The organism is Rhizobacter sp., from assembly GCF_046595475.1.
Taxonomy (GTDB): Bacteria; Pseudomonadota; Gammaproteobacteria; order Burkholderiales; family Burkholderiaceae_C; genus Rhizobacter.
Genome location: NZ_JBKJOQ010000110.1, coordinates 1 through 55176 on the forward strand (window position 1 = coordinate 1; position 55176 = coordinate 55176).

Below are 55176 nucleotides of genomic sequence, written 5' to 3' on the forward strand. Positions count from 1 at the left end.
CTCGCACCGCGAGGGCCGAGTCGGCAGGGGTCGCTTCTTTGCCTTCTTTCTTGGCGATCCAAGAAAGACGGTCGCCTGCCGGGGCGAAATCCCGGCGCGGCCTCACGCAGTGAACAACACCAAACGCAAAACCGAGCGAGCCTTCGACACACGCAGCGGACCCTGCCCTGAGGTATCGAAGGGTCAGGCTGAGCGGCTGGTGGTGCGTGAGCGACCGCGCAAGGTGTGATGCCAACCGCCTGGTGAAGCGGCGCTGCGAGATCCTCAGCGGAGTGCAGAGGCTCGCGCACCGGGGCCTACCGATTCACCTTCTTTCGGCAGCACCAGGCAGCAGCGATCGCCAGCGCGCGCCCAAGCGCCGAGCCGCGCGTCGAGCTCGGGCGAGAGCGGCTCGGTTGTGTAGATCGTCCACACCAGCCTGAGCACCGAGCCCGGCAGCAGGCCCCCGAGCAAGATGCGCGCTTGATCGCGCACCTCATCTTCATCCAGCCTTAACTCGGCCAGCCGCTCGGTGCGCAGCCGAAGCACGAGCACCACCGCGCGATAGCGCCGCCCGTCATGCATCAGCTCGTCAACCCCGGCACACCAGGCAGCGGCGACGGCCGTCGATCCAGCCAACACTTCGCGAAGGATGGCCCAGCTGTCGTCATCCAGCACAGCCGGGATCACGTCGCCTTGCTGCAGTTTCTCGACGGCGAGGCCGAGCGCACGCCCACGCTTGTCACGCGCGCGGGCTAGCAGCGCGTCATTGCGATCGCGCTGCGCGTCGTCGGCCAACAGCAGGGGATGGTGCGCAATCTGGTCACGCGCTGGCAAGGCCCACAGCGGGTCGCTCTTGATGCACGCCTCCAATGTCGCAACGCCCTGCGGGTCACCTGCCTTCAGCTGTGCAGCGCCAAGCAGATAGCGCGCGTGGCTGTCGCCTGCGGCATCACCGAGCCAGCGGCGTGCAACAGCCATCACCGATGCAGGATCACCGTATTCGAGCTCAAGCTGCGCGCGCGCAAGCGTCTCGTCTTGCGCCGCCCGCAAGGTGTCGAGCCGCCGGCGCTGGCAGCGCTGGCGGATGTGCTGTTGTCGCCACATGCTCGCGTTCTGCTCGTGCCAGCTGGCGTCGTGTCGCGCAATGGCGTCTCCCCACTCAGGAAACCATGCCGCCCCAGCCACTTGCTCGGGCAGGCGACAGGCACCGAGCGCCTGTTCACCGCTCACCCCCAAGGCACGGATGCGTTCAGCGGTCGACGGGTGCGTGTCATTCGGGTTCGATGCCTTGTCTTTCAGCACTTCGAATTCTTCCGCTTGCGGTGGCTTCGTGAGCACACGCTGTTGCACGTAAGCCATCCAGGCCGGAGGCGGCATCTCTTGCGTGGCAATCAACAGCGGCAGCTCCTTGCTCGCCATGGCGCCCCACCGGCGATCGAAAACCGCCAAGCTCAGCAGCCCCGACGCCATCCGCGAGTGGCCCACGATGCTGGCGCCATAGGCGTCGGCTTCGTACTCGCACAGGCGCGAGTAGTTGAAGGCGAGCTTGGAGAAGCGCGGGGCGAACCAGTGCGCAAAGAATGCGGCACCGCGTTCAAGCAGCGAAAACGAGGTGAGCGGCCCGCTGGCATATGAGACCCAATCGGCACGCGCGCGGTAAATCCACTGCCCCAGGCGGCCATGGCGGTGCGAGAAATGCCCCAGCTCGTGCGCAATCACGCCGCGCACCGTGTCCACATCAGTCAAGGCCAGCAAAGGCACGCCCAGGATGAGAACACGCTGTTTGCGCCATGGTTGCCAGTGCACCGGGGCTTCCAGCGCTGCGGCATTGAAATCGTTAACAAGGCGCACTTCGTCGATGCGCGGTGCGCCGATGCGGTCGGCCAGCGTTCCCAGATCTTTGAACAGCTCGGGTGCCTGGTCGCGCAAGACACGCGTGCCCGGTGTCTCGTGAAAGGGCTGTACAGCCCACCAGAAGAAGGCGGTGACGCCGAGAATCGGCCAGATGCCGAAGTAGCCCGACCAGGGGTTGAAGCGCATCAACAGGATGAAGGGCGCAATCAGCACCAGGTGATAGACGACCACACCCGACACCGCCGCCATCGCCAAGCTGAACATCCTCCAGCGTGAGATCGAGGGCAGTGCCGCCGCAGCAGCACCGGTCTGCACGTCTTCGCGCGTGGCGCTCATTTGTCTTTCCTCCCGCTGCCTTTTTTTTCCCCGGCCAAAGTATCACGCGCGGCGCGCACGCCATGAAAGTACGCCTCTTCAAACACCGAGTACGCCGACAGATCGCTGTGCGCAAAGGCAATGCGGCCTTGCGGTGGCCCCTGCGACAAGGCAAGCAGTGACGCGCTGCTGCGCAGGCCGGGCACCGGGATGCTCATGGCGTGGCCGTAGCGCATGAGGTCGATGCGCCGCACCTTGGATGGCAGATCTTTGTGCGCCTTAGCCAACTCTTGCAGCACGCCCGCCGCACGCGTGGCCCAGTCGTCTTTCAGCAGCGCTTGCCGGTGCGGCGGTGCCGCGCCCCACGACCAGTACGAGCTCAGCACCGTCGGCCCGAGGTAGGGCCGCGTACTCTGGTGCATGGCGTCGACGTAGCCCAGGCTCTCGCTGCCGTAGAGCACGTTGTCCCATGAGGGCGGCGCGCCCGGGCGGTCGGCCAGCGCTTCGCCCAGGTGCAGGTTGGCCACCATCCATGGCGCGTAGCGCGTGCGCGCAGCCACGTCTGCCAATGCAGCGGGCGGGGATTCGAGCAGACGCGCGGCGATGAACACCGGCACGGCAAGCACAACGCGACGCGCCGCCCAACGCTCCATGTGCGACCCGGCCGCATTCCAGGTGTCAACCTCCACGCCGCCACGCGTTTCTCTCACGCTCATCGCCACACGGCCCATGTGCAGGCGGTCTCGAAACGGCGCCGCCAGTTTTTCGGTGAGCCATGAGTTGCCCTCGGGCCAGGTGAGCACGCCTTCGCGTTCTTCTTGCGCAGCACCCGGCGCATGAAAGCCGTGGCGGCTCGCGAAGTAGTGCAGGCCGGCCCAGGCCGACACCTCTTGCGCACCCGCACCGAAGTCATCACGGCAACAGTAATCGAGGTACCAGCGCAAGGCGGGCGCGGTGATCTGCTGCGCCTGCAACCACTGCGAGAAGCTGAGTGCGTCGAGAGCATCGAGCTCGGGCCGCCAGGTCGAGCGCCAGGTGGGGATGGCAAAGGCCCGCCCTCGGCTCGCGTCGCTCACGAGTTGCGCAAAACGCTGGTACTGCGCCAGCGTGGCGGCTCGCTCAGCGGCAGGCAGCGCGTCAACGGGCGGCAGCAGGCCTTCGTGCCAATGACCGTCGATGAAGAGGCGCTCTTGCGGGCTGTGGCACAAGTGGCGCTCGTCGTAAACCGCCTGACCATTCACCATGCGGCGCAGGCCCAGCTCTTCCAGCAGCTGCGCCACTTCAGTGGCCTGCTCGCCCGGCACCGGCAGGTAGTGCGCGCCCAGCGGGCAGGCCATGCCGCCCATCTCGTGGCCGCGGCTGTTGCCGCCGGGCGAGTCTTCCAGGTCGAGCAGGTGCACGTCGTCAACACCGGCTTGACCCAAGACACGCGCGCAGGCCAAACCGGCCACGCCCGCACCCACGATGAGCACCCCGGCACGCCGCTGCACCGCAGGCGGCGGCAGGCTGCCGCTTTTCGTGTCACGCAACTTGTGCCCGCGCTCATACGAGGCACCGACCCAGCTGCCGTCGTAGTGGGGCTTGGACGTGCGCTGGCACGCGGCCAGTGGCAGCGCGGCCGCTGCGGCGAGCAAGGCGCGCCGACTTGGGCTCATAACAGCTTCATTGGTGTATGCGGCCCCACTCTTCCTCGAAAGTCTGCACCAGCACCTGGTTCGACAGGCGGTTGACCTCGGTGGGCACGCGGGCCATGTCGGGCGGGAACTGCAGCAGGGCGGGCAGGCCGGCCAGCGTGAGAAAACGCAAACCCGTCGGCAGCTGCGTGGGCGTGCGCAAAGGCCGCCGGCTGGCGAGGATGAAACCCCATTCGCCGAAGCTGGGCACATGCGCGTGGTACGGCGTGGTGGTGAGGCCCGCGGCTTCGAGGGTGGTGGCCACCGTCCAGAAACTCTTGCGCGCGATCAAGGGCGAGGTGGTCTGCACCACGGCATAGCCCGAAGCCGAAAGATGCGAGTCGATCAACGAATAGAAGCTAGAGGTGTAGAGCTTGCCGATGGAAAAGTTGGTCGGGTCGGGGAAGTCGACCACGATCACGTCGTAGCTGCCCGGGTTGGCCTCTAGCCAGGCAAAAGCGTCTGCGTTGACGATGCGCAGCTTGGGTGAGCGCAGCGAATCGGCGTTGAGCTGGCGCAGCAATGGCTGCTCGGCGAAAAGCTGGGTCATGTGCGGGTCGAGCTCGACCAACGTCACCGATTCGACGCTGGCGTACTTGAGCACCTCGCGCACTGCCATGCCGTCACCACCGCCGAGCACCAGCACGCGCTTGGGCGCACCCTGCGCCGCCATCGCCGGGTGCACGAGAGCCTCGTGGTAGCGATACTCGTCGCGCGAATGAAATTGCAGGTTGCCGTTGAGAAAGAGGCGCACGCCCACGCGGCTGGCCGTGACGACCACGCGCTGGTAGGCGCTGGTCTCGCTGTAGAGGATGTGGTCGCCATAGAACCGGTCTTCGGCCCAGGTGCTGATGCGGTCGGCGGCCGCCACCGCCGCCAGCAGCGCGGCCACCACGCACCCGCAGGCGACGACGTAAGCCGACAGGTGCCGCAGCTCGCCGCGAAAGAGCCACAGCGCCCACACCGCCACGCCCGCGTTCAGCAAACCGAAGAATGCGCCGGTGCGCACCAGGCCGAGCTGCGGCACCAGCAGCAGCGGGAACGCAATGGCCACGGCCAGGGCGCCGAGATAGTCAAAGGTCAACACCTGCGACACCAGGTCTTTCAGCGCATAGCGCTCGCGGAAGTGGCGCTTCAGGATGCGCATGACGAGCGGGATCTCAAGCCCGACCAAAATACCGATCAGCAGCACCATCGCGTAAAGCGCAAAGCGGAAGGACGGCGCCGCGAGTGTTTGCAGCGAAAACAACGCCGCCGGCATCAGCCCGCCGACCAGGCCCACCAGCAGCTCTATGCGCAGGAAGTGCGCCACCAGTTGCCGCTCAAAGAAGCGCGACAACCACGAGCCTATGCCCATCGCAAACAGGTAGCTGCCAATGACGGTGGAAAACTGCAGGATCGAGTCGCCCAGCAGGTAGCTGGCGAGTGCGCCTGCGGCCAGCTCGTAGACCAGCCCACAGGCGGCCACGACGAAGACCGACGCCAGCAGCGCGACTTCGGCGGGCTGGATGCGTGGCGCTGGGGCCGTCGCTTCAGGCCGGGTGTCAGCGCCCGACACGGTCAACCGTGGATGGCGGCAGAAACAATCAGGCCGATCGCGATGCACATAGCGCCGACCACGATGGCCAGCGCCGTGTTCTTCTTCTCGATGATCTCGGCCCACAGGTCATAGGGCGTGAGCTTGTCGACCACGATGAAGCAGACCCAGAACACCAGCACACCGATCAGTGCATACAGCATCGAGCCGAAGAAGATGGCGGGCTTGAGCCATTCGATTCCCATCATGAGACTCTCCTTTGAAAAATGAGATGCAGGTGGGTGGCGCTCACTTGTGGCTGCCCCCGCTAGAGAAACCACCAAATGAGCCGCCGCCCGTGCGATAGCCCCCGCTGCGGCGGCTGGCAAGGCAGTTTTGATACTCCTGCGACGCTTCGCCATAGCTTGCGCGCAGGCTGTCGCAATCGGGGCCGTCGTCGCTGCAGCGAAACATCATCAGCAAGACCACCACCACGAACACCCAGAAGAAGATCTTGCCCAGCAGGCCTGCCGCATTGCCCGAGGTGGGCAGGGTATCGCGCTTCAGCGCTGCACTCTTGTCGGGCGCGAGGCGAAAGGCCTTGGCCACCACGTCGGCGGCCAGCGTCTCGCCGCCAGACCATACGATTTCGCCATCGGTGCGCTCACGGTTGAGGCGCTTGGCCTTCGCATCACCCGCGCCTTGGTAGTCGGTGTTGTAGGTGAGCTCGTCGCGCTTGAGCTGCCAGTAAAACTCGCCCAGCACGTAGGTGACGCGACCGGTGTAGTCGTAGAGCTTGCGGTACAGGGCGCCCTGGTAGCGCAGGTTTTCGCCCACCGTGGCGGGCACACCGGTGATGGGCGCCGTCCAGCTCCAGCCGTCTTCGGAGTCGACCAGAAACGTGAAGCCCTCTTCGCGGTGGTACAGCAGGTACTCGCGCCAGAAGCTCTGCTCGCCATCGTCTACCTCGCAGCGCTCGGCGTAGCCCACCACCTGCCAGGGCTTCATTGGCTTGCCGCCTAGCGCCAGGTTGCCGACCGTGCCGAGTGGGATCTGCGGCTCAGTGCCGTTGGCTTGCGCGTAGTGCGCCAGGTCGCCGCCCACGCCTTGAGACACATCGACCACGGCATGGCACTGGTGGCACACGATGGACTGGGTGGTCGACAGCTTCAGTTCCAACGAGGTGCCGCAGCTTGGGCACTCGATGCTGCGCGCCTTCAAGGTCTTCTCGGCGTTGTCGGCCAAGCCCGTCATGGCGAGTTCGCTGATCGCGACCGAGAGGCCCACCGACCACTTGGGCACCGCCGCGTCGCTGTAGTCGAGCGTGCCAACTTCGTCGCGCGTGCTGCGCAGGTCGGCCACGATGAAGCCGCGCTCGGTGTTGGGCTTGAAGGGCAGCTCGCCTTGCGCCGCGATCAGCTTGGCAACAGTGACTGAAGCGACCGTCCAGCCCTGGCCGGCCACCATCTCTTGCGTGCCGGGACGCAGCTTGTCGGCGGCAGGCGCCGCGGCTTCAAGCGGCGCATCGAAGGCGATGACATAGCGGCCGTTGTCTTCGCTCAGCCAACCGCTGCGTCCGGAGTCGAACAGCGCATGCCACTCGTTCCAGGTGCCGTCTTTGAAGCGGTACTGCAGCCGGCCAACCAGCGTGAAGCCGGCGCCCTGGTATTTGCCGCCGGCACCCAGTTGCAGCGGCGAGTGGTCGTCGAACAACTCGGCGCTCTCGCCGATCTTGCGCAGTGCGTCGCCCTCGCGCACCACGGTGCTGCGGCAAAAGCTGCACACCGCGAAGGGCGACGCCGCAGAGCGAAATTCCACCGCCGCGCCGCAGTTTGGGCATGCGGCACGGTAGGCGCGTTGTGGGCTGGGTTCTGTGGCCAAGGGCGCGAAGGGGTCGAGGCTGGAGAGCGGCAGTCAAGCCAAACCGTTCGGGCTGAGGTATCGAAGCCCAGCGCAGGCTTCGATACCTCAGCCCGAACGGAAACGCATCAAACGAGCTTCTTCAGCAGCTCGGCCTTCTTGGCGTCGAATTCTTCCTGCGTGAGGATGCCCTTCACCTTGAGCTCGCCCAGTTTCTCGAGCGTGGCCATCACGTCGTCGGCCTTGATGGCCACGGGTACCGCAGCAGCGCCCACCGGCTGCGCGTGCAGGCCTTGCGAAAGCTGCTGTGCCATCACCTGGCCCAGCGCCACACCCGCGCCCAGGCCCATGGCGTCGCCGGCAATGCCGCCGCCGCCCGAGCCTGCGCCTTCGGCGAACTTCGGAATCGCCTGCGCCGTCTGGTACTGCATGAACTTGCCCATGTCATTGCCGACCATGCCCATGCCGATCTTCTGGTCGAGGATCTTCTGCAGCTCCTCAGGCAGCGACACGTTTTGCATCGTCACCGATTCGAGCTTCAGGCCCAGCTTCTCGAACGACGGTGCCGTGGCTTCTTGCAAGGCCTTGGCAAACTCGATCTGGTTGGCCGCGAGGTCGAGGAAGGCCACGCCGCTGGAGGCCACCGCGTCGGAGATGTGCTGCAGCATCAGGCCGCGCAATTGCCCGTCGAGCTCGGCCACGGTGTAGCTGGCGCGGGTGCCCGAGATCTCGGTGAAGAAGAGCTTGGGGTCGACGATGCGATACGCGTAATTGCCAAAGGCGCGCAGGCGCACAGCGCCGAAGTCTTTGTCGCGGATGGTCACCGGCTGGGTCGTGCCCCAGCGCTGGTCGATCTGCTGGCGCGTGCTGAAGAAGACCACGTCGCTCTTGAACGGGCTCTGAAAGAGCTTGTCCCAGTTCTTCAGGTACGTGAGCACCGGCAGCGTCTGCGTGCTGAGCTTGTACATGCCGGGGCCGAAGACGTCGGCCACCTTGCCTTCGTTGACGAAGAGCGCCATTTGCGACTCGCGTACGGTGAGCGAGCCGCCGTACTGGATTTCGTTGTCGGCCATGGGGTAGCGCCAGGCGAGCACGCCGTCGCCGGACTCTTGCCACTCCAGAATGTCGATGAACTGTTTCTTGATGAAATCCATCAGGCCCATGTCAGTCTCCCAGGTAGAGGGTGTGAATCATAGAGGCAGACACGGCAGGCGCAAACGACAAGGCGGACCGAAGTCCGCCTTGTGTTGCGATGAGCCGAGGCCCGCAAAAGCGAATCAGCCTTGGTTGCGGCGACGCACCGTCCAGCCCACTGCGACCAAGCCCAGCGCGAGCAGGGCGTAGGTCTTGGGCTCGGGCACCGGGGCAGCCACCGACGCGCCGACAGTGGCAAACACGCCGCCATAGCCCACCAGACCGCCGCCGAACAAACCCCCGTTTCGGCCGGTCACGTCACCGGTGACCACGAATTGATAAGCGCCCGCCAGCAGGTTGCTGAAACTGAAGCTCGATGCCGTGGAGTCCACGAGCGAACCCGACAGGCCGCCGCCGGAAAGGGTCACCGAGTTGAGGTCGATGTTGCGGCGCAGCGAGCCGTCCCACTCCAAGGTCAGGCCGAAGGAATCGGCCGGGCCGTTAAGGGTGAAGTTGTAGCAGTCTTCGAAATGCTGTGTCGAACCGAAGCTGTTGCCGAACACCTGCAGTGCGGGCGGGCCCATCACGCCCAGGCTGAATGTGTCTGTGCAGGCCGCCATGGCCGGAGAGCCTGCCACCAGCGCCAGCAGCACCGCCAGCGATTTGAATTTCATGGAATCTCCTCGGGAATTGGGTGCGTCGAAACGCGTAACTCAATGTGCCACGCAGCCCCCGCGACGTCTCGTTTGGCGCCCCCCGATTCACGGGGCAAAACGCCTCTGAAACACCCCCCCAATCAAGTGCCTGCAAAAGGTGGAATTTTTCGAATGTCTTGATCCGCGTGAAATACCTCTCAGCCTGTGGCTTTTCATGCGCGTTTAAGCACACAGGCGATCCTCGTTATGCTTTACGCCATGCCCGACCTGAAACACTCGCTTCGCTTGGCCATCGTGGGGGCCGGCCCCGTTGGCTTGGGCCTGGCGCTGCACGCGGCGCGTACGCTGCCTGCCGCCCACATCAGCCTCTTCGACAGCCGCCCTCTCGCTCAAGACGTGTCCGGAGACCCGCGAACGCTCGCGCTGTCCCTCGGCAGCGTGCAGCTGCTCCAGCGTCTGGGCGCATGGCAGGCAGACGCCGCCCAGCCTATTCTCGAAGTGCATGTGTCGCAGCAAGCGCCGTCACTGGGCGGCGTGCTGGCCGATGTGCTGGGCGAACCCGAGGTACGCATCTCGGCCGCCGAAGAGCGCGTGCCGCTGCTGGGTGCGGTGCTCAGCTATGGCGCCATCGTCGCCCCCTTGCAAGCCGCATGGCTGGCCGCCCGTGAACGGGAGCCCGATCGGCTGAGCACGCGCTTCGGCACGCCGGTGCAAGCCTTGAAGCCGCAAGCTGCCGGCGTTGAGATCGACGCCGGCATCGTCGACAGTTTCGACCTGGCCGTGGTGGCCGAAGGCGGCGTCTTCACCAGCGATGCACCTTCTTCCGTCGCGCCCGCGGTACGGCCGCCGCTGCGCCACGACTACGCCCAACACGCCTGGGTGGGCACCGTGCGCCTGGCCAACGCGCGGGCCGGCGTGGCCTACGAGCGCTTCACACGCCACGGCCCGGTCGCGCTGCTGCCGCTGAAAGACGGCCAGGCTGCGCTGGTGTGGTGTGTAAGCCGGGAAGATGACCCCGTCAGCGACCTCGACGGCGCGCAGCGCCTGGCCGTGCTCAACACCCTATTTCACCCCGAGGTCGGCGAGCTCACCGCCGTGTCGCCACTGAAACGCTTCGAGTTGGGGCTGACAGCCGAGCGCACACTCACGCGCGGCCGCACGGTGCGCATCGGCAATGCGGCGCAAACGCTGCACCCGGTGGCCGGGCAAGGTTTGAACCTCGGGCTGCGCGACGCTTTTGATCTGGTGCATGCACTGTCGCGCTCGTCGGACATCGATGCCGTGCTGCGTAAGCTCGAATGGCAACGCGCACCCGACCGCTGGGCCATGATCGCCGCCACCGATTTCCTCGCCCGCAGCTTCACCTGGAAGCTCCCCGGCGCCGGCGCCGCGCGCGGCTTGGGGATGATGGCGCTGCAGGCGTTGAAGCCCGTCAAATCGGCGCTTGCGCGCCAGATGATGTACGGCTCGCGCTAGCGACTCTGTTCACCTCAGACGATGCGGTGCGTCAACGCAGGCAGCTGAGCGCGTACTTCGGCAATGCGCTCTACATCGAGCTTGCCCATCACCACGCCCTCGCCCGCTTCGCGCAGCGCCAGCACCTCGCCCCAGGGGTCGATCACCAGGCTGTGACCGAAGGTGCGGCGGCCGTTCTCATGCAGACCGCCTTGCGCGGCCGCGATCACATAGCACTGGTTCTCGATGGCACGGGCGCGCAGCAGCACCTCCCAGTGCGCGAGGCCCGTGGTGTGGGTGAAAGCGGCGGGCACGGCGATCAGGTCGCAAGGCGGGGTCATCAAGCGGCGATACAGCTCGGGAAAGCGCAGGTCGTAGCAGATGCTCAAGCCCAGGCGCAGGCCGCCGACATCGCAGGCCACCGGCGTGTTGCCCGCCTGCAGCACGCGCCCTTCGTCGTAGCGCTCGCGACCGTTGTCGTAGCGAAACAGGTGCATCTTGTCGTAGCGCGCACTCAAGACCCCGAGCGGCGAATAGACGCAACAGGCATTGAACACGAGGTCTGCTTGTTGAGTGCGCAAGGGCAGCGTGCCGCCCACCACCCATACGCCGTGCTCGCGCGCGGCCTCGGCCAGCATGCGCTGGATGGGCCCGTCACCAGGCGCTTCGGCCAGCGCCAGCTTGTCGCGGTCGCTGTGGCCCATGAAGCAGAAGTACTCGGGCAATAAGACCAGCTCGGCGCCATCGCCTGCCGCCTCGGCGATCAGCCGGCGCGCTGTGTCCAGGTTGCGTTCGACGCTAGGGGTGGCCACTGTTTGCAGCGCAGCAATCCACATGAAAAAGGCTCCATTCGGTTGGCTGTCGCCCCGGCGAGACAGCGCGGGCAGCTTACGCCCCGACCCGCATGCCCACCACCCGGCAGTGCCCGGGGTTGTGGGGCAAAATCCGCCCGCCATGGGCTCTGAGACCTCTTCTGTCGGCGCCGACTACAGCCGCTTCGTTCAGCGTGTGCGCCGCCGCTTTGCCAGCGAGCTGCCGCTGCTCGCCGCCGGGCTGCCCGATCGCGCCAGCATCGAGGCCCTGATCAACACGCTGATGCTGGGCGGCCGCTCGCTGGCAAGCGCCTTGCGCGTAGCCCGCCACCTGGTGCTGGAGCGGCTGGCGGTGCTCGACATCGAGCAAGCCGCGCCCATGCTAGACATCACCCGCGCGATGACGCAGCTGGCCGAAACCACGCTGGGCCGAGCCGTGGCGCAGGCCTTCATCGATCAGGACGAACGCTACGGCGCACCCCTGAACGAAGCCGGCGAGCGCATCGATTTTTGGATCGTCGGCATGGGCAAGCTGGGGGCGCACGAGCTCAACGTGTCGTCTGACATCGACCTGATCTACGTTTACGAAGAAGACGGCCAGACCCGCGGCCCCAAGGTCATCAGCGCGCACGAGTATTTCTCGCAGGTGGCCCGCAGCCTGTATGCGTTGATCGGCGACAGCACCGATGACGGCTTCGTCTTCCGTGTCGACCTGGCGCTGCGGCCCAATGGCAACTCGGGCCCGGCGGTGGTGAGCCTGGCCATGCTGGAGGAATACTTTCTCGTGCAGGGCCGCGAGTGGGAGCGCTTTGCGTGGCTCAAGAGCCGCGTGGTCGCGCCGCTCTCCAGCGTGACCAATGGCCGCGCCCAGGCACTCAGCGCCACCGTCACGCCCTTCGTCTACCGCCGCTACCTCGACTACGGCGTGTTCGAAGGCCTGCGCCAATTGCACCGCAAGGTACGTGAAGAAGCGCAGCGCAGAGCCGCCGGCCGGCCCGAGCGCGCCAACGATGTGAAGCTCTCGCGCGGCGGTATCCGCGAGATTGAATTCATCGTGCAGCTGCTGCAGGTGGTGCGCGGCGGGCAGTTTCCCGAAATGCGCACGCGCTCCACGCTCAAGGCTTTGCAAAAGCTCGCCGACAGCGGCCTGATGAAGCCCGAGAGCGCACAGCGCCTGGCCGAGGCTTACACATTTCTGCGCCGCGTTGAGCACCGCATCCAGTTTCTCGACGACCAGCAGACGCACGTGTTGCCGACCCTCGATGCCGACCTCGGCTGGATCGCCCGCAGCATGGGCTTCACCTGCACCGCCGATACCTGCGAGCTGCTCAAGTACTTGGGCGAAACACGCGAGTTCGTGGCGACCGAGTTCGACGCGCTGCTGCACGACGGGCGCGCCCCTTCTGCCGCCAGCCCAGCCAACGGCGGCTGCCGCACCTGCGGCCCGACGCCGCCACCCGTCGACAGCGCAGGCTTCATGGAGCGCCTACCGCCCGAGCTCGCAGAGCGGGTGCGCACCTGGACCGACCACCCGCGCATCAAGGTGCTGCGAGAAGACAGCAAGCTGCGCCTCGCCCGCCTGGTGGTGCGTGCCGCGCAAGCGGTGGTCGACAAGACCTGCACCATGGAAGCCGCTACGCGCTTCATCGATTGGCTGGAGCCGCTGCTGCGGCGCGAGAGCTACCTCGCGCTGCTGGTCGAGCGCCCCGAGGTGCAGAACCGGCTGCTGCGCCTGTTGGGCCTGGCGCGCTGGCCCGCGCAGTTCCTCATGCGCCACCCCGGCGTGATCGACGAGCTGGCCGACGAACGCCTGCTGCACAGCCGCTTCGAGCGCGACAGCTTCATCGCCGACCTGGAAGCGCGTCACGAGGCCTGGAGCCGCTTCGGCCAGGCCGACGAAGAGTCGCTGCTCGACACGCTGCGCCGCGCCCACCACGCCGAAGTGTTCCGCACCCTGGTGCGCGATGTTGAAGGCCACATCACCGTCGAGCAGGTGGCCGATGACCTCTCGGCGCTGGCCGACGCCACCTTGCAGTGCACCATCAACTGGGCCTGGAGCCACCTGAAGCAGCACCACCGCGAGTCGCCACGCTTTGCCGTCATCGCCTACGGCAAACTGGGTGGCAAGGAGCTCGGCTATGGCAGTGACCTCGACGTGGTGTTCGTCTTCGACGACGCCGACGAGCCCGACACCGACCGCGCCGCCGAGGTCTATGCCGCCTTCGTGCGCAAGCTCATCAACTGGCTGACCACGCGCACTGCCGCAGGCGAGCTGTTTGACATCGACACGGCGCTGCGGCCCAACGGCAACTCGGGCCTGCTCGTCACCTCGGTCACCTCGTACGAGCACTACCAGAAAGGCCGTGGCAACAACACGGCTTGGACGTGGGAGCACCAGGCCATCACCCGCGCCCGCTTCTGCGCCGGCACGCCTGAGCTGGCGCCTCGCTTCGAGGCCGCGCGCCGGGCGGTCATCTGCGCCGAGCGCGACGTGGAGGCGCTGCGCGCCGAGATCCAGGCCATGCGCGAGAAGGTGCGCTCTGCACGCCCGGTGAAAACCGGGCTGTTCGACGTGAAGCACAGCGCCGGCGGCATGATGGACGCCGAGTTCGCCGTGCAGTACCTGGTGCTGGCGCAAGGCAAGGCCCACCCCGGTTTGCTGGACAACGTCGGCAACATCGCCCTGCTGGAGCGCGCCGAAGCCTGCGGCCTCTTGCCGGCGGGGGTGGGCCACGCTGCAGCCGATGCCTACCGCGAGTTGCGCCGCGCGCAGCACCGCGCGCGCCTCGACGAAAAGCCGACCCAGGTCGACCCCGCCGGCGTGGCCGTGCAGCGCGACGCCGTGCTGGCGCTGTGGCGCGCCGTCTTCCCGGTGGCTTGATGGGTTTGCTGCTGCGCCAACCAGGCGCCGCCTGGTTGGCGGTGGCGCTGTCGCTGCTCGTCGGCAGCGTGCTGTCCCTGGTGCTGCACGCCACCGCCGCGCTGGAGTGGCAGCCCGCGGCGGCCGCCACACAACCCTGGCGCTGGTGGAGCGCCGCCTTCGTTCACTACAGCACACTGCATGTGGTGGGCAACCTCACCGGGTTGGCCTTGACCGCAGCCTTCGGCTGGGTCTCGCGCGTGCCGCTGCGCGCGGCAGTGGCCTGGTTCTTCGCCTGGCCACTGACCCACCTGGCATTTCTGATCGCCGTGCCCGAGCTGCTGCACTACGGCGGGCTGTCAGGCGTGGTGCATGCCGGCGTGGCCGTTGTCATCACCCACCTGCTCCTCACGGGTACACGGGGCCAACGCGCGGTGGCCGCGACGGTGCTGGCAGGGCTCATCGCCAAGATCGCCACCGAGACGCCGTGGCGCGAAGCCGTGCAGCACCACGAAGGCTGGGACATCGGCATCGCCCCCATGGCCCACGTAACCGGTGTGCTGTCGGGCACGCTGTGTGTGCTCATCGCCCATGCCTGGTGGCGACATTCATCTCAAGACTCTGCACATGTCTGACCGCAAACCCCATCTCGACGCGTTGGCCGTGGTGTCGCTCATTGTTTGCAGCTTTCTCTGGGGCCTGAACCAGGTCGCCGCCAAGGCGACGTTGGCCGAGATGTCGCCCTTGATGCAAGCCGCCGTGCGTTCGGTCGGCGGTGTGGCCTTGGTGCTGCTGTGGGCGCGCCTGCGCGGCATAGCGCTCTTTCAGCGCGACGGCACGCTGCCTGGCGGTCTGCTGGCGGGGGTGTTGTTCGCAGCCGAGTTCGCCTGCATCTTCATTGGGCTGCAGTACACCACTGCGTCGCGAATGATCGTCTTCATCTACTTCGCACCCTTCATCGTGGCGCTGGGCATGCCCTTCATCGCTCACTCGGAGCGGCTGTCGGCAATGCAGACAGGCGGGTTGGTGCTGGCGTTTGTCGGGGTGGCCAGCGCCTTCGCCGAGGGTTTCACTCAGCCGGCCACCGGCCGGCAGCAGTGGATCGGCGACGCGCTGGGCGTGTTGGCCGCATTCCTGTGGGCGGCCACCACGCTGAGCATTCGCGCGAGCAGGCTCAGCACGGCCTCAGCCGAGAAGACGCTGGTCTACCAACTGGGTGTCTCGGGCGTGCTGCTCGGCCTGGGCGCGCAGTGGCACGGCGACACTTGGCCTCAGCACTTGTCCGCCATGGCCGTCGGCTCGCTCGCCTTCCAGACCGTGGTCGTGGTGTTCGCAAGCTATCTGCTTTGGTTCTGGCTGGTGCGGCACTACCCGGCGACACGGCTGGCGGCATTCACGCTGCTGACGCCGGTGTTCGGCTTGTTGATGGGTGTGCTCTTGCTGGGCGAGCCGGTCACCGCGCGGCTGCTGCTGGCGCTGGGCGGCGTGGCCGTCGGCATGACGCTGGTGAACCGGCGCTAGCTCCGGATACGCTTGACCAGCGAGGTGGTCGAGTAGCCGTCGACAAACGGAATGGAGCGCGCGTCACCGCCCCAGCTGCGCACGGCCCTGGTTTCGGCCAGGGTCTCGATGTCGTAGTCGCCGCCCTTCACATACAGCTCGGGCCGCACCAGCGCGAGCAACTCAACCGGCGTCTGCTCGTCGAACAGCGTCACCAGGCTTACGCTTTCCAATGCCGCCAGCACGCAGGCACGATCGGCTTCAGCATTGAGCGGTCGGTCGGGGCCCTTGCCCAACAGGCGTGCCGAGGTGTCGCTGTTGAGGCCGATGACCAGGCTGCCACCCAGCGCGCGTGCTTGCGCGAGGTAGCTCACGTGGCCGCGGTGCAAGATGTCGAACACGCCGTTGGTGAACACCACCGGCCGCGCCAGTGCGCCCAGGCGGGCGGGCAGCTCGGCGCGGCTGCACAACTTGTCGAGGAAGGTGGTCGTCATGGGGCGAGATTGTCGCCTGCGTGGCAGCCCCGGCAAGCACGCGCGGCCTAGACTGCGCGACAACAACAGGAGACAGACATGACGATCACGCTGTGCGGTTCCACCATCTCGAACTACTACAACAAGGTCAAGCTCGCGCTGCTGGAAAAAGGCATTGCCTTCACCGAAGAGAAGGCCAACACCGGCAGCGAAGACGAGGCCGTGCTGAGCGCCACGCCGCTGGGCAAGATTCCCTTCATGCGAACGCCGCAAGGCACCCTGTGCGAGAGCCAGGTGATCCTCGACTACCTTGAAGCCACCCACCCCACGCCGGCGCTGATCCCGGCCGACCCGTGGCAGGCCGCCAAGGTGCGCGAGCTCATCACCTTCATCGACACCTACCTGGAGCTGACTGCGCGCCAGCTCTACGACAAGGCCTTTTTCGGCGGCGAGCTGAGCGAAGCCGACGCGGCACGCATACGCGCAAAGCTTGAGAAGCAGATCGTCGCCTTCAAGCGCCTGGCCAAGTTCACGCCCTATGTGGCCGGCGACAGCTTCACCATGGCCGACTGCGCTGCCTGGGCCAACCTTCCGCTGGTCTCGATGGCCACGAAGGCGGTGTATGGCGTTGACCTGCTGGCCGCTGCCGGCGTTGACCTCAAGGCCTACACCAAGAAGGTCGACGAACGGGCCACGGCGCAGAAGGTGAAGGCCGATCGCAAGGCCGACCAGGCCAAGGCATAGACAGGCGCATCAAAAGAAAAGGCCCGCACTGTGCGGGCCTTTTTCATGGGCGTGAGCCTCAGGCGGGCAGCGGGCCGGGCGGTTGTCCGGCAGCGACCTTGGCCGCCACCTTGGCCGTCACTTCCTTGCGGAAGCGGTTGAGCTCTTGCACGCTGGCGAAGCTGCGCTCCATCAGCAGGCTCATGTTGTGCAGGATGCGCTCGACGACCTTGGTTTCCCACACGGCGTCGAACTGGATCTGCTTGTCGAGCCACTGCTCCAGCCACTGCGGGTTGGGCAGGCGGCTCTGGATGGTGTCGCGCGGGAACAGCTTTTCATTCACGTGCAGGTTGGTCGGGTGCAGCGCCTGCGCGGTGCGGCGGGCGCTGGCCATCAGCACGCCCACCTTCGCAAACGCGGCACGGGCTTCGTCGCCAAATTTCTGCATGGCGCGCTTCATGTAGCGCAGGTAGGCGCCACCATGGCGGGCTTCGTCGCGTGCCAGCGTTTCGTAGATGGCCTTGATGACCGGCTCGGTGTGCCACTCGGCCGCGCGGCGGTACCAGTGGTTGAGGCGGATCTCGCCACAAAAGTGCAGCATCAGCGTTTCGAGCGCGGGGGCCGGGTCGAACTCGAAGCGCACTTCGTGCAGCTCGGCTTCGGTGGGGCACATGTCGGGCCTGAAGCGGCGCAGGTATTCCATCAGTACCAGCGAGTGCTTCTGTTCTTCGAAGAACCACACGCTCATGAAGGCCGAGAAATCGCTGTCGTCGCGGTTGTCGCGCAAGAACATTTCGGTGGCAGGCAGGGCCGACCACTCGGTGATGGCGTTCATCTTGATGGTCTGGGCTTGCTCTTCGGTGAGCTGGCTGCCATCGAACTCATCCCACGGAATGTCGGTGTCCATGTTCCAGCGCACGGCTTCGAGTTGCTTGAAGAGTTCGGGATAAAGCATTTTCAGCCTTTGGTGGGTTGACCCTGCATTTTAGTCGCGCGCTTCATGACAGCTGTTTTGCGGCCCCTGCACGGCCCAAGGTCATGACCGCTGCGCATCCATTCGGCCACATCGTGCGTAGGCAAGTGGATGGGCGCACGATGGCCCTTCTTTCACTACGCCATGAGGCTGTTGCCATGACCAAGCGCTTCCATTCCCTGTGGGCATTGACAGCCCTGATGGCCTTCGCAGGCCACGCCCACGCCGCCGGCTGCCCCGCCCTGCTCAACCGCGAAATCCCCCGCCTGCAAGACGAGAAACCGCAGAGCCTTTGCCAGTACGCCGGCAAGGTGGTGCTCGTGGTCAACACCGCCAGCTTCTGTGGCTTCACGCCTCAGTACAAGGGGCTGGAGGCGCTGTACAGCAAGTACCAGTCGAGAGGCTTGGTGGTGCTGGGATTCCCGTCGAACGACTTCTCGCAGGAGCCGGGCGACAGGAAAGCCATTGCCGATTTTTGCGAAAACACCTACGGCGTGAAGTTCCCCATGTTCATGAAGACGCGCGTGGCCGACTCGGCCGGCACCCAGAAGAGCCCGCTCTATGCCGACCTCAAGCAGATCAGCGGAGAAGCCCCGAGCTGGAACTTCCACAAGTATGTGATCGCCCGCGACGGCAAGACCGTGCAGAGCTTCGGAACCAAGATTTCGCCTGATGACGCGAGCTTCGTGAAAAACATCGAAAAACTGCTTGATGCAAAATGAAGACTGATGAGTTATATTTCATACCAGTCAGTTCAAACCGGGTTGAGTGCCATGTCGAAAATCATCTGCAAATCGAGGGAACTCAGCGCCCCCCAGGGCGTCGAACCGGGCGTTGGCGTGCTCTTCGTGCCAACGCAAGCCATTTCTATGCTGCACAGCCGGCCGGTTGATCCGGTTGGAATCCCGGGGGGTGTTCCCTCCTCCCTCCTCCCTCCCTTGTTCCCCCTGGGGCGCTGTGCAGCAATCTTTATTCAACGGGGCGCGGCCTGATGCGCCGCGTCGCCGTCATCGGGTCGGGCATCTCGGGCCTGTCTGCCGCGTACACGCTGGCGCCCGACGCCCAGGTCACGCTCTTCGAGGCGGGTGACTACTTTGGCGGCCACACCCATACGGTCGACATCACGCTCGATGGGCCGGACGGCAAAGTCACACACGGCATCGACACCGGTTTCCTGGTCTTCAACGAGCGCACCTACCCCAAGCTGATCGCCATGCTGGCTGACTTGGGCGTGGCGACCACCAGCTCAGACATGTCGTTTTCGGTGAAGGTGCCCGACGTGGGCCTGGAGTGGAGCGGCAGCGACCTCAACACAGTGTTCGCCCAACGGCGCAACCTGGTGCGGCCAGCCTTCCTGCGCATGCTGGCCGACATTTTGCGGTTCAACAAACTCACCACCGCGCTGGCCGAGCGCGGAGAAGACGCGGCGCTGCAGCAGCCCATAGGTGACTTCCTGGCCGAGCACCGCTTCTCGACCGAGTTTCGCGAGTGGTACTTCCTGCCCATGATCGGCTGCATCTGGTCTTGCCCGACGGATCAGATGCTGCGCTTCCCCATCGCCACCATGATTCGCTTTTGCCACAACCATGGCCTGCTGCAGGTCACCGACCGGCCGCGCTGGTTCACGGTGACGGGTGGCGCGCGCAACTACGTGCGCAAGATGCTGCCACGCATTGCCGACGCCCGGCTCAGCACGCCGGTGCGCAGCGTGCGGCGCACGGCCTCTGGCGTTTTTGTGAGCACCGACAGCGGCACCGAGCACTTCGATGACGTGGTTCTGGCCTGCCACAGCGACCAGTCGCTCGCGCTGCTGGCCGACCCAACAGCCGACGAGCGCGAAGTGCTAGCCGCCATTCGCTACCACCGCAACCGCGCGGTGCTGCACACCGACACCTCGGTGCTGCCCACCCGCCCGCTGGCCTGGGCCGCCTGGAACTACGAGCGCGCCACAGACGGCCCGCGCGAGCAGGCCGCTGTGTGCCTGCACTACCTGATCAACCGCCTGCAACCGCTGCCGTTCAAGCAGCCGGTGGTGGTGTCGCTCAACCCCGTGCGCGAGCCGCTGGCCGGCACCGTGCATGGCGAGTTCGACTACGCCCACCCGGTGTTTGACAGCGCCGCCATCGCCGCGCAACAGCGCCTGCCCGCACTCCAAGGCCAGGCGCACACCTGGTTTTGCGGCGCCTGGACGCGCTACGGCTTTCATGAAGACGGCCTGATGTCGGGCCTGGCCGTGGCCGAGGGTTTGCAGCAGCAATGGGCGAGCCGCCTCACCCGGGAGGCCGCGTGAATTTGCCGATGATCGGCACCGGCCAAGTGCAGCACACGCGGCTGCGCCCGGCCAAAAACAGCTTCACCTATGGCACCTACTTCTTGATGCTGCCCATGCGCAGCCTGCGCACGCAGCCCTCGCCCGCATTGAAGCGAAACCGCTTCGGCCTGATCAGCTTCCACGACCAGGACCACGGCGACGGCCGCGCCGATAGCCTGGCCTGGCTAGACGCGTTGCTGGCCCGTGAAGGCATTCGCGACGCCACCGGCGAAACCTGGTTGCACTGCTACCCGCGCGTGCTCGGTCACACCTTCAAGCCGGTGAGCTTCTGGTACTGCCACCGCGCCGACGACTCGCTGGCCGCCATCGTGGTCGAGGTCAACAACACCTTTGGCGAGCGCCACTGCTACCTGCTGCACGGGCCCGACCTCGCGTTCGGGCGCGAGCTCCATGCCGCCAAGGTGTTTCACGTCTCGCCGTTCTGCGACGTGGCCGGCAGCTACCGCTTTCGCTTCTTGCGCACGGGGCTGCATCCATCGGCCGAAGGCCTGCGTAAGAACTCGCAGAGGACGGTGGCACGCATCGACCACGACGACGAAAGCGGCCCGCTGCTGCAAACCAGCGTGTCGGGCAGCTTGGTCGAGCTGACGCGGCGCAACACGCTCGGTGCCTTCTTCGGCATGCCGCTGATGACGGTCTTCGTCGTGGCGCGTATCCACTGGCAGGCACTGAAGCTGTGGGTCAAGCACGTGCCGTTCTTCCGCAAACCCGAGGCGCCCAAGGCCTTCGTCACCCGATAACCGGATCAATGGACTTGCCACGATGAACACCAGCACCCAAACGAGTTTCAGCCCCCCGGCCCTGCTAGCCCACGCCCCCGCCGCAGCGCAAGCCGTGTTCAGGCTGCTGAAGAACCTGAAGCACGGCACGCTCGACGTGCAGCTGCCCGAAGGCAGCCATGTGCGCTTCGGCACCCCGGCCGGCGGCGAGCTGCGCGCATCGATCCGCCTGCGCAGCTGGAACGTCTGCGGCGCCGCACTCAAGTCGGGCGACATCGGCTTTGCCGAAAGCTACATCGCCGGCGAGTGGACGACGCCCGACCTGGCCAGCCTGCTCAAGCTCTTCATCGCCAACCGCGACGAGATCGAGACCATGGTCTACGGCACCTGGTGGGGCTCGCTGCTCTACCGCGCCAAGCACCTTTTCAACCGCAACTCGCGCAGCGGCAGCAAGAAAAACATACACGCCCACTACGACCTGGGCAACGAGTTCTACCGCCTGTGGCTAGACCCGACGATGAACTATTCGAGCGCCTGGTTCGAGGGCGACCACAGCCAGAGCCTGGTCAGCGCGCAATGGGCCAAAGTGCGGCGCGCGCTGCAGCAGTGCGAGGTGAAGCCCGGTGACCGCGTGCTGGAGATCGGCTGCGGCTGGGGTGCGCTGGCCGAGTGCGCGGCGCGTGAGTTCGATGCGCACGTCACCGGTGTCACCTTGTCGAGCGAGCAGCTCGCCTGGGGGCAAGCGCGGCTGAAAGACGCCGAGCTGAAGGGCGACCTGCGCTACCAGGACTACCGAGACATTGCAGATGGCCCCTTCGACGCCATCGCCTCCATCGAGATGTTCGAGGCCGTGGGCCGCGAGTACTGGCCTAGCTTCTTCGAGACCTTGAAGCGCCAGCTCAAGCCCGGCGGCAAAGCCTGCATCCAGAGCATCACCATCCGTGACGACCTGTTCGACCGCTACGTGAAGTCGACCGACTTCATCCAGCAATACATCTTCCCTGGCGGCCTGCTGCCCAGCCCGAGCGCGTTTCGTGCAGCGGCGGCCAAGGCGGGCCTGAAGATCGTCAACGAACTCTCCTTTGGCGAAGACTATGCCGAGACGCTCAAGCGCTGGCGCGAGCGTTTCATGGCCGAAGACGCGCGCGTGCGTCGCCAGGGTTTCGACACCCGCTTCATGCGCATCTGGGAGTTCTACCTCGGCTATTGCGAAGCCGCCTTCGCCACCGGCAACACCGGCGTCATGCAGTTCACGCTGCAGCGCGACTGAGGCCACCTTCATGCCCAAGCTCTCACGCCGAAAGACGCTGCTGGCACTGGCTTGCCTGCCGCTCGGTGCGTGGGCGCAACCGGCGCAGCTGCCGGGCGCGCGCCTGCTCGGGCAAGGCCAGCTCACGTTTTTCGGTCTCAGCATCTACAACGCCAAGCTGTGGGTCACCGACGCCTTCAAAGCTGATGACTTCACCCAAAGCCCGCTGGCGCTGGAGCTGGACTACGCACGCGCGCTCGATGGTTTGAAAATCGCCGAGCGTTCGCTGGTCGAGATGAAGCGCGTGGGCGAGGTGAGCGAAGACAAGGCCACAGCCTGGCTCGCCGCCATGAAACAGGTCTTCCCCGACGTGAACAAGGGCGACCGCATCACCGGCCTGTATCAGCCCGGTGCAGGCATGCGCTTCTTGCTCAATGGCAAGCCGCAGGGTGAGGTGCGCGACCCTGCATTCGCCGCACTCTTCATCGGCATCTGGCTCTCGCCACGCACCTCAGAGCCCAAGCTGCGGCAAGCCTTGCTGGGCTTGGCATGAGCGCGACCCTGGCCACGAGCTGGACGGGCCGCTGGCAGAACGGCGTGAGCTACGGCGCGCCCGGCTTTGCACTCGCCTTCGTGGCGCTGCCGCTGTATGTGGTCTTGCCCAATCACTACGCCAGCGCGTTCGGCGTGCCGCTCGCGCTGCTGGGCGCGGTGCTGCTGGGCGCTCGCCTGCTAGACGCCGTGATCGACCCGCTGATTGGCCGCTGGGCCGACACGCTGCTCGACCGCTCCACCACCCAAGCCTGGGCCGTGATGGCGATGGCAGCGCTGGTGCTGGCCCTCGGCTTTCACGGCCTCTTCTTTCCGATGGTGGCGCGCGACAACACCGCCGCCCTGCTGACCTGGTGCGCGGCCCTGCTGGCCGTCACCTACCTGAGCTATAGCGTCATCACGGTGATCCACCAGGCCTGGGGAGCTCGCCTTGGAGGCGACGAGGCGCAGCGCGCCCGCATCGTCGCCTGGCGCGAAGGCCTGGCACTGTGCGGTGTGCTGGTCGCGAGCGTGCTGCCGTCGGTGGCAGGGTTGGGTGCGACGACGCTGGTTTTCGCGCTGGCACTTGCCGCTGGCATTTCGCTCTTGCGCAATGCACCTCAGCCTCAGCGCCCCAAGCAGCTCGAGCTGCCATCGCTGCGCCTGCCTCTGAAGACGCCAGCATTCCGCAAGCTCCTGGCGATTTATCTGCTCAACGGCATTGCGAGCGCGGTGCCCGCAACGCTGGTGCTGTTCTTCATACGCGACCGCTTGCAAGCACCGAGCTACGAGCCGCTCTTCCTCGCCAGCTACTTTGCAGCGGCCGCCTTGTCGATCCTGTTGTGGGTGCGGTTGGTGGCGCATTTCGGCCTGGCGCGCAGCTGGCTCGCCGGCATGCTGCTCGCGATTGCCGTGTTTGCATGGGCCAGCCTGCTGGGCAGCGGCGACGTGGCGGCCTACACCGCGGTGTGCGTGCTGAGCGGTGTGGCCCTGGGCGCCGATCTCAGCCTGCCCGCCGCGCTGCTGGCCGGCGTGATCCAGACGGCCGGCCACGCCGGCCGAGCCGAAGGCGCTTACTTCGGTTGGTGGAACTTCGCCACCAAGCTCAATCTCGCACTCGCGGCAGGCGTGGCCTTGCCGGCCTTGCAGCTGTTCGGCTACGCGCCGGGCAGCCACAACACACAGGCCCTAGGCGCCCTCGCAATCGCCTATTGCGTGCTGCCCTGCGTGCTCAAGCTCGGCGCCGCGGCGCTGCTGTGGACCCAATGGATCAAAGGAACCCCATGAAGCGATTTCTCTGTTCGACTGCGATTGCCTTCGGCCTTGCCCTTGGCCTTGTTGCGTGCGCCTCGCCCACCCCCTCGGACTACGCGGCCGAGAAACCAGTGCTCGACCTGCAGCGCTACTTCAATGGCGACATCACCGCGCACGGCATCTTCACCGACCGATCGGGCAAGGTGGTGCGCCGCTTCACCGTCCTGATGAAGTGCCAGTGGGCAGGCGATGAGGGCGTGCTCGACGAGGCCTTCACCTACAGCGATGGCAAGAGCGACCGCCGCGTGTGGAAGCTGAAAAAGTTACCCGACGGCAAGTACACCGGCACCGCGGGCGACGTGATCGGCACGGCCATCGGCCAGGCCGCAGGCAACGCCTTTCAATGGGCCTACACCCTGAAGCTTCCGGTGAACGACAGCGTCTACGAAGTGCAGCTCGACGATTGGATGTACCTGATCGACGAGCACGTGATGCTCAACAAGGCCGTGATGCGCAAGTTCGGTATCCGCCTCGGCGAAGTGACGCTGTCCTTCCACAAGCCCTGACCATGTCGCTAAACCCCCGCATCACCGAGTGGAAGGGCCGCGTCGTCTGGCTCATCGGCGCCTCGACCGGCATTGGCCGCGCGACCGCCGCATTGCTGCATGCGCAAGGTGCACAAGTCGTGGTGTCGGCTCGCAACGCCAATGCCTTGCAGGCCTTCGAGCTTGCACACCCCGGCAGCGCAGGGATCGCGTTTGACGCCACCGACCGCAGCGCGTTTGCGAGCGCCGCGCAACAGGTGGTGGCGCGCTTTGGGCGCATCGACCTCGCGCTGTACAGCGCTGGCTACTACAAGGCAATGCGGGCCACGCAGTTCGACCTCGATGAGGCACTGCGCCACCAAGAGGTGAACTATGTGGGCGCACTGCACATGCTCGACGCCGTGTTGCCGGTGCTACTGCGTCAGAAGGCAGGGCATGTGAGTGTGGTCTCCAGCGTGGCCGGCTACCGCGGCCTGCCCAACTCGCTGGCCTATGGGCCAACCAAGGCCGCGCTCATCAACCTCGCACAAACGCTCTACATGGACTTGCAACCCCTGGGCATAGGCACCTCAGTCATCAACCCCGGCTTCGTGGAGACGCCGCTGACCGCGCAGAACGAATTCGCCATGCCAGCGTTGCTCACGCCCGAGCAAGCGGCGCAAGAGATTCTCAAGGGCTGGGCGCAGGGCAAGTTCGAGATTCACTTCCCGAAGCGCTTCACGCTGTGGTTGAAGGCGCTCACGCATCTGAGCGACGGGCTGTACTTCCGCGCCATCCGGCGGAGCACGGGGCTGTGACCAGCACTCGTTTCAATGACCCGCGGGTGGCGCGCATCGTGGCGCTGTTCGAGCAGCTCACACCGGCCGACATCGAACGCTTAGGTGAGTTCTACGCACCCCTTGCCACCTTCAAAGACCCATTCAACGAGGTGCAAGGCTTGCCCGCGATCCAGCGTGTGTTCCGCCACATGTACGCCTCACTGCACGAGCCACGCTTTGTGGTGCGCGACGTGATCGTGCAAGGCGATCAGTGCTTTTTGAGCTGGGATTTTTTGTTTCGCTTCAAGCGCTTCAGCACGAACAAGCCGCAGACCGTACGCGGCGGCTCGCAACTGCAGCTCGACGCCATCGGCCTCATCACGCTGCACCGTGACTACTGGGATGCGGCCGAAGAGTTGTACGAGAAGCTGCCGCTCATCGGCACGCTGATGCGCTGGCTGAAGAAGCGCGCAAACAACTAATAGCTCTGTCGGCTACTTGAGCCAGCCCTTGCGGTGGAAGTACCAGAAGGGCGAGATGATGCTGATGAACATCAGGCCCAACGCCAGCGGGTAACCAAAGCGCCACTCCAGCTCGGGCATGGCCCTGAAATTCATGCCGTAGATGCTGGCGATCAGCGTGGGCGGCAGCAAGGCGACGCTCGCCACCGAGAAGATCTTGATGATCTTGTTCTGGTTGATGTTGATGAAACCGACCGTCGCGTCGAGCAAGAAGTTGATCTTGTCGAAGAGAAACGCCGTGTGGCTGTCGAGCGAATCGATGTCACGCAAGATCTGCCGTGCCTCTTCAAACTGCTCGGCGTTGAGCATGCGGCTGCGCATCATGAAGCTAACCGCGCGGCGTGTGTCCATCACGTTGCGGCGGATGCGGCCATTCAAGTCTTCCTCTCGCGCAATGGCCGCGAGCGCCTGGCCGGCGGCCTGGTCGTTGACCTCTTGCTTGAGCACGCGCGCGCTCACCTTCTCCAGGCTTTCGTAGATGTTCTCCAGCGCATCGGCGCTGTACTCGGCGTCCGCGTCGTAGAGCTTGAGCAGCACGTCTTTCGCGTCTTCGATCAGCGCCGGAATGCGCCGCGCCCGAAGCCGCAGCAGGCGAAACACCGGCAGGTCTTCGCCGTGGATGGAAAACAGCACCTTGTTGTGCAGGATGAAAGCCACGCGCACGTTGCGCGGGGTTTCGTCGTCGTCGATCAGGAAGTCGGAGCGTATGTGCAGCTCGCCGTTGTCTTCTTCATAGAAGCGGGCCGATTCTTCCAAGTCGTCGTCGACCACGTCTTCGGGAATGCTTACGCCAAAGTGCTGTGCGATCCAGCTTTTTTCTTCCCGTGTGGGCGACTCCAAGTCGACCCACACCGGGTGCACGTTGACCAGTGCCCCCGGGCTTTCGATTTCTTCTTGAAACAGCCGGCCATTGGCCAGCGTGAACACATTCAGCATGCAGGGGCTCCGACAGGTCCGGCAGGGGCTGCTTGACAGCACGATGCGGCGGGTGTGGCCAGGGAAGGGTGACGGGCTAACGTTTGAGAAACCGCCTCGCCCCGGGCCCGCGAGCGCATCAGCGCCGCGAAGGTGTGTCAGAGCGGACGGTCACCGAGGGTGACTGCTGTCCATATGCGTGATTCGCACTCCGTGAATGAAAACGCGAATTATCACACCCGCTCGCAAGCGCCATCAAGCCACCACATGGCCCTCGAATCAAGGGAAGACGGCATCGATCCGTGATGAAACTGGCGGTCTTTCGGCCCGTATCAACTGCTTGCACGAGCACACCTGCTCGCAGCGTTGTCACTCGCTTGTCACCTCCCACTTTCAGGCGCACACTGGTTTCAACGACTTCGGTCCACCCCTCTTTCCCGCCTTTCCCGCCTTTCCCTCCTCGCCTCCCCCGCTTTCCCCACCCCCTGCGAAAAGGAGTCCTCATGAATTTGACGATCAGCGGCCATCACCTCGAAGTGACACCGGCCTTGCGTGAGTATGTGCTTACCAAACTAGACCGGATCACGCGTCATTTCGACCAAGTCGTGGACATCAATGTGCTGCTGTCGGTAGAGAAGCTGAAGGAAAAGGAACGAAGGCAGAAGGCAGAGGTCACCCTCCATGTGAAGGGCAAAGACATCTTCGTGGAGAACTCGCACGAAGACCTCTATGCCGCCATCGACCAGCTAATGGACAAACTGGACCGCCAAGTCTGTCGCCACAAAGACAAACTGCAAGACCATCACCACGTGGCGGCCAAACGTCTTGACGCAACGCTTTGAATTCATCGCCACCTCCGGGTGCAAAACGCGGCCTTCGGGCCGCTTTTTTTCGCACAGAGTGAAGCAGCACCTGCAAATGCGGGGCCGAATTCGTTGCTGCAACGCAGCGGCAAGTGCACAATTCCTCGCAATGCCCGAGCACAGGTCCAGCCCGGGCATGAGGCCCATTTCTATAATTGCACACTCAGTCACTATTGAGTCCATGCCTCACATGAGGCCCAGAGCGTGACCTGCAGATGAACCGACTCTCCGCCATCCTGCCCCTCACCAACGTGCTCGTTGATGTCGAGGCCACCAGCAAGAAGCGCGCGTTCGAGCACGCAGGCCTGGTATTCGAAAACCAGCACGCGATTGCGCGTGCCACGGTCACCGACAACCTCTTTGCTCGCGAGCGCCTTGGCTCCACCGGCCTAGGCCACGGCGTGGCCATACCGCATGGCCGCATCAAGGGCCTGAAGAACCCGCTGGCCGCCGTGGTGCGCGTGCAGCAGGCAATTCCTTTCGATGCACCGGATGACGAAGCCGTCGGCCTGCTGATCTTCTTGCTGGTGCCAGAAGCGGCCACCCAGCGCCACCTTGAGATCCTCTCCGAGATCGCCGAAATGCTGAGCGATCGAGAGTTGCGTGAGCGCCTCAAGACAGAAATCAGCGCCGCCAAGGTGCACGAGCTCATTTCCAACTGGGAACCGTTGAAGTCCGTCGCATGATGACGAGACACGCAGCGACGAGACCAGACACCAGCGCGTGAAGCCCTCAGTCATCAGCGCGGAAGCGCTGTTCGAAGAACACCGCGCGGCCCTGCGCTGGGAATGGGTCGCAGGTCATGCCCACCCCGAGCGCCGCTTTGATGAAGCCGCTGTGCGAAATGCGCAGTCGGCTGCCGACTTGGTGGGCTACCTCAACTACATCCACCCCTACCGCGTGCAGATCGTGGGGCGGCGCGAGGTGGCCTACCTGCAAGACTCTTCCCCCGAAGACCAAGAGCGGCGCATCCAGCGCATCGTGACGCTGGAGCCACCGGTGGTCATCGTGGCCGACAACCAGACGCCTCCCGACAAGCTGGTCGCCCTTTGTGACCGCGCCGATATTCCACTCTTCGTCACCGACGGCTCGGCCGGTCATGTGATCGACGTGGTGCGCGGCTACTTGAGCCAGCTGTTCGCTGAGCGCACCACCCGCCACGGCGTCTTCATGGACATCCTGGGGGTGGGCGTGCTGCTCACCGGCGAGTCGGGCCTGGGCAAGAGCGAGCTCGGCCTGGAGCTGATCTCGCGCGGCCACGGCTTGGTGGCCGATGACGCGGTCGACCTCTATCGCATCTCGCAAACCGCCATCGAAGGCCGCTGCCCAGAGCTGCTAATGAACCTGCTGGAAGTGCGCGGCATCGGCCTGCTCGACATCAAATCGATCTTTGGCGAGACCGCGGTGCGCCGCAAGATGCGGCTCAAGCTCATCGTGCACCTGGTGCGCAAAGAGACGCTGGAGCGCGATTTCGAGCGCCTGCCCTATGAGCCGCTGAATGAAGACGTGCTCAGCATCCCGGTACGCAAGGTGGTGATTGCAGTGGATGCCGGCCGCAACCTGGCCGTGCTGGTGGAAGCAGCCGTGCGCAACACCATCCTGCAGCTGCGCGGCATAGACACCTACCGCGAGTTCATCGAGCGCCACCAGAAGGCCATGCAAAAGCCGGAGTGAATCGGCGGCTTGGCCGCGTGCTTACTTGGTTTTGTATTCGCAGTTCTTTTTCGTGCAGACGGCGTAGAGCGAGAGTGCGTGGTCTTGCAGCTCAAAGCCTCGCGCATGGGCCACGGCGTTTTGACGCTTCTCGATTTCCGCGTCGTAAAACTCTTCCACACGGCCGCAGTCGATACACACCAGGTGGTCATGGTGCTTGCCTTCGTTGAGCTCGAACACCGCCTTGCCCGACTCGAAATGGTTGCGCGACAAGATGCCCGCTTGTTCGAACTGCATCAGCACCCGGTAGACCGTGGCCAGGCCAACGTCAGCCCCTTCATTCAGCAGGGCCTTGAAGACGTCTTCAGCCGTCATGTGCCGCTGGTTGCTGTGCTGAAACACATCCAGGATCTTGATGCGCGGCAGCGTGGCCTTCAGGCCACTGCTCTTCAGGTCGTCGGCGTTGGACATGGGGTTTCTCGGCTGGTGCGCAACGGAGCAATGCGGGGGTCAGCCGCTAGAATCGTTGAATCATATCGAGGTTGGTTCGCCGCGGCGCCCCTACTACATCCATCATGCGCCTCCGCCTTATTTCTCCCCTCGGCTTGCTCGCCCTCACCGGGCTGGGTGCTTGCAGCTCCCTGCAGTCGAGCGACAACTTTCTCGGCTTCATCACGCCATACCGCGTGGAAGTGGTGCAGGGCAATGTGCTGACCAAGGAGCAAGTTGCTCTGGTCAAGCCCGGCCAGACGCGCAGCCAGGTGCGCGACGTGCTCGGCTCGCCGCTGCTCACCGACACCTTCCACGCCGACCGCTGGGATTACGTCTTCACCATTCGCCGCCAAGGCGCCGCGCCGCAGCAGCGCAAGGTGGTGGCGCTGTTTGAAGGCGAAAAGCTCAAGAGCATCGACGCTCCCGAGCTGCCTTCCGAGCGCGAATTTGTGGCCTCGATCGACACCTTCAAAAGTTCCAAGAAGGCACCGCCACTGGCCCTGACACCCGACGAAATCAAGGCCCTGCCGATCCCGCCCAAGCCGGAGCAGGCCGCTTCGGCCCCCGAAGGCCCGCTGCGCACCTACCCGCCGCTGGAGCCTCGTACGTGAGCGCTATTCGAGTCGCCGTCGCCGGCGCTTCGGGCCGCATGGGGCACATGTTGATTGAAGCCATCGCCGCGTCTGACGACTGCGTGCTGGCCGGTGCGCTCGACGTGCCGGGCAGCCCCGCGCTCGGCCAAGACGCCGCGGCTTTTCTCGGCCTCACGAGCGGCGTGCACATCAGCGCCGACCTGAAAAGCGGCCTGGCCAACGCGCAGGTGCTGATCGACTTCACCCGCCCTGAAGGCACCATGGCGCACCTGGCCGCCTGCCGCGAGCTGGGCATCAAGATGGTGATCGGCACCACGGGTCTGAGCGAGGCGCAGAAGGCCGAGATCGCCGCCCAGGCGCAGCACATCGCCATCGTGCACTCGCCCAACATGAGCGTAGGCGTCAACGTGGTGATGCGCCTCCTCGACATGGCCGCGCGCGCGCTGAACCAGGGCTATGACATCGAGGTCATCGAGGCCCACCACCGCCACAAGGTCGACGCCCCCAGCGGCACCGCGCTTGCCATGGGCGAGGTGGTGGCAGCCGCGCTGGGCCGCGACTTGAAAGACTGCGCCGTCTACGCCCGCGAAGGCGTGACCGGTGAGCGCGACCCCTCGACCATCGGCTTCGCCACCATCCGCGGCGGCGACATCATCGGCGACCACACCGTGCTCTTTGCCGGCACTGGCGAGCGCATCGAGATTGCGCACAAGGCCAGCAGCCGTGCCGGCTATGCGCAAGGCAGCCTGCGCTCAGTGCGTTTCCTGACCACACGTGACACAGGCCTCTTCAACATGAACGACGTACTGGGCCTGGCCTGAGATGGGCAGCTTCGCTCACTTCTGGCAGCAAGGCGATGCCATCACGCGCGGCGTGGCGGCGCTGCTCTTGCTCATGTCCATCAGCGCCTGGGTGCTGATTTTCTGGAAAGGCTGGCTGCTGCAGCGCGTGCGCAGCGACATGGCCCGCGCCGTGCCTGCCTTCTGGACCGCAGCCTCGCTCGACGGCGGCCGGGAGCAGCTGGCCGCCTTTGACCGCGAAGGCGTGCTGCGCCCCTTGCTCGCCGCGGCCACCACCGACCCGACCGGCGGCACGCTCGAAGCGCGCGGGCACATCGCCTCGCAGCTCACGCGCCGCTTGCGCGACGCCCTGCACCGCGTGCTCACGCAGCTGCAGTTCGGCCAGGTGGTGCTCGCCTCCATCGGCAGCACGGCGCCCTTCATCGGCCTCTTCGGCACGGTCTGGGGCATCTACCACGCGCTGCTGAGCATCTCGGCCGCGGGCACCATCACCATCGACCGCGTCTCCGGCCCGGTGGGCGAGGCCCTGGTGATGACGGCCGCCGGCCTGGCGGTGGCGATTCCCGCCGTGCTGGCCTACAACATTTTCAACAAGCGCGTCGCAGCTTGCGAGGCCGAGCTCGAAGGCTTTGCCCATGACCTGCGCGAGATGCTGGCCGAGGCGCCCGCCACGCCAGCCGCGCCCGCCACGCAAGCCGCCGCCTGACATGGCTTTCGGTCGCCTCGAGCGCAGCTCAGCGCCACCGCCGATGAGCGACATCAACATGACGCCGCTGATCGACGTGATGCTGGTGCTGCTGGTCATCTTCATGATCACCGCGCCGCTGATGAGCGCCAGCCTCAAGCTCGACCTGCCCAAGACCGATGCCGCCACCCCGAGCGACGTGCCCGACTTCATCGCCGTGGCCATCGACCCGCAGGGCCGCCTCTATGTGGGCGAGCAAACCTTGGCGCCCGCCGCTTTCGCCGAGCGCATGGCGCAGGCGGCCAAGAAAAACCCGCAAACCGAAGTGCAGCTGCGCGCCGACAAGAGCGTGCCCTACGGCCAGGTGGCCGAGCTCATCGGCATGGTGCAAAAGGCCGGCCTGACCCGCATTGGTTTCGTGGCCGAGCCTGCGGCCACCACGAAGCCCTGAATCGAAGCAGCGCGGCACTTCATCCCTTTCGGGTTGATCGTGCAGAACTCAATCACCCACGAGGTGAAGAAATTGCGCCGCGGCAGCGCGGGGGTCGGCAGCCTGTGTGAGCGCGCTCACCACCGCCACCGAGCCCACGCCACACGCCAGCACACCCGGCGCGCGTGCGAGGTCTATGCCTCCAATGGCCACCACCGGGTAGGCCGGTTGGTAGCGCTGCGCCCAATCGCGCAGCCGCGCCAGGCCCAGTGGCTTGTAGGCCATGGCCTTGAGCGTGGTCGGGTAGACGGGGCCCAGCGCCACATATGACGGCCGCACGGCATGGGCGCGCGACATCTCCAGCGGCGTGTGCGAGCTCACGCCCAGACGCAGGCCCGAGCGGCGCAGCGCAGGGATGTCGGCCTCGGCCAGGTCTTCTTGCCCCAGGTGCACGCCTTGTGCGCCAAGCTCAAGGGCGTCGCGCCAGTCGTCGTTGATGAAGAGTTGCGCGCCCGGCACTGCGCGCGCAGCCCGCACGGCCGCACGCAGCTGTGCGCGCCGCTCGGCTTCGGGCATGGTGCCGGCCTTGATGCGCAACTGCAGCGTGCGCACCCCCCACGTCAAAGCGCGCGTGATCCAGTCGACGTCGGGCAGCACGGCATAGAAGCCCAGCGGGTGAGCAGGCGGCAGAAATGAAGGCGGGTCTCGTGCATCGGGCGTGCCGGCCCAACGCAGCGTCGGCAGGGCTGCGCTCGAGAGCTTTGCCGCCGCGTGCGTGTTGGGCCTGCCCGCACCCACCCACAGAGCTTGCGCCACGCCTGCTGCAGTGCGCAGCTTGGCCTCACAGCTCGCATCGAACACATCCCAGCCCTGAGCGAGCATGCCCGCCAGCACTGCCGAAAACACGCAACCACTGCCGTGCGCGCTGCCTGGCGTGCGCGGGGTGGACAGCTCAGCGCAGCGCTCGCCGTCGTACACCCAATCCATGCTCTCCGGCCCCTCGCCGTGGCCACCTTTCACCACCACCGCGCCACGGCACAGCGCGCGCAGCTGGGGCAGGTGCTCAGCCACACGAGCCGGGCTCACCCCGACCAGCGCCGCAGCCTCGGGCAGGTTGGGCGTGATGACATCGGCGTGGCGCATCACCGTCCAAAGCGTCATCAGCCAACAGGCTTGGTGCGCCTCAAAGGCGTGCCGGCCGTTGGAGCCACTGAGCACCGGGTCGACCACCACCGGGCACGCCCTGGCGGCGAGAAAGTCGCTCACCTCGCGCGCCACCGCCACCGAGCCCAGCATGCCCACCTTGATGGCCGCGGGCTCGCCGTCACGCAGCACCGCTTGCAGGGCGTCGCGCACCACGGCGGCATCGACCGGCAGCACCTGCGCCAGGCCCTGGCTGTTTTGCACCGTCAACGCGGTGACCACGCTGCAGCCTCCCAGGCCCATCGCCGCCCAGGTGGCCAGGTCGGCCGTGATGCCGGCACCGTGGATCGGGTCGTGGCCCGCAATCGTCAACAAGCGCGTCATGCGTGTTGCCAAAACGGTGTGCCCAGCGTGGGCGTGGATGGCTGAGCCGTTTGCTGCACGCTCATCGGCGTGGCCTCGAAGGCCGCACGCCCGGCCGCCACGGCCTGCGCAAACGCAGCCGCCATGCGCACCGGGTCACCGGCCTGCGCCACAGCGGTGTTGAGCAGCACCGCGTCGAAGCCCATTTCCATCACCTGCGCCGCATGCGAGGGCAGGCCCAGGCCAGCATCGACCACCAGCACAGCCTGCGGCAGGCGCGCACGCAAGGCCTGCAAAGCGCTGGGGTTGACCACCCCGCGGCCGGTGCCTATGGGCGCTGCCCCCGGCATGATGGCGGCCACGCCGGCGTCGTGCAGGCGCTGCGCCACCACCAGGTCATCGCTGGTGTAGGCGAACACCTGAAAGCCTTCGCGCACCAGCACACGCGCCGCCTCCAGCGTGCCGTAAGGGTCGGGCTGCAGGCTGTAGTCGTCGCCCACCACTTCGAGCTTGATCCACGGGGTGGCGAAGATCTCGCGCGCCATGTGCGCGAGCGTGATGGCTTCTTGCGCGCTGTGGCAGCCGGCGGTGTTGGGCAGCACATGGCAGCCGAGATCGCGCACGCGTTGCCAGAAGGCGTTGCCGCCACCGTGCTCGGGCTGCAGGCGGCGCAGGCCCACCGTCAGCACTTCGGTGCCGCTGGCGCGCACCGCATCGGCCATGCACTGCAGCGAGGGGTAGCGGGCGGTGCCCAGCATGAGGCGGCTGTGCAGCGGGGTGCCGGCCACCGTCCAAGAGTTCGTTGACGCGTTGCTCATGGATCAGCCCCCTGTCACCGGCGCAATCACCTCAACCCGGTCGCCGGGCTGCAGCACCGTCTGCGCCCAACGCTCGCGCGGCACGAAGCTGCGGTTGACCGCGCAGGCAAATGCCGCTTGAAGAGAGTAGCCCTGGGCCTGCAGGAGCGCGGGCAAGCCGTGGCCCTGTGCTTCGATGTCACGGCCGTTGAGCGATACGGTGATGGCGTCGGTGGAGTTCATGCGTTGAGCCGTTGAGTCAATTGATCGACGAGCGCCGGGGCGCACAGAAAGCCGTGGCGGTACAGGCCGTTGAGCTGCCACACACCGGCCTGCTGACGCAGCGCGGGGCAGTGGTCATCGAGCGTGGGCCGCAAGGCCGCGGCAATATTCAACACGCGAGCCTCGGCAAAGGCCGGGTGCAGGCTGTACAGCGCGCTGCCCAGCTCCAGCACCGAGCGCAGCGTGGCCGGGCCGCTGTCTTCGGACTCCAGCTCGGTGGCCCCCACCACGTAACGATGCCCGGGGCGCGGCGCGACATAGAGCTGGTAGCGCGGGTGCATCAGGCGCACCGGGCGCTGCAGAGCCACGCCTTCGCAGGCGACGGTAAGGATCTCGCCCCGCACACCGCGCAGGCCGGGCCAGTCGGTGCGTGCGCCGAGGCCACGCGTGTCGATCACCGCATCGGCCGAGCACACGCCCAGCGCGCTGTGCAACTCGTGCTCTGCCAAGTGCTGCACCTCGACGCCTTCATGCCACTGCACACCGGCCGCATCGAGCGCCACGGCCAGCGCCGCCATCAGCTCGTCGTTGGCGAGCTGGCCTTCGCCTTCGAGCAGCAGGCCTTGCGGGAAGCGGCCCGCCAGCGCCGGCTCCACCGCCGCCAACGCAGCGGCATCCAGCGTCTTGATCTGCATTGCGTGCGCCGCGGGCAGCTTGCGTCGCAGCAAACACTCAAACTGCTGCAGGCTGCCCGCATCGGCCGCATGTGCCAGCACCAGCGTGCCCTCACGGCGGTAGTACACCGAGCGCCCGCTGTCGGCGTGAAGCGCATCGAGCCACTGCGGCCACAGCGCCATGGCCTGCTGCGCCAGCGCGTACACCGCACCACCAGCCACCGCCAGCTCGGCGAGCGGCGCGAGCATCGCCGCAGCCACCATGCTGGGCGAACGGGCGTCGCGACGCTGACGGGCGTCAAACAGGCTCACGCGCCAACCGGTGCGTACCAGTCTCCAGGCCACCAGGCGACCCGCCAGGCCCGCGCCTGCAATCGCAACATGCGGCACCGTGCGCCCCTCAGAGGTAGAGCGAGCTGCCAGCCGCGCGAAACGCCTCGGCCTTGTCGTCCATCGCCTGTCGGATGGGGATGGTCGCCGCCCCTTGCTGCGCGGCGTACTCACGCACTTCTTGCGTGATCTTCATCGAGCAAAACTTGGGGCCGCACATCGAGCAGAAGTGCGCCACCTTGGCGTTCTCTTTTGGCAGCGTTTCGTCGTGATACGCCATCGCGGTGTCGGGGTCGATGGCGAGGCGAAACTGGTCTTCCCAGCGAAACTCGAAGCGCGCTTTGGAAATCGCGTTGTCCCACATCTGCGCACCCGCAAAGCCCTTGCCCAGATCGGCCGCATGCGCGGCGATCTTGTAGGCGATCAGGCCTTGTTTCACGTCGTCGCGGTTGGGCAGGCCCAGGTGCTCTTTGGGTGTGACGTAGCAGAGCATCGCGGTGCCATACCAGCCGATGTTGGCCGCCCCCATGGCCGACGAGATGTGGTCATAGCCAGGAGAGATGTCAGTGATCAGCGGGCCCAGCGTGTAGAAGGGTGCATCGAAGCAGGCTTCGAGCTGGCGGTCGACGTTCTCTTTCACCATCTGCAGCGGCACGTGGCCCGGGCCTTCGATCATCACCTGCACATCGTGCTGCCAAGCGACCTGCGTCAGCTCGCCCAGGGTTTGCAGCTCTGCAAACTGCGCCGCGTCGTTGGCGTCAGCTATCGAGCCGGGGCGCAGGCCGTCGCCCAGCGAGAAGCACACGTCGTAGGCTTTCATGATGTCGCAGATCTCTTCGAAGTGCTCATACAAGAAGCTCTCGCGGTGGTGCGCCAGGCACCACTTGGCCATGATGGCGCCGCCGCGCGAGACGATGCCGGTGAGCCGCCCCGCAGTCAGCGGCACATAGGCCAGGCGCACGCCGGCGTGGATGGTGAAGTAGTCCACCCCCTGCTCGGCTTGCTCGATGAGCGTGTCGCGAAACAGCGGCCAGGTCAGATCTTCGGCGCGGCCGTTCACCTTCTCCAATGCCTGGTAAATGGGCACCGTGCCTATGGGCACTGGCGAGTTGCGCACGATCCACTCGCGCGTCTCATGGATGTGGTCACCGGTCGACAAATCCATCACCGTGTCGGCGCCCCAGCGCAGCGCCCACACCAGCTTGTCGACCTCTTCTTCGATGCCCGAGCTCACGGCCGAGTTGCCAATGTTGGCGTTGACCTTCACCGCGAAGTTGCGCCCGATCACCATGGGCTCGCTCTCGGGGTGCTTGACGTTGCAGGGGATCACCGCGCGCCCCGCAGCCACCTCGTCGCGCACAAACTCGGGCGTGATGTCGCGCACCAGGCGCGCGCCGAAGGGGTGGCCGGGGTGCGGCGCGCGCTCTTGCGCGAGGCGCTCGCGCACCTGGGCGCGCAGCAGGTTTTCGCGCAGCGCCACAAACTCCATCTCGGGCGTGACGATGCCGCGCCGCGCAAAGTGCATCTGCGACTGGTTGGCACTGTGGGCGCGCTCGGCAATCCACGGCGCGCGCAGCGGCGACAGGCCACGCGCAAGGTCTATCTGCGCCTGCGGGTCGGTGTAGGGGCCGGAGCTGTCGTACACCCGCAGCGGCGGGTTGGGCACGTGCTGATCGCCACCGACGAGGGTGTCGCTCAGCGAGATCTCGCGAAAGGGAACGCGCAGCTCAGGCCGCGAGCCTTGCAGGTAGACCTTGTGCGATCCGGGGAAAGGGGTGCGCGTGATGCGGCGCGAAATGTCGTCGGTGTCGACTCGGGCAAGGGTCTTGGCCATAGGCGCTCCAGGAGTGGGTGCCTGCCTGGAGACCGCGCTTGCAAACTCCCGAAAGAGCGAGCGCCGAAGCCGAGTGCATTGTTTCCTACGCGGGGATGACCCCAATCAGGTTCAACGGGTTAGGCGCTTTGCACCCTCTCAGCCTCGGACTTCACAATCCTCGGCACCCCGACAAGCGGGCGCATTCTATGCACGCTCGTCGGGGCTGCGCAAGCACTACTTTCAGCGCACCGAGTTGTAGTTGACCGGCACGAACACGTAGCCCTTGCCTTCCGTGCGCAGGTGGCCAATGCCAGGGAAAGGCAGGTGGGCGCTGGCGATCCAGTAGCCGCCCTTGGCTGCATCGGCAAACGCGCGTTTGCGCTGCACGGCCGCGGCCTTGGAGTCGCTGTCGAACTTGATCGTCACCGCGGGCTTGGGGAACTGCACCGCTGCCACATGCATCAGGTCGCCCCACAGCACCAGCTTCTGGCCCTTGGACTCGACCACGTAGATGTTGTGCCCCGGCGTGTGGCCGTGAGCGGCGACCGCCTTCACGCCCGGCACGATCTCGGCCTCACCCGTCAGGCCCTTGAACTTGCCGGCGCTCACATAAGGGTTCAGCGACAGCTGCGCACCCTGGAAGAAGCCTTTCATTTCCTTGGGCGCCTTTTCCAGGTTGGCGGCGCTGAGCCAGAAGTCGGCGTCTTCCTGGCCGGCGTAGACCGTCGCATTCGGGAAGGCAATCTTCCCGTCTTGAATCAAGCCACCGACGTGGTCGCCATGCAGGTGGGTGATGACGACCGCATCGACTTGATCGGCCTGGTAGCCCGCCGCCTTGAGGTTGGCGTGCAGCTGGTCGAGCCCAGGGCCAAACAGTGCAGCCGCGCCGGCATCGACCAGCACCAGCTGGGTGCCGGTGTTAATAAGGTACGCATTGACCGAGGTGGGCACCGCCTCACCCTGGAACGATCGCTTGAGCAGCGCGCTGACTTCGGTCTTGGTGGTGTCGGTGAGCAGCTCGTTGGGCTTCAGATCGAGCACACCGTCGAGCAAGGCGGTGACTTCAAAGTCGCCGAGCATCATGCGGTAGTAGCCCGGCGCCTGGGTCTTGACTTGCGGCGCGGCCGCATGCGCAGTGAAGGCGAGCAGCAGGCCGCTGGCCAACGCTACAAAGCCGTGGCGCAGTGATTGCGAGACTGTCATGAATGATCCCTCGTGTTGTGATGGCAGAGGGCGCAAAGCATAGGGGCGCAGACCATGTTTCGCCGGCCGCAGCGAGGTATCCCTTTTGATGACAGGGCAGCTGTCACAAAATCAGCGTTGAATCAAACGCCGGCCTTCGCAAACACCACCACCGACACCCCACGCGCCGGCTCGACGCCATCGGCGTTCTGGTACGAATGCGGCAGGTTGCCGGGGAAGGCCAGCACGTCGCCTTCACTCAGTGTGTAGCGCTCGCCCGCCACCATCAGGTTGACGCTGCCATCGAGGCAGGTGAAAAACTCGCGCGTGCCTGGCAGGTGAGGCGTGCCGCCCATCACCGCGCCGGGGGCGAAGTCCATCACCTCCATCATCTCGTCGGGCACGGGCTCGGGCACCAGCTCTCGAATGCTCACACCGCGGCCCTTCACACGGCGCACCACCTCGCTGCTCGCCCAGCGGCGCACCATCGCGCGCGGCGAGGCCAGCAGCTCGTCTATCGGCACGCCCAGCGCACCCGCCACCTTCACCAGCACGGCAAGCGACGGGTTGCCCTCGCCCGACTCAAGGTTGGCAATGGTCGAGCGCGGCACTGCCGCCGCCTTGGCCAGGCCATCTTGTGTGAGCGAGCGGGTGTGGCGCAGGCTCACCAGGTTGCGCGCCAGATGGGCGGCGACTGGCGAGTCGGGGCTGGCTTCTGGGTTCGCTGCAGAGCTGGCGTCAAGAGCGGGCATGGTGGGCTGCATTGTGCGACGACCCTGTCCAACTGATGAACCTTGTGCCAATGCGTTGGACAAGGCACTCGCCGCCAACGCCATGGCTGCCTATCGTCACCCTATCGCAATGAAAAGGCACTCACCATGAGCACCCCCAACACATCAAACGACCTGCGCGTGGCCATCACCGGCGGCACCTCGGGCCTCGGCCTCGCCCTTGTTCAGCAGCTCAGCGCACGCGGCGCACGCGTGGCCTTCGTGGCGCGCGACGCGCAGCGCGTGGCGGCACTCGCACACACCCTGCCGGGCACACACGGGCTGGTCGGCGATGTCTCTCGCAAGGCCGACACCTACCCGCTGGCGATGCAGATCACCGCCGCGCTCGACGGGCTCGACGTGCTGATTCACAACGCCTCGCACCTCGGCCCCGTGCCGCTGGCTTTGCTGGCCGATACCGAATGCGAAGACTTCGAGGCTGCGCTCGCCACCAACCTGCTCGGCCCCTTCCGCCTGACCAAGGCACTGCTTGGTGCGCTGAGCGCATCGGCCCGCGACGGCCGGCCCGCACTGGTGATCCACATCACGAGCGACGCCGCCGTGTCGCCCTACCCCGGCTGGGGCGCCTACGGTGCGAGCAAGGCCGCGCTATCGCACATGAGCCGCATCTGGCACGAAGAGCTGCGCGAGCACGGCGTGCAGGTGATCGCCGTCGACCCCGGCGACATGGACACACCCCTACACGCCCTGGCCGTGCCCGACGCCGACCCCGCCACGCTCAAGCCCCCGGCGCAAGCCGCGGCCGAGATCATCGCCCTCATCGACAAGGCCCTCGCATGAAAGCCGCCACCGCTGCCACCCAACGCCCGCGCGACGCGCGCCTGCTTGTGGTCGACGCACAAGGCCAGCTGCACCACGCGGCACGCGACGCCCTGCCGCGCTTCACCCGCCCCGGCGACCTGCTGGTGGCCAACGACGCCGCCACGTTGCCCGCCAGCCTGAGTGGCGTGCACCTGCGCAGCCAGCAGCCGATCGAGGTGCGGCTGGCCGGCCGGCGCTCGCTCGCGGTCGACGACGTGCGCGAGTTCACGGCCATCGTCTTCGGCGCTGGTGACCACCGCACACGCACCGAAGACCGCGCTGCGCCGCCAGCACTGCGGCCCGGCGACGCGCTGGCCCTGGGCCCACTGCGCGCCGAGGTGTTGCACACGCTGGGCCACCCGCGCCTCATCTCCCTGCGCTTTGCGGGCACGCCCGACGCCATCTGGGCCGGCCTGGCCCGCCACGGCAAACCCATTCAGTACGCCCACATGCGCGAGGCCTTGGCGTTGTGGGATGTGTGGACGCGCGTGGCCGCGCTGCCAGTCGCTTTCGAGCCGCCCTCGGCCGGTTTCGTGCTCGACTGGCGGCTGTTGCAAGCGCTGCGCGAGCGCGGTGTGGCGTTTGCCACGCTCACGCATGCAGCCGGCATCTCGTCAACCGGTGACGATGCGCTCGACGCGCGCCTGCCCTTTGACGAGCCCTATCACCTGCCCGAGGCCACGGTGCAGGCCATTGCGCGGGCGCACCGGTGCAGCGGCCGCGTGATCGCGCTGGGCACCACCGTGACCCGCGCGCTGGAGCACGCCGCCGCGCAGGGTGGGTTGCACAGCGGCACGGGCGTGGCCACGCAGCGCATCGGCGCCGACACGACCCTGCGCGTGGTCGATGCCCTCATCAGCGGCACCCATGAGCCCGGCACCTCGCACCACGGCCTGCTGCGGGCCTTCGCCAGCGAACCACTGCTGCGGCATGTAGACGAAGCGCTGGAAGCCGGCCACTACCGCACCCATGAGTTCGGCGATTCGGTGCTCATCGAGCGGGCTCCGCGGCGCTTGCCTTCGTCGGCACCCGATCAGGCAATACCGCACGTGGCATGAGGGCCGCAGCGGGTTTTTTGGGGTTGTTTGCCGCGCCGCTAGCTCGAATAATCGTGCGTACTCAAAACTCGAAACCGTTGGAGCCCCTTCATGCGCAAACCCGCTGCATACGCCCACGCCGCCCTAGCGCTCACCTTGGCGCTGATGATCGGCGCAGCCGAGGCCGCACCTTCCACAGCCTTCGACCCCGCCGTCCAGGTGCAGGGCACACAGCTGCAGCTCAACGGTGCCGGCACGCGCTACAAGGCCTTCTTCAAGGTGTACGACATGGCGCTTTACACCGCCAAGAAGGTCACCACCCCCGAAGAGCTGCTGGCCCTGCCCGGCCCCAAGCGCCTGCAATTCACCGCACTGCGCGACCTGCCCGGCACCGACCTCGGCCGCTTGTTCATCAAGGGCCTGGGCGAAAACTCGCCGAAAGAGATGGTGCAGAAGCACGCCATTTCCACCACGCGCTTCATCGAGATCTTCTCCGGCAAGTCCAAGCTCGTGTCTGGCGAGTCGTTTGCGATGGAGTTTCTGCCGGGCAAGGGCACGCAGTTCTACATCGTTGGAAAACCCCAGGGCGAGCCCGTGGGCGACGCCGAATTCTTCGCCATGGTGCTCAAAATCTGGGTCGGCAACTCACCCGCTGACAGCTCGCTGAAAGACGCGCTGCTGGGCAACGATCGCTAGGCATGAGGGTGCTCATGTCGGCCTCTCTGTCGGCAACCACGTCGCTTTGCGGCTGACCCCCATGCCACTGCTGCGCGGCTTGCTTGATCGCGCGGTGCTCATCGTCGGCGTGTTCGCGGGCGGCATGGTGCCCGGCTATCTGGCGCAGTACCGCCAGCGCGTGGGCGGCGCGCTGGGCCAAGCCCTCAAAGACCTGGCCCCATTTCAAGACATCGCCAACCGCTTTCACGGAGGCAGCCTCGACAAGCTGATCCAACACCACTTGGCCAGCACCGATGCGAGCTTTCATGCCGAAGGCTCAGCCATCCAGGCCATCGTCGATTCGGTGGCGTCATTGCAGACGAGCCTGGCCGCGCTCAACACCGACGTGTTCCACCAAGCCTTCTACCTGCTGGCGCACGCCGACACCGCCATGGCGCAAGCCACCTGGGCGGCGCATCGCCCAGCCTTCGGGCTCAGCCTCGACAGCCTGCTGATGGCCGCGGCGTTCGGGCTCAGCGTATGGGTCGTGTTCCTCGCCATCTGGTGGGCCATTGCAGCGCTGCTGGCCAGGCGCGGCGCAGGCGCGGGCCGCCGTTACGCGCGCTGACGCAAGCTCTAACAGCTCCGGCAAGAAGCGCCGGCAAAAAAGCGCCGGACCACCTTGAAATTGGCGCTCGCAGAGGTGCGGTTCAGCGCACCTGCCGCTGAACCGCCCGTTTGAACTCGAAATAAGCGGGGCGGGGTTGCCCAGACCCATCAATCAAGCCATAGCGCTCTGTCATCCCGAGGTCGCGCAGTGCGAACCAGAACAGCGGCTGGTCGATGCCCCCCGAGGCCGGCACTGCGTCGATGAGCAAGCGCAACTGGTCTGCGGGCTGATCAGTGCCGTACTCGGTGATCCACACCGGCGGGCGGCGGCCCTGCAATCGCTGCAGCTGGTCGCCCACCGCCTGCCGGATCTGGACGAGCCGGCCCTCGCCGCCGTAAGGGTGGATCGACACCGCGTCAACACACGCTGGTGGCAGCTGCGAGAACACGTTGTCGATGAACGCCGCAGGCTCATGCCCGTTGGGCGACAACGCCCCGGCCACCAAGGGGGCAGGGTCGCCTGCGCCGCGCAGGCCGCGGTTCACGGCCGCCACGGTGTCGGCGTACAAGCGGGCGTCCTCCGCAGCCGACAGCTGGGCGAACGGCCAGCCGTAGCCCGGCAAGTTCGGCTCGTTGAACGCTTCCCAGGCCGCGACCCGTCCTCGCGCCCATTGCCCGGCGGCGCGCGAGAACGCCTGTGCACGCTCGGCGAAACGGGTCGTATCGGCACGGGCCCAATCGGGCGGGTGGTTGATGATCAACAGCACAGGCACGCCTCGCTGCTGCGCCTGCGCGATGAATGATTCGTAGGCGGACCAATCCGGGTGCCCCTCGGCCACTTCGACGTCACGCCAGTAGAGGTCAGCGCGCAGCCATGGCGCGCCCAAGTCCGTGAGGGCCGACCACATGGCGGCGTCGAAAGGCGGGTGCGCTGCCACACCCAAAGTGGGTGTGGCAGCGCGCGATGCGGCGGTGCAGGCACTTTGCGCAGGAGAGGGGGTCGGTACCGTGGCGGGTGGACTGGCCGGCGCGGCGGCGCCGCCGCAACCGGCCCCCGAAGTCATTGCAGCGGTGGCGATCCAGAACGCGATGCGGTGCCAGCGGCGGCGTTGTGTCGCAAGGGCAATGGAGAGGTGCATGGGGGGTCCGTGGGCAACACAACAACAACTGCACCGAGGAGCCTACCGCAGCCGCGGCGCCACACGCACTGATACACGCTCGCGCAGTCCCGCACCGGCGCTCAAAGGCCCGCACCCCTCGCGGCGCGCATGCCTGCCAACAAGCTCAGCTGCTCCTTTTGAATCTCGATCAGCTCGCCCCACTGCGTCTCGCGCAGCTGGTCGATCTTCTCGTGCAGCAGCATGATCTCCAGCTCGGCCTTGAGGTTGACCTCGTAGTCGTGTTCTGCGCTCAGTCGGTCTTTCTCTGACTGCCGGTTCTGCGACATCAAGATGACCGGCGCCTGGATGGCGGCGAGCATGGAGAGAAACAGGTTGAGCAGGATGTACGGGTAAGGGTCGAAAGTGTTGCTCCGGGTCGCCAGCAAGAAAGCGTTGAGCAGCACCCAGGCCAACATCACGGCGGCGAACAGGCCGACGAAAGTCCAAGAGCCGCCGAACCGGGCCACGGCATCGGCGGCGCGCTGCCCCTGTGTGGGCCGCTCGGCAAAGTCTTTCACCACATTGCGCGCAATGTGCTTGCGCTGTGCGACATGCCGCGCCACCTTCTGGGTCGAGGCGTCCAGCGTGGCAAAGGGCACACCCAGGAGCCGGGATGAGATGTCGTCGTGCTTGTGCATTGGAGCCTCGCTTCCCCCACGGCGTGGAGAGGCCTGATTGTGGTGCCGCATCAGGGCATGTTCACACCCACTGAGCGCTCAGGCCCGGCGTCCATTCGGGCGCGTGGTATTCCCCATTGATCGGGTCCCGAACATAGCTGAGACGATGCGCACCGCGCGCAATCGCATGCAATGCCGCGACGAACCGATCTATTTCGTCTGTCGTGTTGTAGACCCCAAAGCTTGCACGCACCAGGCCCGGCATGTCGACACGCCCGCCGTCGTCCAAGCCGGCTTGCAGCCGACGAACATCGTGCTGCGTCAAACCCAACAGATGCGCCAGGTAAGGGTGGGCGCAAAAACAGCCACTGCGCACACCAATGCCATGCTCGGCCGACAAGATCGCTGCCACCAGAGCGTGCGGCAGATTGCCCAAGCGGAACGGGATCACGCCCAGGCGTTGCGATGCGCCGCCAGGGTCGGCATCGCCGTACACCCGCAGCCCCTGCACACCGGCTAAGCCGCGCAAGGCATGCGCCACCAAACCCGCTTCATGGTGTGCCACGGCGTCCATGCCGATGGCACCCAGGGCCTTGATCGCGGCAGCCAGCGCCACCGCGCCCACCACATTGGGGGTACCGGCTTCATCACGCTCGGGCGCCGCGGCCCAGGCCACCGAGTCGGTGGACACATGGCGTATGGTCCCGCCGCCTCGGTGCTCGGGTTCACCGTGCTCGAAGGTGTCGCGCCGGCCGATCAGCGCACCCACTCCGAAGGGCGCGTACATCTTGTGGGCCGAAAGCACCAGGTAGTCGATGTGCGCCGGGTCGGCAAGCTCACCCATGTCGATGCGGCGGTGCGGCGCCAGCTGGGCCGCGTCGACGAGGATGCGCGCACCCGCCGCATGCGCAAGCTCCGCCAGCCTGTGGATGTCTGGCATGAAGCCGGTCACGTTGGAGCCCCCGGTCACGGCCACCAGCTTGACGCGGCCTGCATGCCTCGCAAGCAGGTGCTCGACATGAGCCTCGTCCAGCCGCCCCATCGCGTCGGCTGCGATGTGTTCCACCCGGGCTCGTGCGCGCCAGGGCAGGTCGTTGCTGTGGTGATCCAGCGTCGACACGAGCACCACGTCGTCGGGAGCCAGCGCCAGTCGATACGAGAGTTTGTTGATGGCCTCGGTGGTGTTCTTGCCGAAGATGACGACATGCGCTTGCGCATGCTCTTGCGCATTTGCGCCGACAAAGGCGGCAACCGTCTCGCGCGCATCCTCATAGGCTCGGGTCGCCACACGGCTCTTGTAGCCGGCACCGCGGTGTACTGACGAATACCAGGGCATGAAGTTGTTGACGGCCGCCAACACCTCGCGCAACACCGGTGTGCTCGCCGCGTTGTCGAGATTGATGTAAGGCCGTGTCGTGCCGTCAATCAAGGGCACGTGCTGGTCGACACCCACCATGCGCTCGCGCACCGATGCGAGCGCGAGTTGCTTCATCGACGCGGCTCCAACGAGCACACACCACCACTGCAGATCTCGAAGGCTTCATCTTTCTCTGCCCAGCCGCGCCTGACCATCAGCGCGTGAATCTCGCAACCCAGGCACAGGCCCAGCACGGCCTCCAGCCACATCAGTGCGAGGCACAGCAGGCAGATGGAAAGCGGCAGCGCCCCGCGAATGCCGGTGTTGGTGATGACCGTCATCGCAGCCGACAACACCAGGCCCAGCGCCCAGGCGAAACGTTTGGGTTTGGCCGAGACCCACAAGGGCGCTTGCCGTCGCACCATTGCGCGTGCGATCAAGCCGATGGGGCTGTGTCTGATGCCCAGCATGAGCCGGCTCAGGAACTCGACAAAGAACAAGGCCGTGACGATCTGGATCGGCCAGTACAGCTTGGCGAAATACGCATAGACAAACGCCACCGCACCCAACACCAGGGTGAGCCCGGCCGCGGCACGCACCTCATGCTCGTTGAAGACCGCAGCGCGTACCGCCCGGCCCTCGGCGCTCAGGCCTGCGATCACCTGGCCGAACCGGCCGCTCGTCAGCGCGAGCTCGTTGCGGCTCACGGCAGCACCCGCACGATGGCGAGCCCGGTGGCGAGGCCGTTGCGTGCGGAGCCAGCAGCGACGATCTTGCCGTCGGGCTGCACCACCACATCCATCGCACCGTCGGTCGCGCCGAAGAAGTCGACCTGCACCAGACCCGCGGTGCCGAAGCCGGTATCCACGGCACCACTGCTCAGATAGCGCGCCACGCCAAAGTCGGCGCTGAGCGAGCCCGACACCTGGCCTGCCAGCACGATGCGGCCGTCAGCCTGCAGCGCCAAGCCGCGGCCGTAGTCATTGCGCGTGCTGAAGTCTGTGCGCACGAGACCGGCAGTGCCGAAGCCGGTGTCTAGCGTGCCGTTCGCGTTCAAGCGGAGCAGGGCAAAACGATAGCTGCTGCCGAAGGCGGCCTGACCGCCGACGACGATCTTGCCGTCGCCCTGCACGGCGAGGTCGCTCGCTTCGTCCCACACATTGCCGCCAAAGTCGATGCGCACGATGCCACTGCTGCCGAAGCCGGCATCAAGCGTGCCATTGGGCAGGTAGCGGGCCAGGCCAAAGTCGGGATTGGCGCCGCCATTGGCGGCCACCCGGCCCGCCACCACGATCTTGCCGTCGGGCTGCAGCGCGGCGGCGTAGCCGAAGTCGGCCGTGCCGGCGATGTTGGTCGTGACCTTGCCGCCCACGCCGAAGCCTGTGTCAAGCGCGCCGTTGGCCAGGTAACGCACCAAGGCCAGGTCTTGGTCGGCGCTCGTGCCGGAGCCCAGGGTGGCGATGCCGGCGGCCACGATCTTGCCGTCGGCCTGCACCAGCACCGCATAGGCCCGATCGGTGCTGCCGGTGAAGTCGGTGACGACCTTGCCGCCGCTGCCAAAGGTGGTGTCGAGGCTGCCGTCTGCGTTGTAGCGCAGCACCACCATGTCCTGGTTGAACACCACCGGCAGCGCGGTGTAGCCGGCCACAACCACCCGACCGTCAGCCTGCACTGCGAGCGCCTGCATGGCGTCGAGCCCGCCTCCGTTGGCGACGATGGTCACCCTGCCCGCGGTGCCGAAGCCCGCGTCGGTCGAACCATCGGCGTTGTAGCGCGACAGGGTCATGCCGCCAAGCAAGAGCAGCTTGCCATCGGCCTGCAGCGCCAGTGCCTTGGCGGCCGGGAGCGTGTTGCTGAGCTTGCCCGCGCTGCCAAAGCCGGCGTCCAACGAGCTGTTGGGTGCGGGGCTTGTGCAGGCCACGACGATGTTCGTCACGTTGGCACCGGGGACCGTACCGCTGCCGTTGGTGACCGTGCAGGTCTGCGCCGGGTTGGCCGGCTGGGTGGTGACACTCACCGCATAGGCCAGGCCATCGGCCAGCGGGCTGGCAAACGTGAAGCTCCCGTCTGCCACCGGCTGCACCGTCTCGCCGCCGTTGGTGTTGCGCAAGCTCAGGCCGCTGCCTTGCAAGCCGGTGACGGTGCCGCCCAGCGTGAAGCTTGCAGGCGGCGGGGGCGTCTCGTCGTCGACGATCGTCACCACGGTGCTCGCTTGTGGCCCCAGCACCGCGCAACCCCGGAGCTCAGAGAGCGTGAGCGTGAGCCTGCGATCGGGGTCGACCAGGCTGTTGTTGATGAGCGGCACGGCCACGTAGCGCTGGCCTTGCTCGCCATCGGCAAACCTGACCAGTGTGGACACGGCCTGGTAGTCGGCCCCCGCGTGGGCGCTGTCATCTTGTGTGGCCACGCGAACCGTCAGCGCACCGACGCCCCCGCCGCTGCGCGTGACCCAGACCGGCACCATGCCCCCCACAGAAGCCTCGGTGGCCACCGTCGAATCAGAATCAAATTGCAGCACGCCGGCCGCGGGGTCAACGCCAGTAGCGCAAGCGGGCGCCGCTTGCACCGGTGCGGGCGCTGGCGGTGTCCCCGCCACACCCACCGTACCCGCCGCCACGGTGACCGGCGCGACGCCATTGCTGCGATAGGTCACACCGGAGAGCTTTTGCGGATCGCGCAAAAACACCCCGGCATACGACTCACGCTGGCGCCGATTGTTGGTATCGGCCGTGACGGCCACCACGACCCTGAACTCTTCGTCGCGGTTCACCAGATCGAGTGGAATGTGAATGACCGTGCTCTGCCTCAGGAAGGCACGGGCGTGGGTATGGTCGGCGTTGAAGTCAACGTTGTCGCTGTAGACAAAGTCTGGCTGTTGATCGAAGAGTAGGTTGCCGTCACCGGCCGGCCCAGAATTGAAGTGCCACGCCGGGTAAAGAGACAGCTTGCCTTTGATATAGCCGTAGAGGTGGGAAAACACCGAACCATGGGTGAGGTCGACCTGGCTGGAGCCGGTGACGTTGCCATTGGCGTCCTTGATCGGGATCTCTTTCCACGCGAACACCTCGTAGGTGAGCTTGGCGTCGATCAAGTTGCCGCACTCGTAGGTGGTGATGTCGACGCCCTCGGGATCGGGGTGAGTCTCCCTGGAGCAGCCACGCGTGTTCGCCGGGTTGAACGGGTTGTAGTCCATCGCTTCGAGGGTCGACTCCGAGATCACCAGGTCCATGTCGGCAGCGTCGGTGGTCTTGCGAAACGCCTGGAACTGGTTGTAGTAGACCGAGCTGCCGATGGGGCTCTGCGGCACCCTCACGTCACCCATGGGAGCTTGCGTGGCCACCCAGTAGGTGTCGCCTGCGGCGTTGGAGAACACTTCGCCTATCGCCTCGAACGGGACGCCTGGGGGTGCGATGGCGAGCGGCCCAAAGCTGTGTTGCAGGTTGACCGGCCGGTTGCCGGAGCTCGTGTTGGGAACCACCACCGCGGTACTGCCGTCCGGGTGGTGCACCGACATCTCCCAGTTGCGCGACACCCAGTTGTCCGGCTGCGCAGGCGGGGGCGGCGGCTCGTCGGAGCCTCCGCCGCACGACACGAGCATGGTCAGCGCGGCGAGGCCAAGCGCGCGGCCCAGGGCGCGCACATGCCGCCCCGCAAGAGAGCGGCCAACAAAGGAGAAGGGGGTGATGGCGGGCAACATGGTCTACAAGCCCTGCTGGTCGTCGCGCAGCTCGGTCACGCGCGTCTTGTTTTTGTCTTGGGTGGCGTCCCACTTCGGCTCGGCCAGGCTGTAGGCGAGCACCACACCCGCGCCCACCTGAACCTCGCTGCTCTTGTCCCAGCCGAGCTCGCGGTCGGCGCGCACCATCACGCCCTCCACCATGACCGCGCCGTTGTTGGCCACCCCCGCGGCAAAGCGCTTGTAGAGCTCGGCTTCGACCACGATCAGAAAGTCTTTCACCAGCCGCGCACCGCCGCCGAACTCGATCAGCTGGGTGATCATCTTGGGCGAGGCGTTGACTTGATCGATCAGGTCTTTTTCACCCAATGGCGACACCTTCACCAGCTTGACGAGGCCCTGCTCGAAGTCAGCCACCTTCAGGCCCACTTTGCCGCTGGCCAGGCCCGGCACCGAGAGCGCCGCCATCAAGTTGATGCCCTTGCTGTCGGTGAACTCGACCTCGAAGGCCGAGGTGCTGAACTTGATCTTGGCCAGCTTGGGCGCAGGCAGCACGTCCCACACGTCGAGGTAGTTGAGCTTGCCGGGCCCTATGGGCGTCTTCTTGTCGCCCCACGCACCGGGCTTGATGCTGCTGGCCTTGCCTACAAAGTACTTGAAGCCTTCGAGGTTGACGCTGTTGTCGCCGATCTTTGCTTTCATGGTGTTGCTCCTTGCACGACCCGCGGCACAGGCGGGTCGTTGGAAGCAAGCGTAGGCAGCCGCCGCGTTCGAAGCGCGGGCACCAGTACCCAGATCGCGGCGGGGTGCTACCTATTTCTTCGCGGCCAGCGGCGGGTGGCGGGCCACCAGCTCGGCACGGCTGCTGACGCCCAGCTTGCCGTAGATCGCCGCCACGTGATGCTCCACCGTACGCTCGGAGCGGCGCAGCAGCCGCGCGATCTCGCTGGCCATCAGGCCCTGGCGGGCCAGCTCAAACACCTGCCGCTCGCGCGCGGTCAGGCCCAGCGGGTCGCCTCGGGTGCGCGGCTGTGGCCCGCGCGGCACGCCCGCAGCGCCGCACTCGCGCAAACGCCGGCGCACCCACTCGCTGGCGGGCAACGCGCCCAGCGCCTCAAAGACGACCAGCGCCTCGCGCAAACCCTCTTCATCGCCGGCACACAGGGCCAGTGCACGGTTGTAGGGGCAGCCCAGCCGGTTCCATTCGTCGGCAGCGGCGCGCCAGTCGCCTCGGCATTCGAGTGCATAAGGCCTCGGCAGCTCAGGCAGCGCAATGTCGACGTCGACCCCCGCGCGCAGCAACCAGGCCGCCAGCTCACCCGAGCGCCAGCGGTCGCCCAGGCCCGCGAGGTGGGTCAGCGCTGGCCGTGCAATGGCGTCGACATGACTTGTGCGGCCTTCCAGCCAGGCCACTTCCGCCAGCGCGGCCGCGGTGCTGATGAACCAAATTTCCACCCGCGCCGCTTCCATGGCCTGCACTGCCACAGCGAGCCGGCGCGCCGCATCGCCCACCCCGCGGCGCAGCGCCAGAAAGTTGGCGACAAACTCATGCGTGGAGGTCTCCATCGGCGAGGGCGTGTGCCGCTCGGCCACGTTGGTCAGGTCGAGATCGGCCTGCCCCCACTGGCCCATGACCGTGTAGGCAAATGCCCGCCGAATGCGGATGCGCACGGTGAAGACATCGAGCCCATGCGCCTCGCAATACGCAATGCCCTCGGCTGCATAGCGAAGCCCGAGCGTGAACTCATGGTGCATCACGCACATGATGAAGAGGTTGTTGTAGGCGCGCGCGGCGTCTTGCTCCAAGCCATGCTCCAGCGCGATCTCAAGGCTGCGCGCGAGGCGGCCCCAAGCCGCACCATCGTCGTTCAGGCGCAGGCGGGCAGACCCGACATTGTTGAGTGCATGGCAAAGGGCTTCGGCGTCGTCTAGCGCCTCGGCCAGCTCGATGGCACGCAGGCCCCACAGCTGCGCGCCTGCCATGTCTTCACCCACCAGGTGCAGGTGTGACAGGGTGCTGTAGGCCAGGGCCAGCTCGCGATGCGGTGGCAAAGCGCTCAGCATCGCTATGGCTTGCTGCGCCAGCTTGAAGGTTTTGGGGCCACTGCCGTTTTCAAACCAGTGCAGGCGAGCCAACCACCGCAGGTTGCTGCCCTGGCGCAAGCGGTCGCCCAGCACGCGGCCGATTTCGCAGGCCTGCTCACGCGCCGCAATGGCCACGCGTTGCTGGTTGGTCAACATGCAGGCGTAGGCTTGGGCTTCAAGCAAATCGGCCCGCGCCGCGGGCTCCAGCCCTTGCTTGCGCTGCAAGGCAATGCCGTAGAGCCGAGCCGCTTCCCGGTGGGCGCCACTGGCGGCGGCCTGGCGCGCCGCCAAGGGCGCCAGCTCGGCCACACGCTCGAGCAGCCCCGCCGCCTCGGCATGGTGGACACAACGAGCGGCTTCAAGCATCGCGCCCTGCACCTCAGAGAGTGCTTCGTAAATCGCGCGGTGGCCGCTCGTCCGACGGTGCGCCGGCAGGCCTTGGTACACGGCATCACGCGCGAGCTCGTGCCGGTAAGCCAGCGCGTCATCGATTTGGAGCAACAGGCCGGAACGCAGGCAGGCGTCGATCTCCGCCGCGCCAGGCGCTGCAACCCGCTCCAGGAGCTTGCGCTCGGCCCGGCCCGGAAGCAGGCTGACCCACTCGGCCAGGGCACGCGCTGGCGGCGGCAGGCGCGCGAGGGTGGATCGAACCGCTTCGCGCACGGAGGCAGGCACCCAGCCATCTTCGGCCGCCAGCAGCTCGGTCACGTAGAACGGGTTGCCCTGCGTGGCCGCGTACACAGCCGAGCCATCGCGCTGCACTGAGCGGGCCAGCTGATCGACCGCTGCAGCCGTGAGGGGCGGTAGCGCCAGGCGCATCGTGGTGGCGGAGGGCATCTCTCCCAGCGCCACTTGAAGTGGGTGGTCTTCGCTCAGGTTTTCGTCGCGGTGCGTGAGCAGCAGCAACAAGGGCAGGCCGCGCAGGCGACGGCCCAGGTAGCGCAGCACATCGAGCGTGCCCGCATCGGCCCAGTGCACGTCTTCCACCACGAACACCCACGGCTGGCCGGCTGACTGAAAAAACCGCAACAGCTCAGGGAACAGGCCGTTGTAGGTCTGCCCCTGGCGCAGCGCAAGCGTCACCGAAGGCGAGAATCTCTCGGCCAAATCAACCAGCGGGCCGAAAGGCCGCGCAGTGAAGAGCGACTCGCAGCCGCTGAAGAGCACCGGCGCCCCCACAGGCAAGGACTGCACAAACGCCTGAAGCAGCGTGGTCTTGCCTATGCCGGCCTCTCCCGACACGATGACGCAGACCCCGTCGGGGCCGGCCTGCACTTGTGCATGCGTGGCCGAAAGTTGAGCGAGCTGGGCTTGGCGTTCGAGGATCTGCATGGTGCACCCTGATGCGCCACCGGCTCAGTCTGCGAGCGGCAAGCGCTCCAGCATCACCGCATAGTCTTGGTAGCCCATGCGGCGCCAAAACGCGAGGGCCCGCGCATTGCCAGCGAGCACATCGACGGTGAGCCTTTTGTCGGGCCAGCGCTGAAAGAGCGTGAGCATCAGGTGGCGCGCGGTGCCTTGGCGGCGGTAGTCGCGCTGCACGAAGATCTGCCGCAGGTACACGCTGTCGGGTTGGTCGCGCCACAGCACGTAAGCCACCGCCTCGTCACCGTCGTAGCCGAGCAGCGCTTCATACCCGTCACCGGCCAGCCAAGCGCGCATGCGCTCGGTGAGCTCGGCCAGGTTCATCGGGTTGCGATGGCCTTCGTCTTTGATCAGCTGGTGGTTGAGCCGGCCGAGCAAGTCGGTGTCGGCGAGCGTGGCGGGGCGAAAGCGTAGGGAGTCATCGGCCATGGCGAATCGTAGCCAGCTTCGCCGGGGGTTCGAGCCGGGTCAACCCGAAAGATGCGTGCGCTCCCACCAGCTGAACATCACGTCGCGCAGGGCATCACCGTCGTTGCCACCGTACAGCTCGGCCAGGCCAGCAGCTTGCAGCAGCGCGTAGTCGTCGTCACCCAGCACGACGGGCCAGCTCTCGATGTCCAGCGGCACGTTGAAAAACGTCGGGCTGTAGCCGGCGTCGCGCTTCAGCTCTCGTGTGGCCTTGATCTGCGGCTGCTTGAAGTCGGCGGGCGTCTTCTGGTTGGCGTAGTGCTGCAGCGGCGGCACGCGGGCCAGGTCTTGCTCCGACGCCTTGAACACCTGCAGCTTGACCGGCTTGAGCGCAAAGTTGCTGGTGCGCATGACATCGGCGCCACACACGTTGGGCACCGCCAGCACGTCGATCAGCGCGAGCAGCTCCACATGATCGCCAGCCCTGGAGTGCTGGCGCCTGATGTGGCCGCGACCTTCGCGCACCTCGGTGCACATGAAAAGGTTGAATGAGTCGTGCACGTCGTCGGGTGTGAGGCCGTATTCGCGCTGCGCCTCGGCCTGAATGTCGTGGCAGTTGGTGTGCTTGTGAAAGCCGTACGCCGACTCGTACAGGTAAGCGCTGCAACGCGGGAACATCACGTCGTTGCAGCGCACGGTGTCTTCGAGCATGAGCATCATGGCGCGCTCACGCGGCGGCGCCGACCACAGGAAGTCGCCAGGCCCCGGGTTCAGCCCGTGCACGGTGCGTATGCGGCCGCAGTGCATGAACTCCTTGTAGTCGTGCAGGTTGAAGCAATTGAAGTCGACGCATTGCCCGCCTTCCACTTGCTCGATGCGCAGCACCTGGCCCGCCGACAGCTCCACGGCCTTGCCGGTGCCGGGTTGCATCACGTGCTCCCACAGCAGCTCACGGGTGGCGCTCAAGCCGTCGAGCGAGGGCGCGAACGGTGCCGCTGCCGCGCGCACCGGCGAGCCTTGCTCGCGCAGCGCGCGGCGGGCCAGCGCCGACAGGTCGGGCACAGCCACCGAGGCCAAGGTTCGCTGCAGCAGCTCTAGCTGCTGAGGGTTGAGCTGCATGGCCACCACGCGTTCAGGCATTGAGTACTCCTTGTCGACCAGATTGATGTGTTCTTGTATACGATATGGCAGAACAATCTGACTGGCAATGCCCATCACGTCGGCGAACTTCTCTGGTGCGCAAGCGTGCCAACTCAGTGCAAGCGTGACCGTGCACGCACCACTCTAGGGTCGCATTCGTATACTCATATCCATTTTTAGGTATACAAGAAAAAATCAACATGCTGCCCTCCAACAAGTCCGACGCGGCGTACACCGCGCTCAAGCAGGCCATCATCGAAGGCGCGCTCGCGCCGGGAAGCAAGCTGCCCGAAGACAGCCTCGGCGCTCATTTCGGCATGAGCCGCACGCTGATCCGCGCGGCGCTGGCGCGCCTGGTGGCCGACGGCCTGGTCGAGACCCAGCAAAAGCGCACCGCCACCGTGGCGCAGCCCAGTCTGGAAGAAGCGCGCAGCGTGTTCGAGCTGCGCCGCTGCCTGGAGGCCGAGGTGGTGAGGCTGGTGGTTGCGCGCTGGCAGCCTGCGATGGGTGCCGCGCTCGAAGGCCATGTGCGCCAGGAAGAGCAGGCCGCTCGCCAGCAGCAAGCGCCGGTGTCGGCGCGGCTGGCAGGCGAGTTCCACCAGTTGCTGGCGCAGATGGCGGCCAACCCGCTGCTTGAGCGCTATGTGGGCGAGGTGGTGTCGCGCTGCTCGCTCATCTTGTCGGTGTACGGCCGACCGCATGCGGCCGACTGCGCCATCGCCGAGCACCGGGGCCTGATCGACGCCCTGCGCCGAGGTGACGAGCGCGCCGCGCGCAAGCTGATGGCAAGCCACCTGGGCAGCGTGGAGCACCGCGCCCT

The 55176-nt window shown here is 66.1% G+C and carries 54 protein-coding genes and 1 riboswitch (1 of these 55 only partly in view); of the genes, 26 read left to right on the forward strand and 28 right to left on the reverse strand.

Translation table 11 applies throughout. The features are described 5' to 3' along the window. Positions 1–264 precede the first annotated feature (264 nt). From AC30QB_RS19790 to AC30QB_RS19820, 7 genes are all read right to left on the reverse strand, one after another. On the reverse strand, positions 265–2172 hold the full coding sequence (locus AC30QB_RS19790) for a M48 family metallopeptidase (protein ID WP_489547986.1): 1908 nt from the start codon (positions 2170–2172) through the stop codon (positions 265–267). After that, on the reverse strand, positions 2169–3806 hold the full coding sequence (locus AC30QB_RS19795; protein WP_489547987.1) for a flavin monoamine oxidase family protein: 1638 nt from the start codon (positions 3804–3806) through the stop codon (positions 2169–2171). The genes AC30QB_RS19790 and AC30QB_RS19795 overlap by 4 nt, the downstream gene beginning before the upstream one ends. A gap of 7 nt (positions 3807–3813) precedes the next feature. Beyond that, positions 3814–5382 carry a polyamine aminopropyltransferase gene (locus AC30QB_RS19800; RefSeq protein WP_489547988.1) on the reverse strand — a complete coding sequence of 523 codons (1569 nt, stop codon included), beginning with the start codon at positions 5380–5382 and terminating at the stop codon, positions 3814–3816. A gap of 2 nt (positions 5383–5384) precedes the next feature. Then, positions 5385–5609, reverse strand: coding sequence for a DUF350 domain-containing protein (locus AC30QB_RS19805; protein ID WP_489547989.1), 225 nt, complete (start codon positions 5607–5609; stop codon positions 5385–5387). A gap of 40 nt (positions 5610–5649) precedes the next feature. Continuing rightward, a complete protein-coding gene (locus tag AC30QB_RS19810; protein ID WP_489547990.1) occupies positions 5650–7158 on the reverse strand; it encodes a DUF4178 domain-containing protein in 1509 nt (502 codons plus the stop codon). 170 nt (positions 7159–7328) lie between these two features. Further along, on the reverse strand, positions 7329–8363 hold the full coding sequence (locus AC30QB_RS19815) for an SPFH domain-containing protein (RefSeq protein WP_489547991.1): 1035 nt from the start codon (positions 8361–8363) through the stop codon (positions 7329–7331). Positions 8364–8477: 114 nt separating this feature from the next. Then, a complete protein-coding gene (locus AC30QB_RS19820) occupies positions 8478–9008 on the reverse strand; it encodes an FxDxF family PEP-CTERM protein (RefSeq protein WP_489547992.1) in 531 nt (176 codons plus the stop codon). Between the two features lie 240 nt (positions 9009–9248). Here AC30QB_RS19820 and AC30QB_RS19825 point away from each other — a divergent pair, with 240 nt between their 5' ends. Then, complete coding sequence (locus AC30QB_RS19825; RefSeq protein ID WP_489547993.1) at positions 9249–10466, forward strand: FAD-dependent monooxygenase; 1218 nt, start codon at positions 9249–9251, stop codon at positions 10464–10466. A gap of 14 nt (positions 10467–10480) precedes the next feature. Here the strand turns inward: AC30QB_RS19825 and AC30QB_RS19830 are convergent, their stop codons facing one another. Then, a complete protein-coding gene (locus AC30QB_RS19830) occupies positions 10481–11281 on the reverse strand; it encodes a carbon-nitrogen hydrolase family protein (protein WP_489547994.1) in 801 nt (266 codons plus the stop codon). Positions 11282–11399: 118 nt separating this feature from the next. Here AC30QB_RS19830 and glnE point away from each other — a divergent pair, with 118 nt between their 5' ends. From glnE to AC30QB_RS19845, 3 genes are read left to right on the forward strand one after another with little or no spacing between them, the layout of a single operon-like run. Further along, positions 11400–14138 carry a bifunctional [glutamate--ammonia ligase]-adenylyl-L-tyrosine phosphorylase/[glutamate--ammonia-ligase] adenylyltransferase gene (glnE, locus tag AC30QB_RS19835; protein ID WP_489547995.1) on the forward strand — a complete coding sequence of 913 codons (2739 nt, stop codon included), beginning with the start codon at positions 11400–11402 and terminating at the stop codon, positions 14136–14138. After that, positions 14138–14752: a rhombosortase gene (gene rrtA / locus AC30QB_RS19840; RefSeq protein ID WP_489547996.1), complete on the forward strand. Its 615-nt coding sequence runs from the start codon at positions 14138–14140 to the stop codon at positions 14750–14752. Before glnE ends, rrtA begins: the two co-directional genes overlap by 1 nt. Further along, entirely contained in the window at positions 14745–15638 is an 894-nt protein-coding gene (locus AC30QB_RS19845; RefSeq protein ID WP_489547997.1) for a DMT family transporter, read from the forward strand. The genes rrtA and AC30QB_RS19845 overlap by 8 nt, the downstream gene beginning before the upstream one ends. Here the strand turns inward: AC30QB_RS19845 and rfaE2 are convergent. Next, positions 15635–16111, reverse strand: coding sequence for a D-glycero-beta-D-manno-heptose 1-phosphate adenylyltransferase (gene rfaE2, locus AC30QB_RS19850; RefSeq protein WP_489547998.1), 477 nt, complete (start codon positions 16109–16111; stop codon positions 15635–15637). The two genes, AC30QB_RS19845 and rfaE2, sit on opposite strands and share 4 nt — an antisense overlap. 78 nt (positions 16112–16189) lie before the next feature. Between rfaE2 and AC30QB_RS19855 the strand changes: the two genes are divergently transcribed. Beyond that, positions 16190–16834: a glutathione S-transferase family protein gene (locus AC30QB_RS19855; protein WP_489547999.1), complete on the forward strand. Its 645-nt coding sequence runs from the start codon at positions 16190–16192 to the stop codon at positions 16832–16834. 58 nt (positions 16835–16892) lie between these two features. Here AC30QB_RS19855 and AC30QB_RS19860 read toward each other — a convergent pair whose 3' ends face one another. Continuing rightward, positions 16893–17768 carry a diiron oxygenase gene (locus AC30QB_RS19860; protein WP_489548000.1) on the reverse strand — a complete coding sequence of 292 codons (876 nt, stop codon included), beginning with the start codon at positions 17766–17768 and terminating at the stop codon, positions 16893–16895. 176 nt (positions 17769–17944) lie between these two features. On the opposite strand from AC30QB_RS19860, the gene AC30QB_RS19865 reads away from it, so the two are divergent. The 9 genes from AC30QB_RS19865 to AC30QB_RS19905 all read left to right on the forward strand — a co-directional run bounded on the left by AC30QB_RS19865 (position 17945) and on the right by AC30QB_RS19905 (position 25656). Beyond that, positions 17945–18508: a glutathione peroxidase gene (locus tag AC30QB_RS19865; protein ID WP_489548001.1), complete on the forward strand. Its 564-nt coding sequence runs from the start codon at positions 17945–17947 to the stop codon at positions 18506–18508. 269 nt (positions 18509–18777) lie between these two features. After that, complete coding sequence (locus AC30QB_RS19870) at positions 18778–20076, forward strand: NAD(P)/FAD-dependent oxidoreductase (protein ID WP_489548002.1); 1299 nt, start codon at positions 18778–18780, stop codon at positions 20074–20076. Then, a complete protein-coding gene (locus AC30QB_RS19875) occupies positions 20043–20858 on the forward strand; it encodes a DUF1365 domain-containing protein (protein WP_489548003.1) in 816 nt (271 codons plus the stop codon). Before AC30QB_RS19870 ends, AC30QB_RS19875 begins: the two co-directional genes overlap by 34 nt. 22 nt (positions 20859–20880) lie before the next feature. Then, positions 20881–22107 (forward strand): class I SAM-dependent methyltransferase, encoded by a 1227-nt coding sequence (locus AC30QB_RS19880; RefSeq protein WP_489548004.1) that lies wholly within the window; start codon positions 20881–20883, stop codon positions 22105–22107. Between the two features lie 10 nt (positions 22108–22117). Continuing rightward, the gene (locus AC30QB_RS19885) at positions 22118–22639 is read left to right on the forward strand and encodes a chalcone isomerase family protein (RefSeq protein WP_489548005.1); all 522 of its coding nucleotides are present in this window, start codon (positions 22118–22120) and stop codon (positions 22637–22639) included. Continuing rightward, positions 22636–23904: an MFS transporter gene (locus tag AC30QB_RS19890; RefSeq protein ID WP_489548006.1), complete on the forward strand. Its 1269-nt coding sequence runs from the start codon at positions 22636–22638 to the stop codon at positions 23902–23904. The genes AC30QB_RS19885 and AC30QB_RS19890 overlap by 4 nt, the downstream gene beginning before the upstream one ends. Then, complete coding sequence (locus tag AC30QB_RS19895) at positions 23901–24437, forward strand: DUF3833 domain-containing protein (RefSeq protein ID WP_489548007.1); 537 nt, start codon at positions 23901–23903, stop codon at positions 24435–24437. The genes AC30QB_RS19890 and AC30QB_RS19895 overlap by 4 nt, the downstream gene beginning before the upstream one ends. A 2-nt stretch (positions 24438–24439) precedes the next feature. Beyond that, entirely contained in the window at positions 24440–25213 is a 774-nt protein-coding gene (locus AC30QB_RS19900) for an SDR family NAD(P)-dependent oxidoreductase (RefSeq protein WP_489548008.1), read from the forward strand. Next, complete coding sequence (locus tag AC30QB_RS19905; RefSeq protein WP_489548009.1) at positions 25210–25656, forward strand: nuclear transport factor 2 family protein; 447 nt, start codon at positions 25210–25212, stop codon at positions 25654–25656. Before AC30QB_RS19900 ends, AC30QB_RS19905 begins: the two co-directional genes overlap by 4 nt. Before the next feature lie 12 nt (positions 25657–25668). Here AC30QB_RS19905 and corA read toward each other — a convergent pair whose 3' ends face one another. Further along, positions 25669–26631: a magnesium/cobalt transporter CorA gene (gene corA / locus AC30QB_RS19910; RefSeq protein ID WP_489548010.1), complete on the reverse strand. Its 963-nt coding sequence runs from the start codon at positions 26629–26631 to the stop codon at positions 25669–25671. Positions 26632–27113: 482 nt separating this feature from the next. Here corA and hpf point away from each other — a divergent pair, with 482 nt between their 5' ends. The 3 genes from hpf to hprK all read left to right on the forward strand — a co-directional run bounded on the left by hpf (position 27114) and on the right by hprK (position 29147). Further along, positions 27114–27452, forward strand: a complete 339-nt coding sequence (gene hpf, locus AC30QB_RS19915; RefSeq protein WP_489539831.1) for a ribosome hibernation-promoting factor, HPF/YfiA family — start codon at positions 27114–27116, stop codon at positions 27450–27452. A 236-nt stretch (positions 27453–27688) separates the two neighbouring features. After that, a complete protein-coding gene (locus tag AC30QB_RS19920; protein WP_489548011.1) occupies positions 27689–28159 on the forward strand; it encodes a PTS sugar transporter subunit IIA in 471 nt (156 codons plus the stop codon). Positions 28160–28196: 37 nt separating this feature from the next. After that, entirely contained in the window at positions 28197–29147 is a 951-nt protein-coding gene (gene hprK, locus AC30QB_RS19925) for an HPr(Ser) kinase/phosphatase (protein WP_489548012.1), read from the forward strand. Positions 29148–29168: 21 nt separating this feature from the next. Here the strand turns inward: hprK and fur are convergent, their stop codons facing one another. Continuing rightward, a complete protein-coding gene (gene fur, locus AC30QB_RS19930; protein WP_489548013.1) occupies positions 29169–29597 on the reverse strand; it encodes a ferric iron uptake transcriptional regulator in 429 nt (142 codons plus the stop codon). A gap of 104 nt (positions 29598–29701) precedes the next feature. Here fur and AC30QB_RS19935 point away from each other — a divergent pair, with 104 nt between their 5' ends. Genes AC30QB_RS19935 through AC30QB_RS19950 form a run of 4 tightly spaced genes read left to right on the forward strand, consistent with a single transcriptional unit; the run spans position 29702 to position 32147 of the window. Continuing rightward, positions 29702–30229, forward strand: coding sequence for an outer membrane protein assembly factor BamE (locus AC30QB_RS19935; protein WP_489548014.1), 528 nt, complete (start codon positions 29702–29704; stop codon positions 30227–30229). Further along, positions 30226–31032 (forward strand): 4-hydroxy-tetrahydrodipicolinate reductase, encoded by an 807-nt coding sequence (gene dapB, locus AC30QB_RS19940; RefSeq protein WP_489548015.1) that lies wholly within the window; start codon positions 30226–30228, stop codon positions 31030–31032. Before AC30QB_RS19935 ends, dapB begins: the two co-directional genes overlap by 4 nt. A gap of 1 nt (position 31033) precedes the next feature. Beyond that, on the forward strand, positions 31034–31717 hold the full coding sequence (locus AC30QB_RS19945; protein WP_489548016.1) for a MotA/TolQ/ExbB proton channel family protein: 684 nt from the start codon (positions 31034–31036) through the stop codon (positions 31715–31717). Position 31718: 1 nt separating this feature from the next. Next, positions 31719–32147: an ExbD/TolR family protein gene (locus AC30QB_RS19950; protein ID WP_489548017.1), complete on the forward strand. Its 429-nt coding sequence runs from the start codon at positions 31719–31721 to the stop codon at positions 32145–32147. 48 nt (positions 32148–32195) lie between these two features. Here the strand turns inward: AC30QB_RS19950 and thiE are convergent, their stop codons facing one another. The 7 genes from thiE to AC30QB_RS19985 all read right to left on the reverse strand — a co-directional run bounded on the left by thiE (position 32196) and on the right by AC30QB_RS19985 (position 39405). After that, positions 32196–33653, reverse strand: a complete 1458-nt coding sequence (gene thiE, locus AC30QB_RS19955) for a thiamine phosphate synthase (RefSeq protein WP_489548018.1) — start codon at positions 33651–33653, stop codon at positions 32196–32198. Beyond that, positions 33650–34450 (reverse strand): thiazole synthase, encoded by an 801-nt coding sequence (locus tag AC30QB_RS19960; protein WP_489548019.1) that lies wholly within the window; start codon positions 34448–34450, stop codon positions 33650–33652. The genes thiE and AC30QB_RS19960 overlap by 4 nt, the downstream gene beginning before the upstream one ends. A 3-nt stretch (positions 34451–34453) precedes the next feature. Then, positions 34454–34672 (reverse strand): sulfur carrier protein ThiS, encoded by a 219-nt coding sequence (thiS, locus tag AC30QB_RS19965; RefSeq protein WP_489548020.1) that lies wholly within the window; start codon positions 34670–34672, stop codon positions 34454–34456. Further along, complete coding sequence (thiO, locus tag AC30QB_RS19970; protein ID WP_489548021.1) at positions 34669–35715, reverse strand: glycine oxidase ThiO; 1047 nt, start codon at positions 35713–35715, stop codon at positions 34669–34671. The genes thiS and thiO overlap by 4 nt, the downstream gene beginning before the upstream one ends. A 10-nt stretch (positions 35716–35725) precedes the next feature. Beyond that, entirely contained in the window at positions 35726–37489 is a 1764-nt protein-coding gene (thiC, locus tag AC30QB_RS19975) for a phosphomethylpyrimidine synthase ThiC (protein WP_489548022.1), read from the reverse strand. Positions 37490–37554: 65 nt separating this feature from the next. After that, positions 37555–37670, reverse strand: a riboswitch (TPP riboswitch). Positions 37671–37711: 41 nt separating this feature from the next. After that, a complete protein-coding gene (locus AC30QB_RS19980; protein WP_489548023.1) occupies positions 37712–38674 on the reverse strand; it encodes an MBL fold metallo-hydrolase in 963 nt (320 codons plus the stop codon). A 122-nt stretch (positions 38675–38796) separates the two neighbouring features. After that, complete coding sequence (locus AC30QB_RS19985; RefSeq protein WP_489548024.1) at positions 38797–39405, reverse strand: XRE family transcriptional regulator; 609 nt, start codon at positions 39403–39405, stop codon at positions 38797–38799. Positions 39406–39531: 126 nt separating this feature from the next. Between AC30QB_RS19985 and AC30QB_RS19990 the strand changes: the two genes are divergently transcribed. The 4 genes from AC30QB_RS19990 to AC30QB_RS20005 all read left to right on the forward strand — a co-directional run bounded on the left by AC30QB_RS19990 (position 39532) and on the right by AC30QB_RS20005 (position 42567). Continuing rightward, on the forward strand, positions 39532–40224 hold the full coding sequence (locus tag AC30QB_RS19990) for an SDR family NAD(P)-dependent oxidoreductase (RefSeq protein ID WP_489548025.1): 693 nt from the start codon (positions 39532–39534) through the stop codon (positions 40222–40224). Next, positions 40221–41303 carry an S-adenosylmethionine:tRNA ribosyltransferase-isomerase gene (locus tag AC30QB_RS19995; protein WP_489548026.1) on the forward strand — a complete coding sequence of 361 codons (1083 nt, stop codon included), beginning with the start codon at positions 40221–40223 and terminating at the stop codon, positions 41301–41303. The genes AC30QB_RS19990 and AC30QB_RS19995 overlap by 4 nt, the downstream gene beginning before the upstream one ends. 90 nt (positions 41304–41393) lie before the next feature. Further along, positions 41394–41978 (forward strand): chalcone isomerase family protein, encoded by a 585-nt coding sequence (locus AC30QB_RS20000; protein WP_489548027.1) that lies wholly within the window; start codon positions 41394–41396, stop codon positions 41976–41978. A 61-nt stretch (positions 41979–42039) separates the two neighbouring features. Continuing rightward, a complete protein-coding gene (locus tag AC30QB_RS20005; protein ID WP_489548028.1) occupies positions 42040–42567 on the forward strand; it encodes a DUF2937 family protein in 528 nt (175 codons plus the stop codon). 82 nt (positions 42568–42649) lie between these two features. On the opposite strand, the gene AC30QB_RS20010 is transcribed toward AC30QB_RS20005, so the two are convergent. From AC30QB_RS20010 to AC30QB_RS20050, 9 genes are all read right to left on the reverse strand, one after another. Next, entirely contained in the window at positions 42650–43687 is a 1038-nt protein-coding gene (locus AC30QB_RS20010; RefSeq protein ID WP_489548029.1) for a glycosyl hydrolase, read from the reverse strand. 101 nt (positions 43688–43788) lie between these two features. Beyond that, positions 43789–44346, reverse strand: coding sequence for a DUF1003 domain-containing protein (locus AC30QB_RS20015; protein ID WP_489548030.1), 558 nt, complete (start codon positions 44344–44346; stop codon positions 43789–43791). Positions 44347–44407: 61 nt separating this feature from the next. Further along, on the reverse strand, positions 44408–45817 hold the full coding sequence (locus tag AC30QB_RS20020) for an aminotransferase class V-fold PLP-dependent enzyme (protein WP_489548031.1): 1410 nt from the start codon (positions 45815–45817) through the stop codon (positions 44408–44410). Continuing rightward, positions 45814–46389 carry a DUF4395 domain-containing protein gene (locus AC30QB_RS20025; protein WP_489548032.1) on the reverse strand — a complete coding sequence of 192 codons (576 nt, stop codon included), beginning with the start codon at positions 46387–46389 and terminating at the stop codon, positions 45814–45816. The genes AC30QB_RS20020 and AC30QB_RS20025 overlap by 4 nt, the downstream gene beginning before the upstream one ends. Then, positions 46386–49379, reverse strand: coding sequence for a Calx-beta domain-containing protein (locus tag AC30QB_RS20030; RefSeq protein WP_489548033.1), 2994 nt, complete (start codon positions 49377–49379; stop codon positions 46386–46388). Before AC30QB_RS20030 ends, AC30QB_RS20025 begins: the two co-directional genes overlap by 4 nt. Positions 49380–49382: 3 nt before the next feature. Then, a complete protein-coding gene (locus AC30QB_RS20035; protein ID WP_489548034.1) occupies positions 49383–50060 on the reverse strand; it encodes a hypothetical protein in 678 nt (225 codons plus the stop codon). Positions 50061–50171: 111 nt separating this feature from the next. After that, complete coding sequence (locus AC30QB_RS20040; protein WP_489548035.1) at positions 50172–52775, reverse strand: ATP-binding protein; 2604 nt, start codon at positions 52773–52775, stop codon at positions 50172–50174. Between the two features lie 24 nt (positions 52776–52799). Further along, positions 52800–53237, reverse strand: a complete 438-nt coding sequence (locus AC30QB_RS20045; RefSeq protein WP_489548036.1) for a GNAT family N-acetyltransferase — start codon at positions 53235–53237, stop codon at positions 52800–52802. Between the two features lie 39 nt (positions 53238–53276). Continuing rightward, entirely contained in the window at positions 53277–54356 is a 1080-nt protein-coding gene (locus AC30QB_RS20050) for a DUF1989 domain-containing protein (protein ID WP_489548037.1), read from the reverse strand. 200 nt (positions 54357–54556) lie between these two features. On the opposite strand from AC30QB_RS20050, the gene AC30QB_RS20055 reads away from it, so the two are divergent. Then, on the forward strand, positions 54557–55176 hold the 5' portion of the coding sequence (locus AC30QB_RS20055) for a GntR family transcriptional regulator (RefSeq protein WP_489548038.1). It continues 115 nt past the right edge of the window; the window shows 620 of its 735 coding nt (coding positions 1–620); it begins with the start codon at positions 54557–54559; the stop codon falls past the right edge of the window.

What these genes read in the sequence shown, in the direction of transcription:
- AC30QB_RS19845 (WP_489547997.1), top strand. Translation starts at nt 14,745, where the DNA reads ATGTCTGACCGCAAACCCCATCTCGACGCGTTGGCCGTGGTGTCGCTC.
- fur (WP_489548013.1), bottom strand. Translation starts at nt 29,597, where the DNA reads ATGTCCAACGCCGACGACCTGAAGAGCAGTGGCCTGAAGGCCACGCTG.
- AC30QB_RS19895 (WP_489548007.1), top strand. Translation starts at nt 23,901, where the DNA reads ATGAAGCGATTTCTCTGTTCGACTGCGATTGCCTTCGGCCTTGCCCTT.
- rfaE2 (WP_489547998.1), bottom strand. Translation starts at nt 16,111, where the DNA reads ATGACGACCACCTTCCTCGACAAGTTGTGCAGCCGCGCCGAGCTGCCC.
- AC30QB_RS19985 (WP_489548024.1), bottom strand. Translation starts at nt 39,405, where the DNA reads ATGCCCGCTCTTGACGCCAGCTCTGCAGCGAACCCAGAAGCCAGCCCC.
- AC30QB_RS19900 (WP_489548008.1), top strand. Translation starts at nt 24,440, where the DNA reads ATGTCGCTAAACCCCCGCATCACCGAGTGGAAGGGCCGCGTCGTCTGG.
- AC30QB_RS19795 (WP_489547987.1), bottom strand. Translation starts at nt 3,806, where the DNA reads ATGAGCCCAAGTCGGCGCGCCTTGCTCGCCGCAGCGGCCGCGCTGCCA.
- AC30QB_RS20045 (WP_489548036.1), bottom strand. Translation starts at nt 53,237, where the DNA reads ATGGCCGATGACTCCCTACGCTTTCGCCCCGCCACGCTCGCCGACACC.
- AC30QB_RS19865 (WP_489548001.1), top strand. Translation starts at nt 17,945, where the DNA reads ATGACCAAGCGCTTCCATTCCCTGTGGGCATTGACAGCCCTGATGGCC.
- AC30QB_RS19920 (WP_489548011.1), top strand. Translation starts at nt 27,689, where the DNA reads ATGAACCGACTCTCCGCCATCCTGCCCCTCACCAACGTGCTCGTTGAT.
- AC30QB_RS19980 (WP_489548023.1), bottom strand. Translation starts at nt 38,674, where the DNA reads ATGACAGTCTCGCAATCACTGCGCCACGGCTTTGTAGCGTTGGCCAGC.
- AC30QB_RS19790 (WP_489547986.1), bottom strand. Translation starts at nt 2,172, where the DNA reads ATGAGCGCCACGCGCGAAGACGTGCAGACCGGTGCTGCTGCGGCGGCA.
- AC30QB_RS19960 (WP_489548019.1), bottom strand. Translation starts at nt 34,450, where the DNA reads ATGAGCAACGCGTCAACGAACTCTTGGACGGTGGCCGGCACCCCGCTG.
- AC30QB_RS19885 (WP_489548005.1), top strand. Translation starts at nt 22,118, where the DNA reads ATGCCCAAGCTCTCACGCCGAAAGACGCTGCTGGCACTGGCTTGCCTG.
- AC30QB_RS20050 (WP_489548037.1), bottom strand. Translation starts at nt 54,356, where the DNA reads ATGCCTGAACGCGTGGTGGCCATGCAGCTCAACCCTCAGCAGCTAGAG.
- AC30QB_RS19995 (WP_489548026.1), top strand. Translation starts at nt 40,221, where the DNA reads ATGAAAGCCGCCACCGCTGCCACCCAACGCCCGCGCGACGCGCGCCTG.
- AC30QB_RS19860 (WP_489548000.1), bottom strand. Translation starts at nt 17,768, where the DNA reads ATGCTTTATCCCGAACTCTTCAAGCAACTCGAAGCCGTGCGCTGGAAC.
- AC30QB_RS19880 (WP_489548004.1), top strand. Translation starts at nt 20,881, where the DNA reads ATGAACACCAGCACCCAAACGAGTTTCAGCCCCCCGGCCCTGCTAGCC.
- thiS (WP_489548020.1), bottom strand. Translation starts at nt 34,672, where the DNA reads ATGAACTCCACCGACGCCATCACCGTATCGCTCAACGGCCGTGACATC.
- thiE (WP_489548018.1), bottom strand. Translation starts at nt 33,653, where the DNA reads ATGACGCGCTTGTTGACGATTGCGGGCCACGACCCGATCCACGGTGCC.
- glnE (WP_489547995.1), top strand. Translation starts at nt 11,400, where the DNA reads ATGGGCTCTGAGACCTCTTCTGTCGGCGCCGACTACAGCCGCTTCGTT.
- AC30QB_RS19820 (WP_489547992.1), bottom strand. Translation starts at nt 9,008, where the DNA reads ATGAAATTCAAATCGCTGGCGGTGCTGCTGGCGCTGGTGGCAGGCTCT.
- AC30QB_RS19855 (WP_489547999.1), top strand. Translation starts at nt 16,190, where the DNA reads ATGACGATCACGCTGTGCGGTTCCACCATCTCGAACTACTACAACAAG.
- AC30QB_RS20005 (WP_489548028.1), top strand. Translation starts at nt 42,040, where the DNA reads ATGCCACTGCTGCGCGGCTTGCTTGATCGCGCGGTGCTCATCGTCGGC.
- AC30QB_RS19870 (WP_489548002.1), top strand. Translation starts at nt 18,778, where the DNA reads ATGCGCCGCGTCGCCGTCATCGGGTCGGGCATCTCGGGCCTGTCTGCC.
- AC30QB_RS19825 (WP_489547993.1), top strand. Translation starts at nt 9,249, where the DNA reads ATGCCCGACCTGAAACACTCGCTTCGCTTGGCCATCGTGGGGGCCGGC.
- AC30QB_RS19830 (WP_489547994.1), bottom strand. Translation starts at nt 11,281, where the DNA reads ATGTGGATTGCTGCGCTGCAAACAGTGGCCACCCCTAGCGTCGAACGC.
- AC30QB_RS19950 (WP_489548017.1), top strand. Translation starts at nt 31,719, where the DNA reads ATGGCTTTCGGTCGCCTCGAGCGCAGCTCAGCGCCACCGCCGATGAGC.
- AC30QB_RS19815 (WP_489547991.1), bottom strand. Translation starts at nt 8,363, where the DNA reads ATGGGCCTGATGGATTTCATCAAGAAACAGTTCATCGACATTCTGGAG.
- rrtA (WP_489547996.1), top strand. Translation starts at nt 14,138, where the DNA reads ATGGGTTTGCTGCTGCGCCAACCAGGCGCCGCCTGGTTGGCGGTGGCG.
- AC30QB_RS20020 (WP_489548031.1), bottom strand. Translation starts at nt 45,817, where the DNA reads ATGAAGCAACTCGCGCTCGCATCGGTGCGCGAGCGCATGGTGGGTGTC.
- thiC (WP_489548022.1), bottom strand. Translation starts at nt 37,489, where the DNA reads ATGGCCAAGACCCTTGCCCGAGTCGACACCGACGACATTTCGCGCCGC.
- AC30QB_RS19890 (WP_489548006.1), top strand. Translation starts at nt 22,636, where the DNA reads ATGAGCGCGACCCTGGCCACGAGCTGGACGGGCCGCTGGCAGAACGGC.
- AC30QB_RS20030 (WP_489548033.1), bottom strand. Translation starts at nt 49,379, where the DNA reads ATGTTGCCCGCCATCACCCCCTTCTCCTTTGTTGGCCGCTCTCTTGCG.
- AC30QB_RS19945 (WP_489548016.1), top strand. Translation starts at nt 31,034, where the DNA reads ATGGGCAGCTTCGCTCACTTCTGGCAGCAAGGCGATGCCATCACGCGC.
- AC30QB_RS20035 (WP_489548034.1), bottom strand. Translation starts at nt 50,060, where the DNA reads ATGAAAGCAAAGATCGGCGACAACAGCGTCAACCTCGAAGGCTTCAAG.
- AC30QB_RS20040 (WP_489548035.1), bottom strand. Translation starts at nt 52,775, where the DNA reads ATGCAGATCCTCGAACGCCAAGCCCAGCTCGCTCAACTTTCGGCCACG.
- hpf (WP_489539831.1), top strand. Translation starts at nt 27,114, where the DNA reads ATGAATTTGACGATCAGCGGCCATCACCTCGAAGTGACACCGGCCTTG.
- AC30QB_RS20015 (WP_489548030.1), bottom strand. Translation starts at nt 44,346, where the DNA reads ATGCACAAGCACGACGACATCTCATCCCGGCTCCTGGGTGTGCCCTTT.
- AC30QB_RS19990 (WP_489548025.1), top strand. Translation starts at nt 39,532, where the DNA reads ATGAGCACCCCCAACACATCAAACGACCTGCGCGTGGCCATCACCGGC.
- AC30QB_RS20000 (WP_489548027.1), top strand. Translation starts at nt 41,394, where the DNA reads ATGCGCAAACCCGCTGCATACGCCCACGCCGCCCTAGCGCTCACCTTG.
- corA (WP_489548010.1), bottom strand. Translation starts at nt 26,631, where the DNA reads ATGCTGAATGTGTTCACGCTGGCCAATGGCCGGCTGTTTCAAGAAGAA.
- AC30QB_RS19875 (WP_489548003.1), top strand. Translation starts at nt 20,043, where the DNA reads ATGGGCGAGCCGCCTCACCCGGGAGGCCGCGTGAATTTGCCGATGATC.
- AC30QB_RS20010 (WP_489548029.1), bottom strand. Translation starts at nt 43,687, where the DNA reads ATGCACCTCTCCATTGCCCTTGCGACACAACGCCGCCGCTGGCACCGC.
- AC30QB_RS19805 (WP_489547989.1), bottom strand. Translation starts at nt 5,609, where the DNA reads ATGATGGGAATCGAATGGCTCAAGCCCGCCATCTTCTTCGGCTCGATG.
- AC30QB_RS19935 (WP_489548014.1), top strand. Translation starts at nt 29,702, where the DNA reads ATGCGCCTCCGCCTTATTTCTCCCCTCGGCTTGCTCGCCCTCACCGGG.